Annotated in this window: 53 protein-coding genes and 4 pseudogenes (1 of these 57 only partly in view); 42 read left to right on the top strand and 15 right to left on the bottom strand. The window is 37.8% G+C overall.

Features of this window, described 5'->3' with window-relative positions:
* The first annotated feature begins 237 nt into the window (after positions 1-237).
* Positions 238-1,428 carry a cytochrome P450 gene (locus J2S10_RS21430; RefSeq protein ID WP_307412159.1) on the top strand — a complete coding sequence of 397 codons (1,191 nt, stop codon included), beginning with the start codon at positions 238-240 and terminating at the stop codon, positions 1,426-1,428.
* A 192-nt stretch (positions 1,429-1,620) separates the two neighbouring features.
* Complete coding sequence (locus tag J2S10_RS21425) at positions 1,621-2,520, top strand: SDR family oxidoreductase (RefSeq protein WP_307412157.1); 900 nt, start codon at positions 1,621-1,623, stop codon at positions 2,518-2,520.
* 311 nt (positions 2,521-2,831) lie between these two features.
* Here the strand turns inward: J2S10_RS21425 and J2S10_RS21420 are convergent, their stop codons facing one another.
* On the bottom strand, positions 2,832-3,110 hold the full coding sequence (locus tag J2S10_RS21420) for a DUF4257 domain-containing protein (RefSeq protein WP_307412154.1): 279 nt from the start codon (positions 3,108-3,110) through the stop codon (positions 2,832-2,834).
* Between the two features lie 337 nt (positions 3,111-3,447).
* Here J2S10_RS21420 and J2S10_RS21415 point away from each other — a divergent pair, with 337 nt between their 5' ends.
* The 5 genes from J2S10_RS21415 to J2S10_RS21395 all read left to right on the top strand — a co-directional run bounded on the left by J2S10_RS21415 (position 3,448) and on the right by J2S10_RS21395 (position 8,873).
* A complete protein-coding gene (locus J2S10_RS21415) occupies positions 3,448-5,463 on the top strand; it encodes a glycosyltransferase family 39 protein (protein WP_307412152.1) in 2,016 nt (671 codons plus the stop codon).
* 518 nt (positions 5,464-5,981) lie between these two features.
* Entirely contained in the window at positions 5,982-6,665 is a 684-nt protein-coding gene (locus J2S10_RS21410; protein WP_307412149.1) for a helix-turn-helix transcriptional regulator, read from the top strand.
* Positions 6,666-6,729: 64 nt separating this feature from the next.
* A complete protein-coding gene (folE, locus tag J2S10_RS21405; RefSeq protein WP_307412145.1) occupies positions 6,730-7,353 on the top strand; it encodes a GTP cyclohydrolase I FolE in 624 nt (207 codons plus the stop codon).
* A gap of 97 nt (positions 7,354-7,450) precedes the next feature.
* Positions 7,451-8,500 carry a glycosyltransferase gene (locus tag J2S10_RS21400; protein WP_307412142.1) on the top strand — a complete coding sequence of 350 codons (1,050 nt, stop codon included), beginning with the start codon at positions 7,451-7,453 and terminating at the stop codon, positions 8,498-8,500.
* A 67-nt stretch (positions 8,501-8,567) separates the two neighbouring features.
* Complete coding sequence (locus tag J2S10_RS21395) at positions 8,568-8,873, top strand: hypothetical protein (RefSeq protein ID WP_307412140.1); 306 nt, start codon at positions 8,568-8,570, stop codon at positions 8,871-8,873.
* A 189-nt stretch (positions 8,874-9,062) separates the two neighbouring features.
* Here the strand turns inward: J2S10_RS21395 and J2S10_RS21390 are convergent, their stop codons facing one another.
* Positions 9,063-10,304 carry an LOG family protein gene (locus J2S10_RS21390; protein WP_307412137.1) on the bottom strand — a complete coding sequence of 414 codons (1,242 nt, stop codon included), beginning with the start codon at positions 10,302-10,304 and terminating at the stop codon, positions 9,063-9,065.
* Between the two features lie 459 nt (positions 10,305-10,763).
* Here J2S10_RS21390 and J2S10_RS21385 point away from each other — a divergent pair, with 459 nt between their 5' ends.
* The 10 genes from J2S10_RS21385 (at position 10,764) to J2S10_RS21340 (ending at position 22,238) form a co-directional block, all read left to right on the top strand.
* Positions 10,764-12,839 (top strand): carbon starvation CstA family protein, encoded by a 2,076-nt coding sequence (locus J2S10_RS21385; RefSeq protein ID WP_307412136.1) that lies wholly within the window; start codon positions 10,764-10,766, stop codon positions 12,837-12,839.
* Positions 12,832-13,035, top strand: coding sequence for a YbdD/YjiX family protein (locus J2S10_RS21380; protein ID WP_307412133.1), 204 nt, complete (start codon positions 12,832-12,834; stop codon positions 13,033-13,035). Before J2S10_RS21385 ends, J2S10_RS21380 begins: the two co-directional genes overlap by 8 nt.
* A gap of 263 nt (positions 13,036-13,298) precedes the next feature.
* Complete coding sequence (locus tag J2S10_RS21375) at positions 13,299-14,333, top strand: M28 family peptidase (RefSeq protein WP_307412130.1); 1,035 nt, start codon at positions 13,299-13,301, stop codon at positions 14,331-14,333.
* Positions 14,334-14,474: 141 nt separating this feature from the next.
* Positions 14,475-16,781 (top strand): RNA polymerase recycling motor HelD, encoded by a 2,307-nt coding sequence (gene helD / locus J2S10_RS21370; protein WP_307412127.1) that lies wholly within the window; start codon positions 14,475-14,477, stop codon positions 16,779-16,781.
* A 160-nt stretch (positions 16,782-16,941) separates the two neighbouring features.
* Positions 16,942-17,073 (top strand): hypothetical protein, encoded by a 132-nt coding sequence (locus J2S10_RS21365; protein WP_307412124.1) that lies wholly within the window; start codon positions 16,942-16,944, stop codon positions 17,071-17,073.
* Between the two features lie 322 nt (positions 17,074-17,395).
* Complete coding sequence (locus J2S10_RS21360; protein WP_307412121.1) at positions 17,396-18,298, top strand: ubiquinol oxidase subunit II; 903 nt, start codon at positions 17,396-17,398, stop codon at positions 18,296-18,298.
* Between the two features lie 22 nt (positions 18,299-18,320).
* Complete coding sequence (locus tag J2S10_RS21355; RefSeq protein WP_307412119.1) at positions 18,321-20,327, top strand: cbb3-type cytochrome c oxidase subunit I; 2,007 nt, start codon at positions 18,321-18,323, stop codon at positions 20,325-20,327.
* 5 nt (positions 20,328-20,332) lie between these two features.
* Complete coding sequence (locus J2S10_RS21350) at positions 20,333-20,944, top strand: cytochrome (ubi)quinol oxidase subunit III (protein WP_307412116.1); 612 nt, start codon at positions 20,333-20,335, stop codon at positions 20,942-20,944.
* Entirely contained in the window at positions 20,945-21,259 is a 315-nt protein-coding gene (locus J2S10_RS21345) for a cytochrome o ubiquinol oxidase subunit IV (protein WP_307412113.1), read from the top strand.
* Between the two features lie 70 nt (positions 21,260-21,329).
* Entirely contained in the window at positions 21,330-22,238 is a 909-nt protein-coding gene (locus J2S10_RS21340; RefSeq protein ID WP_307412110.1) for a heme o synthase, read from the top strand.
* Positions 22,239-22,796: 558 nt separating this feature from the next.
* Here J2S10_RS21340 and J2S10_RS21335 read toward each other — a convergent pair.
* The 3 genes from J2S10_RS21335 to J2S10_RS21325 all read right to left on the bottom strand — a co-directional run bounded on the left by J2S10_RS21335 (position 22,797) and on the right by J2S10_RS21325 (position 25,388).
* A complete protein-coding gene (locus J2S10_RS21335; RefSeq protein WP_307412107.1) occupies positions 22,797-23,030 on the bottom strand; it encodes a hypothetical protein in 234 nt (77 codons plus the stop codon).
* 55 nt (positions 23,031-23,085) lie between these two features.
* Positions 23,086-23,526: a hypothetical protein gene (locus tag J2S10_RS21330; RefSeq protein WP_307412104.1), complete on the bottom strand. Its 441-nt coding sequence runs from the start codon at positions 23,524-23,526 to the stop codon at positions 23,086-23,088.
* A 1,154-nt stretch (positions 23,527-24,680) separates the two neighbouring features.
* Positions 24,681-25,388 carry a 3D domain-containing protein gene (locus J2S10_RS21325; protein ID WP_307412099.1) on the bottom strand — a complete coding sequence of 236 codons (708 nt, stop codon included), beginning with the start codon at positions 25,386-25,388 and terminating at the stop codon, positions 24,681-24,683.
* Positions 25,389-25,748: 360 nt separating this feature from the next.
* On the opposite strand from J2S10_RS21325, the pseudogene J2S10_RS27625 reads away from it, so the two are divergent.
* Positions 25,749-25,891, top strand: a pseudogene (locus J2S10_RS27625) (restriction endonuclease); the annotation flags it as partial.
* A 740-nt stretch (positions 25,892-26,631) separates the two neighbouring features.
* Here the strand turns inward: J2S10_RS27625 and J2S10_RS21315 are convergent.
* The gene (locus J2S10_RS21315) at positions 26,632-26,916 is read right to left on the bottom strand and encodes an excalibur calcium-binding domain-containing protein (RefSeq protein ID WP_370876262.1); all 285 of its coding nucleotides are present in this window, start codon (positions 26,914-26,916) and stop codon (positions 26,632-26,634) included.
* Positions 26,917-27,193: 277 nt separating this feature from the next.
* On the opposite strand from J2S10_RS21315, the gene J2S10_RS21310 reads away from it, so the two are divergent.
* The gene (locus J2S10_RS21310; RefSeq protein WP_370876260.1) at positions 27,194-27,376 is read left to right on the top strand and encodes a DNA/RNA helicase domain-containing protein; all 183 of its coding nucleotides are present in this window, start codon (positions 27,194-27,196) and stop codon (positions 27,374-27,376) included.
* Here J2S10_RS21310 and J2S10_RS21305 read toward each other — a convergent pair.
* Positions 27,299-27,505: pseudogene (locus tag J2S10_RS21305) on the bottom strand (hypothetical protein); the annotation flags it as partial. The gene J2S10_RS21310 and the pseudogene J2S10_RS21305 overlap by 78 nt on opposite strands.
* A gap of 130 nt (positions 27,506-27,635) precedes the next feature.
* On the opposite strand from J2S10_RS21305, the gene J2S10_RS21300 reads away from it, so the two are divergent.
* The 5 genes from J2S10_RS21300 to J2S10_RS21280 all read left to right on the top strand — a co-directional run bounded on the left by J2S10_RS21300 (position 27,636) and on the right by J2S10_RS21280 (position 36,004).
* Positions 27,636-28,709 (top strand): Wadjet anti-phage system protein JetD domain-containing protein, encoded by a 1,074-nt coding sequence (locus J2S10_RS21300; RefSeq protein ID WP_307412093.1) that lies wholly within the window; start codon positions 27,636-27,638, stop codon positions 28,707-28,709.
* Entirely contained in the window at positions 28,700-30,214 is a 1,515-nt protein-coding gene (locus tag J2S10_RS21295) for a hypothetical protein (protein ID WP_307412090.1), read from the top strand. Before J2S10_RS21300 ends, J2S10_RS21295 begins: the two co-directional genes overlap by 10 nt.
* Positions 30,211-30,957, top strand: coding sequence for a DUF6063 family protein (locus J2S10_RS21290; protein ID WP_307412087.1), 747 nt, complete (start codon positions 30,211-30,213; stop codon positions 30,955-30,957). Before J2S10_RS21295 ends, J2S10_RS21290 begins: the two co-directional genes overlap by 4 nt.
* A complete protein-coding gene (locus J2S10_RS21285) occupies positions 30,935-35,404 on the top strand; it encodes a coiled-coil domain-containing protein (protein ID WP_307412084.1) in 4,470 nt (1,489 codons plus the stop codon). The genes J2S10_RS21290 and J2S10_RS21285 overlap by 23 nt, the downstream gene beginning before the upstream one ends.
* A gap of 294 nt (positions 35,405-35,698) precedes the next feature.
* Entirely contained in the window at positions 35,699-36,004 is a 306-nt protein-coding gene (locus J2S10_RS21280) for a hypothetical protein (protein ID WP_307412081.1), read from the top strand.
* 56 nt (positions 36,005-36,060) lie between these two features.
* On the opposite strand, the gene J2S10_RS21275 is transcribed toward J2S10_RS21280, so the two are convergent.
* Positions 36,061-36,399, bottom strand: a complete 339-nt coding sequence (locus J2S10_RS21275) for a heterocycloanthracin/sonorensin family bacteriocin (RefSeq protein ID WP_307412078.1) — start codon at positions 36,397-36,399, stop codon at positions 36,061-36,063.
* Between the two features lie 542 nt (positions 36,400-36,941).
* On the opposite strand from J2S10_RS21275, the gene J2S10_RS21270 reads away from it, so the two are divergent.
* Entirely contained in the window at positions 36,942-37,217 is a 276-nt protein-coding gene (locus J2S10_RS21270; protein ID WP_307412075.1) for a hypothetical protein, read from the top strand.
* Between the two features lie 73 nt (positions 37,218-37,290).
* Entirely contained in the window at positions 37,291-37,629 is a 339-nt protein-coding gene (locus tag J2S10_RS21265; protein WP_307412071.1) for a YolD-like family protein, read from the top strand.
* A gap of 1,660 nt (positions 37,630-39,289) precedes the next feature.
* On the opposite strand, the gene J2S10_RS21260 is transcribed toward J2S10_RS21265, so the two are convergent.
* Positions 39,290-40,705: a PQQ-dependent sugar dehydrogenase gene (locus J2S10_RS21260; RefSeq protein ID WP_307412068.1), complete on the bottom strand. Its 1,416-nt coding sequence runs from the start codon at positions 40,703-40,705 to the stop codon at positions 39,290-39,292.
* Positions 40,706-40,992: 287 nt separating this feature from the next.
* Between J2S10_RS21260 and J2S10_RS21255 the strand changes: the two genes are divergently transcribed.
* From J2S10_RS21255 to J2S10_RS21240, 4 genes are all read left to right on the top strand, one after another.
* On the top strand, positions 40,993-41,223 hold the full coding sequence (locus tag J2S10_RS21255) for a hypothetical protein (RefSeq protein WP_307412065.1): 231 nt from the start codon (positions 40,993-40,995) through the stop codon (positions 41,221-41,223).
* 522 nt (positions 41,224-41,745) lie between these two features.
* On the top strand, positions 41,746-42,345 hold the full coding sequence (locus tag J2S10_RS21250; protein WP_307412062.1) for a pyridoxamine 5'-phosphate oxidase family protein: 600 nt from the start codon (positions 41,746-41,748) through the stop codon (positions 42,343-42,345).
* Positions 42,346-42,623: 278 nt separating this feature from the next.
* A complete protein-coding gene (locus J2S10_RS21245) occupies positions 42,624-42,827 on the top strand; it encodes a DUF5808 domain-containing protein (protein WP_307412058.1) in 204 nt (67 codons plus the stop codon).
* Positions 42,828-43,204: 377 nt separating this feature from the next.
* Positions 43,205-43,378 (top strand): hypothetical protein, encoded by a 174-nt coding sequence (locus J2S10_RS21240; protein ID WP_307412055.1) that lies wholly within the window; start codon positions 43,205-43,207, stop codon positions 43,376-43,378.
* A 191-nt stretch (positions 43,379-43,569) separates the two neighbouring features.
* Here the strand turns inward: J2S10_RS21240 and J2S10_RS21235 are convergent, their stop codons facing one another.
* Entirely contained in the window at positions 43,570-44,397 is an 828-nt protein-coding gene (locus J2S10_RS21235; protein WP_307412053.1) for a GNAT family N-acetyltransferase, read from the bottom strand.
* A 567-nt stretch (positions 44,398-44,964) separates the two neighbouring features.
* Between J2S10_RS21235 and J2S10_RS21230 the strand changes: the two genes are divergently transcribed.
* On the top strand, positions 44,965-46,161 hold the full coding sequence (locus J2S10_RS21230; RefSeq protein WP_307412050.1) for an FAD-dependent monooxygenase: 1,197 nt from the start codon (positions 44,965-44,967) through the stop codon (positions 46,159-46,161).
* Positions 46,162-46,305: 144 nt separating this feature from the next.
* On the opposite strand, the gene J2S10_RS21225 is transcribed toward J2S10_RS21230, so the two are convergent.
* Entirely contained in the window at positions 46,306-46,860 is a 555-nt protein-coding gene (locus tag J2S10_RS21225) for an NADPH-dependent FMN reductase (protein WP_307412048.1), read from the bottom strand.
* Positions 46,861-47,295: 435 nt separating this feature from the next.
* Between J2S10_RS21225 and J2S10_RS21220 the strand changes: the two are divergent.
* From J2S10_RS21220 to J2S10_RS21200, 5 genes and pseudogenes are all read left to right on the top strand, one after another.
* Positions 47,296-47,388 (top strand): annotated as a pseudogene (locus tag J2S10_RS21220) (VOC family protein); the annotation flags it as partial.
* A gap of 93 nt (positions 47,389-47,481) precedes the next feature.
* Entirely contained in the window at positions 47,482-47,607 is a 126-nt protein-coding gene (locus tag J2S10_RS21215; protein WP_307412044.1) for a YjcZ family sporulation protein, read from the top strand.
* Positions 47,608-47,685: 78 nt separating this feature from the next.
* The gene (locus J2S10_RS21210) at positions 47,686-47,763 is read left to right on the top strand and encodes a YjcZ family sporulation protein (protein WP_307412447.1); all 78 of its coding nucleotides are present in this window, start codon (positions 47,686-47,688) and stop codon (positions 47,761-47,763) included.
* A 77-nt stretch (positions 47,764-47,840) separates the two neighbouring features.
* On the top strand, positions 47,841-47,975 hold the full coding sequence (locus J2S10_RS21205) for a hypothetical protein (protein ID WP_307412041.1): 135 nt from the start codon (positions 47,841-47,843) through the stop codon (positions 47,973-47,975).
* Positions 47,976-48,273: 298 nt separating this feature from the next.
* Positions 48,274-48,363, top strand: a complete 90-nt coding sequence (locus tag J2S10_RS21200) for a YjcZ family sporulation protein (protein WP_307412037.1) — start codon at positions 48,274-48,276, stop codon at positions 48,361-48,363.
* Between the two features lie 119 nt (positions 48,364-48,482).
* Here the strand turns inward: J2S10_RS21200 and J2S10_RS21195 are convergent, their stop codons facing one another.
* Together J2S10_RS21195 and J2S10_RS21190 are read right to left on the bottom strand one after the other, a co-directional pair.
* Positions 48,483-48,689 carry a hypothetical protein gene (locus J2S10_RS21195; protein WP_307412034.1) on the bottom strand — a complete coding sequence of 69 codons (207 nt, stop codon included), beginning with the start codon at positions 48,687-48,689 and terminating at the stop codon, positions 48,483-48,485.
* 382 nt (positions 48,690-49,071) lie between these two features.
* Entirely contained in the window at positions 49,072-49,341 is a 270-nt protein-coding gene (locus tag J2S10_RS21190) for a hypothetical protein (protein WP_307412030.1), read from the bottom strand.
* Positions 49,342-49,778: 437 nt separating this feature from the next.
* Between J2S10_RS21190 and yjcZ the strand changes: the two genes are divergently transcribed.
* Complete coding sequence (yjcZ, locus tag J2S10_RS21185) at positions 49,779-49,910, top strand: sporulation protein YjcZ (RefSeq protein ID WP_307412027.1); 132 nt, start codon at positions 49,779-49,781, stop codon at positions 49,908-49,910.
* Positions 49,911-50,394: 484 nt separating this feature from the next.
* Here yjcZ and J2S10_RS21180 read toward each other — a convergent pair whose 3' ends face one another.
* A complete protein-coding gene (locus J2S10_RS21180) occupies positions 50,395-51,162 on the bottom strand; it encodes a DUF3891 family protein (protein ID WP_307412025.1) in 768 nt (255 codons plus the stop codon).
* 382 nt (positions 51,163-51,544) lie between these two features.
* Between J2S10_RS21180 and J2S10_RS21175 the strand changes: the two genes are divergently transcribed.
* On the top strand, positions 51,545-52,144 hold the full coding sequence (locus J2S10_RS21175) for a nucleotidyltransferase family protein (RefSeq protein WP_307412022.1): 600 nt from the start codon (positions 51,545-51,547) through the stop codon (positions 52,142-52,144).
* 199 nt (positions 52,145-52,343) lie between these two features.
* Here the strand turns inward: J2S10_RS21175 and J2S10_RS21170 are convergent, their stop codons facing one another.
* Positions 52,344-53,768: an amino acid permease gene (locus tag J2S10_RS21170; protein ID WP_307412020.1), complete on the bottom strand. Its 1,425-nt coding sequence runs from the start codon at positions 53,766-53,768 to the stop codon at positions 52,344-52,346.
* A gap of 278 nt (positions 53,769-54,046) precedes the next feature.
* On the opposite strand from J2S10_RS21170, the pseudogene J2S10_RS21165 reads away from it, so the two are divergent.
* From J2S10_RS21165 to J2S10_RS21150, 4 genes and pseudogenes are all read left to right on the top strand, one after another.
* A pseudogene (locus tag J2S10_RS21165) lies at positions 54,047-54,307 on the top strand (AlwI family type II restriction endonuclease); the annotation flags it as partial.
* Between the two features lie 334 nt (positions 54,308-54,641).
* Positions 54,642-56,804, top strand: coding sequence for a xanthine dehydrogenase family protein molybdopterin-binding subunit (locus tag J2S10_RS21160; RefSeq protein WP_307412016.1), 2,163 nt, complete (start codon positions 54,642-54,644; stop codon positions 56,802-56,804).
* On the top strand, positions 56,801-57,277 hold the full coding sequence (locus J2S10_RS21155) for a (2Fe-2S)-binding protein (RefSeq protein WP_307412013.1): 477 nt from the start codon (positions 56,801-56,803) through the stop codon (positions 57,275-57,277). Before J2S10_RS21160 ends, J2S10_RS21155 begins: the two co-directional genes overlap by 4 nt.
* Positions 57,262-57,671, top strand: partial view of an FAD binding domain-containing protein gene (locus J2S10_RS21150; RefSeq protein ID WP_307412010.1) — the 5' end (the start) only. Its footprint extends 460 nt past the window's final position; only the first 410 of its 870 coding nucleotides appear in the window; the start codon lies at positions 57,262-57,264; its stop codon lies off the right edge, out of view. The genes J2S10_RS21155 and J2S10_RS21150 overlap by 16 nt, the downstream gene beginning before the upstream one ends.

Raw genomic sequence — 57,671 nt, 5'->3', positions numbered from 1 at the left:
TAAAAGTGGCTCTGTTTTAATTACTGATTCAATAAATTTATTCATTTGCTATAAGGCAAGAAGGGGGTTTAAAATATAAATTATGATCAAGGATACCCCAGGTTGTACCTTTTGAAAAGATGATAGGAACAATGTAAACCGCATAAATTGTAAGGTTACCTAAACCACCCAGTTACAGCACAACGATTTATTTACTGGATGAATGGCCAGTAAGGTAAAATATTAAAGGAGGGAATCATGATGGAGGAACAACAAATGAGCTATGGACTGCTAGTGCGCCCTAGAGGGTTGGATGAAACCAACTCACCCTATGATTGGTATAAAAAGATGCGAAAAAACTCTCCGGTTTCTTTTGATCCAGAACGGAATTGCTGGGACATATTTTGTTATGAGGATGTCCAAATGGTCTTACAAAATTACAAGCAATTCAGTTCAAAACGAAATGGTAGTGTTTCAACTTTGCTAGATTTGGATCCTCCAACCCACCGAAGATACCGCAATATTGTCAGTCAGGCATTTACCCCAAGAGCCATTCAAGAACTTGCACCGAGAATTCAGGCTCTAACACATGAATTATTAGCATCGCTACAAGGAAAAAGCAAGATCGATATTGTCGCGGATATCGCTTATCCCCTTCCTGTTATCGTGATTTCAGAAATGCTCGGAGTACCGAGCCAACACCGAGACATATTTAAAAAATGGTCTAATATTTTCGTATCGGGAACACGAACACTATCTCCTAATGTAATGAACAAGTTATTTGCTAAGCAAGGAAAAGCAATACTTGACCTACAAACCTACTTTCAGCAAATAATTGCAAAACGGCGGTTTGACCCCAAAAACGATATCGTATCCACTTTAATTACTGCAGAAGTAGATGGAGAGAAATTATCCATTGAAGAGTTATTAAGTTTCTGTTTTCTCCTTCTTGTTGCAGGGATTGAAACAACTACAAATCTTATTACAAATACCATGCTTACTCTGTTTGGGCATCCGGATATACTTAAACAATTATATAGAGACAATTCCCTTATACCCGCAGCCATTGAAGAAGCCCTTCGCTATCGTTCTCCTGTTCACAGCATGAATCGCTTCGTTACTGAGGATATGAATTTAAAAGGGATGGAACTGAAAAAAGGGCAAGAAGTCATGGCCTGGATCGGTTCTGCAAATCGAGACGAAAACGTATTTGACAATCCAGATGTTTTTGACATCAATCGCTCTCCAAACAATTATCTATCTTTTGGAACTGGTGTTCACTTTTGTCTGGGATCACAGCTTGCAAAATTAGAAGCGAAAATATGCATTACTGAGATGCTAAAGGCGTTACCGGATATGAAATTGGATACAACCAAAAAGCTGAGTATGATACCTAGTGCGTTTGTGTACGGATTTAAAGAGCTTCCGGTCAGTGTAGGATTAGAATAAAGTCGCTAGTAAGCGATGATTAAAGAGTGTGTCCCAAAAGTAGCTTTTGGGACACACTTTTTTTTCTATTATTTTTATAAAACATCTCTTGTTTAATTTAAAACCTCTTCCGAATTTCAATGACTAACAAAAGCACCCAATTTCCAGATCGGAATATACTACTCCAATAAAGAAACCGAGAGGAGAGCTAGAATGTACCCGAAATATCCTTATATTGGGTCGGAATTGAATTGTGAAGAGATTCCATTGACTTTTCCTCCTCAGCAGCAATACAGGCAGCCAGGTCTTGAATATCTAATGGTGCCGCGCCCCATTTATGATAACCCTAATTATATCGGGACAGGTAAACTGAAGGATAAAGTGGCGATCATCACCGGTGGGGACAGTGGCATTGGGAGGGCAGTCGCAGTTGCGTTTGCCAAGGAAGGAGCCAATATTGTCATTGCTTATTTTGACGAACACCAGGATGCTGTAGAAACGAGGCTAGCAGTTGAGAAAAGAGGAAGACCTTGTTTATTAATACCTGGTGATTTAAGGAATAAAGAACATTGCCAACAAGTTGTAAAAAATACGGTTGATTTATTTGGAAAAGTAGATGTTCTTATTAATAATATTGCGGTTCAATTTGTTACGGACAACATAATGGACATTAGTGATGACCAGTTACAAACGACATTTGATATCAATATCCTTTCTTTTTTCCACATGACAAAAGCAGCCATGCCATACATGTCTGCCGGTAGTAGTATTGTGAACACGACATCGGTAAATGCCTATACTGGGCAGGAAACCTTAATCGCTTATTCTGCAACAAAGGGAGCGATTGTCAGTTATACGAGAGCATTGGCTAATAACGTTGTGGAACAAGGGATTCGAGTGAATGCTGTTGCACCCGGTCCCATATGGACTCCATTACAACCAGCAACACAGCCGCCTGAGGTCATTATGACGTTTGGAACAGATGTGCCAATGAAGCGGGCGGGACAGCCATACGAACTTGCCCCAGTATATGTGCTTCTAGCATCGGATGATGGTTCTTATATAACTGGACAAACAATTCATGTGAACGGTGGAATGATGGTTACGACATAAGATTGAGGTCTTGAAAGGAAGTATGAGCAGTAAAGCAATTTGTAATAGGGGGTTAATCGGATTAGGAGGAGGGCTTTTGATCTTGTTGTATTTTGCTTATTTTGGTTGAGTAACCAGCCACTTTTTTTGTTCAATGAAGAAATTCCAGCTATATTCAAAGATTTGCAGGTTAAATATTGGATATACTGAAACTTTTGGATTTTTAGCCAAACATAAAATTCCTCCAATGTTATACAGTATCGGATTTCTCATACTGTCTACACAGAAGGAAAATATACTATACAGGGTGGGTGTTTTTTGATTATTATTTATCAACGGCCATTTTTTAAGAGCTTAATTTTAATAAGCAAAGTATCCCCACCAATCCCAGCAATGATCCCAACAAACATTTTATCTAAAGAGGAATTTGGAGCTAAATAAAGCATGAGGAGAAGCGAAGCAACTGCACCTAAAAGCACTTCTTCTAGAAATCCGAGATAAATGAATTTTTTTGTTTTTCGAGGCATGATGATCTTCCCATACTTCCGAACATGTCCAAGAATCCCAACCGTCCCACCAATTACTACCGAGAAAATAATGTCTTTTAACACAGTTTCTCACCTCCTTAAGCCTGATTTTTTGACCTAAGGTTAATTCTTGGTGTTTTTTACCATTATACTAAACTTGTAAACATAACTATATGAGTAGAAATACTGAATTTTCAATAATTTTGTTTTAAGTTTTACCAGATGCTTAAAATAAAAGAACGAAATCAAATAAAATTTCGTTCTTGAAATAAGTCTCTTTCACAACCCTTCTGTTAGTATTATATTTTGTTCTACATACCCTCGAAAGTTCACATTTTGTTCATATTCACTTCATATTCCGGCAATATCGCTTTCGTATGTTTAGAATATTGATAAATAAATGAAGGGTATGAGTGATTCTATGGGCCAAGGAAAATTAAAATTCAAGTGGCATTATCTAGGGCTGGCAGCAATTCTATTCTTATCTATCATTCTTAATTTTTATAAGTTAGGGCAGGAGGGGTATGGAAATACCTATTATTCTGCTGCAGTAAAAAGTATGATGGACAGTTGGCACAACTTTTTCTTTAACTCATTTGATTCCAAAGGATTTATTACCATTGATAAACCACCAGTTGGTTTTTGGTTTCAAACATTAAGTGCATATATTTTCGGATTTAAAGGATGGAGCTTATTTCTGCCTCAAGCATTGGCCGGTGTGTTAGCGGTCGCATTACTTTACCATCTTGTGGCCCGTGTGTTTGGACGTGGGGCCGGGCTTTTGGCAGCCTTATTTTTGGCACTAACCCCGATTGTTGTGGCGGCGGACCGGACGAATGAAGTGGATAGCATGCTTATGTTCGTTACACTGATAGCCACTTGGGCGATTAGCAAAGCGGTAGAGAAAAGTCATTTAAAATGGTTGGTGCTCGCCTTCTTTTTAGTTGGAGTCGGGTTTAACATTAAGATGATGGAGGCGTTTCTCGTACTACCGGCCTTTTACCTTTTTTATTTGATCTCCCCCAAATTAACTTGGACTAAAAAGCTGGTTCACCTATTGGTAGCTACAATCGTCCTTATGGTTGTTTCCTTATCTTGGTCGATTATTGTTGATTCGGTTCCATCAGATCAGCGCCCATATGTTGGTAGTACACAAAATAATTCGATGATCACACTAGCGATTGGTTATAACGGGATCAATCGGTTGGTTGGTCAACAGCGAGGTCAACAAGGAAATTTCCACATGAGCCCACAGCAAGGCCAGCAGTTCAGTAATTGGAACGGGAGTAACGAGGTTCACCGAAAGGCAGGCTCGAATGTCCAATCATCAATGGGGCAGCCTATGAACAGTCATAACCCTCAGTTCATGAGAAATATGTCACGGAATCAGGGGAACTTTTTTTCCGGATTTGGACAAACAGGTAACACGGGCATTTTCAGACTTTTTACAACTCCTGAATTGGATGGTCAACTCAGTTGGCTTTTGCCGGGTGTCTTAATTAGTGTTATTTCACTCTTGTGGGGCACGCGTTTTCGAGTTCCTATTGAACGTAAGCGGCAAACGGTTGTTTTATGGACAGTATGGGTTTTAACCATGCTTGTCTTCTTCAGTATTGCAAAAAGGTTCAGCAGTTACTACATGGTAATGATGGCTCCGGGTATTGCAGCTTTGGCCGGAGCTGGTTTTAAAGAAATGTGGAAACAATGGGGTGCAAAAGAAAAAAAAGAAAGCTGGTTTTTACCTCTTGCTATGGTGTGCACCGTGGTCTTTGAAATTTCTGTAGTATGGAAATACCCAACATTACGGGACCCGCTTTCGATTACAATCGGGGTTCTGACAATAATTGCTTTGATTTGTTTGATGTTTGTCAAAAAAATAAATGCTCCTGGTAAGAGAGGTATTTCTATCATTGTAATGGTGGCGGGTGTTCTGGCTTTAATAGCTGCTCCTACAGCATGGGCGATGACTCCAATTGAATATGGCGGTAACGTAACCAAACCGTTTGCAGGTCCGGAGCTAAAAACCCAGCATGGTCGAGATGGGATGACATCCAATCCTAATCTTGAAAACTATTTAAAATCGAATTATCGAGAAGGAACATACCTGGTGGCAACATTAAATGCCACGTCGGCTGCACCTATTATTCTTGATACCGGCCTTCCTGTTATGGCAATGGGGGGATTTATGGGAAATGATCCGGCACTTACAGTTGAAAAGCTGCAAAAGTTGGTCAATGAAGGACAAATCCGCTATTTCCTTCTGCAAGAGAGGTCATTTGGTCATCAACAATCAGCTGTCCTCAATTGGATCAAAACCAACTGTCTTGTCGTACCCGGATACAAGTGGCAGGACACACCATTTAAGCCAAGTCAAAACCGGGGTCGGTTAGGATTTGGAAATTCTTCAATGACACTTTATGAATATGTCAAAAAATAAGACGTCCTTTAATTCTTGAGAAAAAGGGTGTACCATGTTATTCACGATTGGAAAAAATTCTGTTTTTACAGAGAAAAAAGGTTCCGCGGTCCCTTATGAAGGCTGAAAAATGTGAGGATGACAAATCGAAAAAAAAATCTAATTTGTCGTCTGATTGGTGCAGAGGTTTATTCCTCTGCATTTTTTTATTTCTAAATATCGAATTTTTACTACGCTCTGTGCAGGTAAGGCATTGGAGAAACAGTTATTCTTCAAAAAGAGGTTAATCCTTTATGTCCCCCAGTCCTATATTTCGATCCATCTATTTTCACTTAAGTTCCCGAAAAAAGACTTTGTATATATACAAGTTATGCAAGTTATATATTGTATAACTTATTTCAAACCTTTATAATTTAAGTAAATTAAGGATAAAAGCATATCTTTGGAGGTATTCAAGGATTTCTACATAAGGTACTACTTTTAAAAATGCACATCTGATGAAAATTGACAACAAATCGGTATTTTAGGAGGAAATTAGTATGGGTTTGAGTATAGAACAGCTACCAGAAACTCGTCAAACGATCCTTCGTACCCTTAAATGTGATGGACCAGCTACGATTGCAGAACTTGCTTCTCGACTAGAGATGACGCGTGAAGCCATACGACAACACCTTTTGCAGCTAGAGTATGAAGGGTGGATTGGACGGAATTTGAAAAGAGATCCAGGCAACGGTGGAGGACGCCCATCGACGTGTTATAGTCTCACCTCTGAGGGTGATCACTTATTCCCTAAGCATTATGACTCCCTCACTGTAGAAGTCCTTGACACCGTCGCTGATCAGTTAGGACCTGAGGCTTTAATACAGGTGCTTTCTATGATGACGGAGGCAAGGGTACGAGAGTGGGAAACACGTCTAAAAGGGTTAAGCTTAACCGAACGTATAGAAGCTCTCAAGGAAATTTATTTGGAAGATGACTCTTTTATGGAGGTAGATCATTCAGGTGACGGCCTCTACTTGATTGAACGAAATTGTCCGTTCCTAAATGTTGCCAAACGGCGTCCGATCCTTTGTAGTGTGACCGTTACAGCCCTTACTCGGTTACTTGGCTATAGAGTCATACGCCAAGAACGTTTTCAGAATGGGGACGGACGTTGTGCTTTTCGGGTATTGCTAAACGAGCCAATTCAAAAAGGTTCTTATGATTTTATTCCAGAAACTTAGGATTGAGTTGTTCAAAACTTCATAAATTATAATTTTTATTGAAAAGAAAGTGGAGGTAAACAAAATGGCTATTGATACAAGAATATTAATTACAAAGGAATTTCCAAATTTAGTTGATCTAAATAAAAAAAACAACCAAGCTCATCGATTTATGGAAGGGGTCAAAGATTTAATCGAATTATGCGGAGATGACCCTAACCGTGACGGTCTTCAAGAAACGCCATATCGGGTGTTTAAGGCATTTCTTGAATATACGGAAGGATATCGAGAAGATCCTAAAATGCATCTCGAAAAAACGTTTGATGTCGACCATCAAGAACTCGTTCTGGTAAAAAATATTGAGTTTCATTCCGTATGTGAGCATCATTTTGCACCATTTTTCGGTGTTGCCCACGTTGGTTATATACCTAATGAGAAAATAACTGGTTTGTCCAAAATTGCGCGAATGGTTGAAGGATTCGCAAAAAGATTTCAGGTCCAAGAACGCCTAACGACACAGATCTCAGAGGCTATTGAAGAAGTTCTTGAGCCAATAGGTACGATGGTGGTAATCGAAGCAAAGCACATGTGTATGTGTGGAAGAGGAATCAAAAAAACCAGTGCATCCACAACGACTTCTTCTGTTCGCGGGGTATTTGCGGATCAATCCGACGCACGAGCAGAGTTTTTGTCCTTACTTCATAGATAAAGATGGAATTTTGGGTTAAATGACTCATGAAAGATATGAATTTTTTAGATGAAGCTACTATTATATTTAATCCGGTACAACATGAAGGTGGGTATCAATGAAAAAAGTTGGATTAGTCATGAGAAAGATACAATATACCGAGTCCCAAGGACCTCGGGTCTTTGCTGATCGATTAAAGCAAATCTGCAAAGAATTTGGTGTTGACATTGTTTTTATATCCCCCGATCGCCATGTTAGCGGTTATGATTGGATTCCAGGCTATGAGCATGAAAAAGGTGATTTAGTAAACTACGATATTGTTTTGGATAAAATCAACTCGGAAAACATTGATCATGTTATATATACTGTTTCAGGATTTACCTATTTAAAAATGTTCATTAAAAATAGCGTTTTATTCCCACATAGTTTTCCAGATCCAGCCTTAACTGGTTATGAAATGATGAAGCCGTTTTATCAAATAGTTGATAAGGCGATTGTACAAACAGAATTTCTTAAACGTGAATTAGACACAAAATTTGGCGTAAAAGACGTAACAGTTATTCCAATTGGTTTCAATGAAAGTTTAGCAGAGAAGTATTTTGATCCTTCTCAAATCGTAGATAATCGCGTACTTTGGATTGGAAGGGACGAGGAAAATAGACGTCCTGATCTTGTTTTCGAGTATGCGCGTAAAAATCCGGACAAAGAGGTGTTTATGGTTTTTGGCGGATTACGTTATAAAGAAAGTATAAAGAGGTATAAAATACCTGGAAATGTCAATTTACAATTTGCATTAACACAAGACGAGATATTTTCTCTTATGAACACTGCAAAGGTATATTGGTCTAGTTCAAAATTTGATACTTTTGCCATGCCCCTATCAGAAGCTTTAGCAATGGGGAAAATAGTAGTTAAACCTGAACACCCCTGTTACGATCATATAAGTTCAAAACACACTTTTTCTGGTAATGAGAAGAACTGGTTTGAGCTTGTGAACATGGCTGCAGCTTCATCAAAAAGGATTTCTTTTGAAAATCGACAATATGCTTTCGAGCATTTTTCTAGTAAAGTCATGAAGCAGGGCTATAGGGATTTCTTTGATCAATGGTTTAGTAATAGTGGAAAGCCAGAAGCAGAATTGTCGGCAGCCTTAGCAAAAATGAACTAATGTTACTTTATAAGTTTTATAAACGGTCGTTTTTATCATGAATTTTGAGTATGAGAGGAGTACAGGAATGAAATCCACCATTGAAAAATTACAAAAGCTTCACACTTCTGCGCAAAAATTAGAGACGGTACTGCAAGAGTTTTGGAGCCTGATTGACGAAATCGAAGAAGATAATGAATTCAGCGACCTTTTGAATAAAGCTAAAAATTATCAATCAAAGAAGCAGAAGTCCGATGAAAACTTGGAAGAGCTTTCAATTAGGTTGAACGAATTCGAAAACAGTATGGGACAAATTCCAGAAGACGGAACGGCTGCAGTGGATTTTGAAGATGCAATATCAGAACTAATAGAATGGATAAAAAATAATAAATAGGCAGTCAATAAAGGAAGTCTACATTAAATTTTATAAAGGACTAACCTTTCACAGTTAGTCCTAATTCTTATATTCTATGTAATATGGGATTTCGAAATCTCTAATGAATCATTTTTGCTTTTTCTCGGTTATGCGAATGTACAAAAAAGTGTTGGTTTCGGTGGAAGCACAGCACGAAATCTTTGATATTTAGGCTTTTAATGCTAATTGATTTTTCCGGAATAGCTGTTCTATAAAAGCCCTTGTCTTTTCGAATGCTTCCTCCGGACTTACTGCTACTTCGGCAATATATGCTTCATCAGGTAATTGGTCATCTACACCGGGTATTTTAATACGATCCCCATAGCTATTAATTGCACCATATTCACGCATATGATCGATACATTTAAATAGGGGCTCCCAATACTCTGGATGAACAAAAATAGCCTTGGTTCGATGTCTTCGAAGGTGATTGGTTTGAATTTTTGAAAGAGTTTCGTATACTTCCCAGGAAGTACCAAACCCCCCAGGCCAAAACAGGATGACATGAGAGTAATTAATGAGTACGCCCTCTCTAATCGAAAAGTTATTCATCCGTAATCGCTGATTGGAGTAGACAGAGTAGGTATCCTTTAAATTGAAAAAATTATCCACACCAAATTGACAGTCGATCCCAATAACATGGGCATCCTGGCTTCTTGCCCCTTGGGCAGCTGCCCGCATAATCCCAGGCCCGCCGCCGGTACAAAGGGGCACATAACAGCCTCCTAGTGCTTTTTCTTGTTCCTTGGCAGCATAATGTCCCCACAACTCCCCGAATTTTAGAGCCGAATCCCAAAATTTTGCGCTCTTTTCGACCATTCTATGTTGACGTTCTATCCGATCACTCGTTCTTGCCAATTTATCTTCGAGCAGCCTTATGCAGAAGGGGTCTTTCTCCTTTTCTATATCGGAATGCAATTTTTCGGCATGGCTGTTCAGGATGGTTAGACTTTTCTCGGCAATTTCTTTACATGAAATTGAGCCTGAACCCATTAGCGTAACGACTCCATATTTCGCTTCATAACTAAATAAAAGCTCAGCAGCATAGATGTCGGCAACACTTTCATCCGTTCCGAGAGTCCTATCGTTGGGGATGAAACAGACTTTAGTTCCTATGACATGAAAGGAAGCAATGCATGTTTCATTCGAGTAATTCTCCCATCGAATAATAAACCCGTTCTCGTCTACATTATAAGAAACTATATTTCCATTATCATGGATATTACTGATGGATAGACTGTAGTCATTCGTTTTTGACGGTGTCCGTGGATCAAACGTTATAGGTTCTTCAAATGTTATCTTGGCAATATTCTTATCCGTTTTTTCAATCCACCAACCTGTACCCGACCCTGTCCATTTATTTGTAGCAGGTTCATAAAAGACCGTGCCATACAGTTCAAATTGTTTCATCGGAACAACCTTCCTTTATTAGTTTCATTCAATGCATTGGCTGGTTGATTTTAGGTTGTCCAAAATTTACTATCGTTAGTTTGAATTTCCTCATTATTTTTATTCATAATTATTTTTCTCAGCATTAGAAGGGTCTTAGAAATGCAGATTCTCGAATGGGAAATCGAAAACCAACATTATAAATTCTAGTCGATGAAAAGCAGGGATTATCTATTAAACCAAGTCTTTCATGCAGAGTCTAACCAGATTAGTGATCTATCCGACATTTGAAATATTCTATCCGCTAATTGGAGCACTTTATCCGCCAGTGGTGCGCCATATTATTCCAATAGATCTTATATTCATTCATCAATTAGCTCATATAAAGCGTAAATAACTTAATAGTACAAATGAGTTATTTAAATTATCAGAATAATAAAATATAATATTGGTAGATTATAGAAAAGGTGGCGATGGTATTTGAAAGCGCTTAAATCTATTCTTGTTTGGGGGGTAATAGCCGCCCTGGGCGCGGCAGGATTTGCTGTGATGGCCTTAAACAGCGGGGAAAGTATTAATGCAGTTTGGCTTTTAACAGCTGCCGTTTGTGTTTATGCGATTGCTTATCGATTTTACAGCAGGTTTATTGCCAATAAGGTATTTCAGCTTGACGACACACGCAAAACACCTTCAGAAATCAATAACGACGGAAAAGATTATGTTCCAACAAACAAATGGGTTCTATTTGGACACCACTTTGCTGCCATTGCCGGTGCAGGACCATTAGTCGGTCCGATTCTTGCGGCACAAATGGGGTATTTGCCGGGAACCATTTGGATTGTGGTGGGTGTGGTTCTAGCTGGTGCTGTGCAAGACTTCATTATTCTTTTTGGCTCGATGCGGCGAAATGGAAAGTCACTCGGTGAAATGATTAAAGACGAAATGGGTCGAGTAACAGGTCTGATATCCATGATTGGCATTTTAGGAATTATGATTATCTTATTAGCCGTTTTAGCATTGGTGGTTGTGAAAGCATTGACAGGTAGTCCATGGGGGATGTTCACCATTGCAGCCACCATACCCATTGCCATTTTTATGGGGATTTATATGCGCTATATTCGTCCGGGCCGTGTTGGAGAAGCATCCTTAATTGGAATCGTATTATTGCTTTTCTCACTCTACTTTGGCCAAACGGTTGCGGAAAATCCAACATTAGCCAGTATGTTTACCTTTAAAGGTGAAACCATTGCGATCATGATGGTCATCTATGGTTTTATTGCATCGGTCTTACCAGTATGGCTTCTTTTAGCACCTCGTGATTATTTAAGTACGTTTTTAAAAGTAGGAACAATCCTTGCATTAGCCTTGGGAATCATCATCGTTGCACCTAATCTTGAAATGCCCGGCCTGACTAAATTCATTAATGGAACGGGTCCGGTTTTCGCCGGAAATCTCTTCCCATTCTTATTTATTACAATCGCTTGCGGTTCTGTATCCGGGTTCCATGCCCTGGTCTCCTCGGGCACAACACCTAAAATGATTGAGCGTGAATCACACGCTAGACCAATTGGTTTTGGAGCGATGCTGACAGAATCATTTGTTGCCATCATGGCCATGATTGCTGCATGCGTGTTGACGCCCGGGATTTACTTTGCGATTAACAGCCCGCCTGCCCTAATCGGAACGGATGTTGTCCAAGCAGCGAATACCGTCTCAAGTTGGGGATTTACGATCACTCCGGATGCTTTAACAACAATTGCAAAAAATGTGGGTGAGCAAACTATACTATCAAGAACTGGCGGTGCACCAACCCTTGCGATTGGTATGGCTGTCATTTTTTCAAAAGTAATGGGTGGTAAGGCATTAATGGCCTTTTGGTACCATTTTGCCATCCTTTTCGAAGCCTTGTTCATTTTAACCACGATTGATGCCGGAACACGTGTTGGGCGTTTCATGATTCAAGATTTAATCGGGACGGTTTATAAGCCCTTTGCTAAAACAGAGGCTTTAATACCTAATCTTATTGCAACAGCATTATGCGTCGCCTTCTGGGGTTACTTCTTATATCAAGGAGTAATTGACCCACTGGGTGGAATAAATACGTTATGGCCGCTATTTGGAATAGCCAACCAAATGCTGGCAGGAATTGCCTTACTTCTTGGTACAACGATCCTTTACAAAATGGGCAAAAAAGCATATGTATGGGTAACACTGCTACCAACAACGTGGCTGTTAATTGTCACATTAACCGCAGGTTGGCAAAAATTATTCCATGAAAATCCAAAAATCGGCTTCCTTGCCCATGCGAAAATTTTTAGTGAGGCAAATGATGCTGGAAAAATCCTTGCTCCAGCGAAAACTGCTGCACAAATGAAACAAGTACTGATTAACGATTATGTGGATGCCACACTTACTGCTATTTTTATGGTTGTTGTCATTGTCGTCTTGATCTCTGCACTCCGAATCTGGTTTAAAGTCATAACAAACCACAAATTACCGTTGCACGAGTCACCATATGTACAGCGTGATAAAGGGGATATTACAAAATATGCTTAACAAATTAAAGGAACTAGGCGCCTACAGGAAGCAATTCATCAGTTTGCTGGTCGGAGTTCCAAGCTACGAAACATACGTCGAACATATGGAATCACACCATCCCGGCATGCCGGTTAAATCAAGGAAAGAGTTTTTCTGTGAGGCACAAGAAGCACGTTACAACGCCAAGGGCGGAAAGGTTTCAAGGTGCTGTTAAACAGACACGAATAGAAAGATTGCATAAAAGTACGGTACATACCTATCGTAAACAAAATCATCTTGGTTGTTTCAATGTACCGCCATCCAATTTGGTTAAACATATAAGAAAACAGCATCAAGCGAATTTGATGCTGTTTTTTTATTAAAAACATTGATTACTACTTTGGTGCAGGGTATTAAATGTACTTTTATACCGTAAGTATAATGATGAGAATATCGATAAATAATGGATGCTGCTAATCAAGAGAAGGAGGGTAATCGGTGAAAAAAGAGCAGGTACAATTCATAGAAAAGCTATCCAATCCAAGCCTTAAAGGGAGAGTTCCCGGAACAAAAGGCCATGATGCTGCTCGAAGTCTTATTGTAGAACAATTTGAAAGATTGTCGCTAACACCATTATTCGATAAGGAATGGGAACAAACCTACACAGCTTTTAATGGACAGATTGGCCGAAACCTGATTGCCCAAAAAAAGGGGAGCGGCGAAAAATGGTTACTTTTAGGAGCACACTATGATCATATACATGGCTGTCCGGGGGCAAATGATAACGCGGCATCCATCGGTATATTAATGTCTGTACTTGATTCATTAAAAACAACTAAATTAACTATTACGATTGTTTTAGCCATCTTTGATATGGAAGAGCCAAGATACTTCATGACCAATAGCATGGGAAGTATTCAATTTTATCATCAGTCTCAAAAAATATTGAACTACAATGATTTCCTCGGGGCATATATCTTAGATTTATGTGGTCATAATGTCCCTGTAAAAAATCGTGAACAATCCTTGTTTGTTATTGGAGCCAATACATGCCCAATTCTTTCAAAATCCATTGAATTTGCGCAAGGAAATGTAAAGGATCTACAAGTCTATCGCTTGAGAAACCGAGAATTATTTCATTTATCCGATAATTACATCTTTGATAGACGCAAAATTCCTAACTTATTTTTTACATGTGGTCATTATGCTTACTTGCATACTCCTGAAGATACATTTGAAAAACTGAATCTAATTAAAATCTCGAAAATCGTTTCTCTCATTATACACAGCGTACTAAATATCAACTCACAATTTGATGACAAGAGTGGTCAGCCATTACTCCCATCCGGTGACGTTCCTCTATTTAATCGTAAATCTGAAGCAGCTGAGCTAGGACGATTTTTGAAAGTCGAACTTGATTCCTATCATAATCTTGATCGTATATGTCAAGTGTTAATGAGAGAAATATCGAAAGGTCAAATGATGAATCTAGAAAAAATCAGATTAACGTTGAAAGCTATGAAGTTACTATAATAATTCTACGAGGGGAAAACGGGAACGAAATGAGTAAAAACCTGTCCCGCTAGAGGTTGGAACTTGACTAGGATAAAAGTTTTGGTTAATCTAAATATCCCATGTTTCCATCATTGAATAGTGAGGTGACTAGTTAAAAGGATGAGTGCCAAAGATCAAGTGTCTGTCCGTGACCATAAAGATTATCAACGAGAAGTGGAGCGTTTAGAGTTTACCAAGGAATATATACGAACTGTTTTAGAGATTTCTAAGGGGAATAAAGAATTTTTTGTTGAAAATATGAAACAAGCGTTTGCTGACCTAGACAATCAGGACAGTAGTGCAAGTTACACGGATCTCCTCGCGAATGCAAGTTTTCTTGAATTAGCTGAAAGTGAACTGAAAAGGTTAGAAAGCGTGATCGGCAAACCTTATTTCTCAAGGATTGATTTTACAAACGATAGCAGTAAAAGCGAAGAAATTTTGTACATAGGCAAGGTATCGTTATTTGACCGTGTGACCCAACAGCCCATTATTGTGGATTGGAGGTCACCGATTGCCAATGTGTACTATGACGGCCGCCTTGGAGAGGTTTCTTATGAAGCATATGGGGAGACACAAACCGGTTACTTATCATTAAAAAGGCAGTATGAAATTATCGATGGATTATTAAAAGACATCAGGGACATCGATTTGACCACCCACGACGAACTTTTGCAGAAATCATTGTCAGGTAAAGCAGACAATCGCTTAACAGAAATCGTTGCGACCATTCAAAATGAGCAAAATGAAGTGATCCGAGCATCACTGAAACACCCCATTATCGTTCAAGGGGCCGCGGGAAGCGGGAAGACAACAATCGCACTCCATAGAATATCCTACTTTCTCTATTCCTTTGGTTATCAATTTCCTCCAGAAAAATTAATGATTCTCGCACCAAACCGATTGTTTATCGATTATATATCTGCCGTTTTACCTGAATTAGGGGTCAACAAAATTAATCAAACGACCTTTATTGATTTTATGAAAAGTTGCTTAGGGCAGAAAATAAGACTATTTTCCCCTAATGGTAAGCTGATGAAACTTCTTGAAGGTAAAGGAAAATCCAAGTCAATGCAATGGGTGTCCAGTTATAAGGGTTCACTCGAATTTAAGGAAGTAATCTATAGTTATATCAAAGAATTAGAATATAAACTTGCCCCTAGAGAGGATTTTATTGTAGAAAAATCGATTCTCATGAAGGGAAAAAAGCTCAATCGACTATTTTTACAAGAATATACCTACTTACCAATCTATAAAAGGATTGGAAAAATAAAATCCTTATTAGAAGATGATTTGAAAAAGAAGAAATCCATCATGCTATCAAAACTCAACACGAAATATGATGATGCGTTAGAAAAGATTCTTTATAGCAGGAGGCTGCAATCGGAAAAAAGACAGCATAAAGTGGTTGACCTCATGGATATGAAAGATCAAAGAAAAGCGAAGGTGGAGAAGGAATCAAAGACAGCGGTAAAAAAATATATGGAACCGTTTGTCATGAAAGATATTTTTACCTTATACAAAGAATTGATGTCCTCCCCTGAAAGGATAAAAGAACATTCAACTACTCTTTCAGATCAAGAATGCAAGGTTTTAAGTAAATTTTGTCAGCGGATTTTTGATAAAAATGCGTTCGAACTGGAGGATTTAGCTCCGTTATTTTATATGAAGGCCAAATTAGAAGGCATCGATGAAAAATATAAAATGCGAAGTATCTTCATTGATGAGGCGCAGGATTACAGCTATTTTCAATTTGCCGCATTAAAGGAAGGCTTCGAAACAGACTTGTTTACCATTGTCGGAGATTTAGCACAAGGCATTCATTCCTATCGCGGCTTGAATAGTTGGGCCCCTGTATTGAAAGAGATTTTCCCAAATGCGAATTATCAAGCCCTACAAAAAAGCTACCGAACAACCGTTGAAATCATGAATTTGGCCAATGATATCCTTAAGCTGTTCGATCAAGACTTGCCAAAGGTCGAACCCGTCATTCGACATGGGCAAAAACCATTGTTTAAAACAATTGACCCAGTTAATCCGAAACAGGTTAGGCTTCAGCTAGAGCAAGATATTGCCTCACTCAAAGAGGAAGAGCTTCATTCCATTGCGATCATTGGGCGAACCGACAGAGAATGTCAAAGAATTCATCAGATCGTGGAAAAGAGTCATCTTCCCATTCAATTATTAGAAGAAAAACAAGACATGAAGAAGGGGCATGTGGTGATTGTACCTTCCTATTTATCAAAAGGGTTGGAGTTTGATGCTGTTTTGATTGTATGCTTGGAAGAACCATACACAAACGTAGAATTAGACATCAAATTACTGTACGTGTCCATGACAAGACCGATGCATCGATTGTATTTATACGGGAAAGACCCTTCAGACTTTTTATTAAATAGGGCGGACTCTTTACATTTCGTTTCTTGAATAAAAAACAGCTTGGTGCGAACCGTCCCTGCGGTTTAAAAGTAATTCAAAAAATAGTTCTATTTGATTAGCATAATTTTATAAAAAAGTGGTACATTTTTTTAATCCCATCATATATTAGCTTCTGTGTGAGAAATGAGTTAGGAAGGAAGAACGTAAGATGAATATTGAGAAAATTTCAATTAGCAATCAAGACTATAAAAATAGAAATGGATATAAGGTCATTGAAGTCAATGTTTCATATCCTTCAGAAAGTTTATATGCTGTGTGTACACCTATTAAAAAACAATAGTAAGTTTATCTTATCGGAAAAATCATAGTAATACATTTTAAATAGGGTAAAAGAGACTGACTAAATGATTGTTTATTTGTGAACATTCTAAGTCAGTCTTTTTTTTATGAAAAATTTTTTCGACCAACGTCCTCTTTGTTCATTTTTTACTATATAAAGAGTGAATGGAAGAATCTTGTGGAAAAAATTGAGGGTTTTGTCATAACATATAATCTTGTTCCATGTTTTGGTATTATGCCAAAGGAGTTGGGCACTATATTTACTACTAATGACAAATTGCTTATGTTAAAAACCACAAATTAAAACGAAGGGGAATTTGAAAGTGAGAAAATGGATTCGATATAGTAAATTTTCTATCTTGGGTTTGTTGGGCACAGTGCTTTTGGCTAGTTGTGACAGGAGTAAATATATTGTTCTTGACCCAAAAGGACCTGTCGGTCAAGAAGAGTTACGTTTGATTATTATATCAGTCATTTTATGTGCAGTTGTTATCATTCCGGTTTTGGTAATCTTTGTTTATATTTTAATTCGTTATAAAGATAGGCCCGGAAACAATGCACCATACCAACCTGAATGGGATGATAGCAAAGTGCTGGAAGTAGTTTGGTGGGGAATTCCAGTGGTGATTGTAGCTATTCTTGGTGTTTTCACAGCTCAAACAGCTATTAAGGTATCCAAGCCTCCTGTAAAGGATGTGAAACCGGTTGTTGTTCAAGTGACTTCATTGGATTGGAAATGGTTGTTCACGTATCCTGGTCAAAAGGTCGCGACGGTCAACTATGCGGAAATTCCTGCAGGCGTTCCCATTCAATTCGTTTTAACCTCTGATGCGCCGATGAATTCATTCTGGGTACCACAGCTTGGAGGTCAAGAATATACGATGCCTGGTATGTCAATGGGATTGTGGCTTCAGGCAAATAAAGTAGGGAATTATTTCGGTTCGGGTGCAAACTTTACCGGAACAGGATTTGCACATATGCACTTTAGAGTAAAAGCTGTAAGTCAAGCTGATTTCAATAAATGGGCAGCTGGTTTGAAGAAAAATTCTCCTGCGCTTTCAGATGCCGGGTACATAGAATTGTCAAAACCAAGTAATGTGAAAGAATTAAGCTTTTCTTCCTATCCTAAGAATTTATTTGAAAACATCGTGAATAAAAATGGCGGAACCTATTTCCACCATATGCACGATATGGGTGAAGACATGCCTATGCAAAAAACAAAATAATTAAACAGGAGGAAATGATTCCATGAATACATCACATTTTTTTGTAACTGGCGATCCTATGATTTATGGTGCAGACGTTTCGATTGTTTTGGCAACGGTGGCGATTGTCGTCTCCCTCACAATGTTAAAAAAATGGGGATGGCTTTGGAGAGAATGGATTACAACGGTTGACCATAAAAAAATCGGTATTATGTACCTTTTAGCTGCTTTGCTGATGCTATTCCGCGGCGGAGTAGATGCTATTTTAATGCGTATACAGCTAGCGGTGCCAAACAGCCATTTTTTAGCTTCGGACCACTATAATGAAATTTTCACCACACACGGAACCATCATGATTTTATTTATGGCCATGCCTTTTATGTTTGCTTTATTTAATATCGTCGTTCCGTTGCAAATTGGTGCTCGTGACGTTGCCTATCCACTTTTAAATGCAGTTAGTTTTTGGTTGTTCTTTATTGGAGCCATGCTCTTTAATATCTCTTTCGTGATTGGCGGATCTGCAAGTTCAGGATGGTTATCTTATCCGCCTTTATCTGAAACAATGTTTAGCCCAGGCCCGGGGGAAAACTTTTGGATTTGGGGTATCCAAATTTCCGGTATCGGTAGTTTGGCAACAGGAATTAACTTTGTCGTCACCATCTTAAAAATGCGGACCCCATCCATGCGTTTAAGGGATATGCCTTTATTTACATGGTCCGTTTTGTCTTCATCGATTGCCATTTTAGGTGCATTCCCAATTCTTACGGTTATATTAGTCATGTTAACCATCGACCGTTTACTTGGCGGCCACTTCTTTACCATGACTGCTGGCGGTAACCCGATGATGTGGGTAAACTTGGTTTGGATGTGGGGCCACCCTGAAGTGTACATCGTTGTCTTACCTGCTTTCGGGGTATTCTCTGAGGTAGTTGCCACATTCTCTAAAAAACGGATCTTTGGATACAGTTCCATGGTCTATTCCATGATTGCGATCGCCGTCGTGTCTTACTATACATGGGTACACCACTTCTTTACAATGGGTGCCGGCGTGGACGTTAATATTGTCTTTGCCATTTGTACGATGATTATCGCGATACCAACAGGTGTTAAACTATTCAACTGGCTGTTTACCATGTACCGCGGCCGTGTGATGTTTTCGCAGCCAATGCTTTGGACATTTGCGTTTATTCCCACTTTCTTAATCGGTGGAGCAACAGGTGTCATGCTCGCTGCAGCACCTGCAGATTATCAATATCACAATAGTTACTTCTTGATTGCCCACTTCCACCAAGTGTTAATCGGTGGTGTGGTGTTCGGTTATTTAGCAGGTATGTACTATTGGTTCCCGAAAATTTTTGGATTTGAGTTAAATGAAACGCTCGGAAAATGGGGTTTCTGGTTATGGCAAATCGGTTTCTATGTTTGCTTCATGCCTCAATATGCTCTTGGCTTTATGGGGATGACTCGCCGCATTTATACATATAACCAATCAGCTGGTTGGGATATGGGCTGGGCTCCGCTCAACTTCATCTCTTCGATAGGTGCGTTCCTGATGGGGATTGCCTTCATCATCCAAGTTTGGCAAATTCTTTATAGCATGAAATATGGTAAACGTGATCTAACAGGTGATGCTTGGAATGGCCGTACATTAGAATGGTCGATTCCTTCTCCAGCGCCGTTATACAACTTTGCCGTATTACCTGAAGTAAAAGGCCGCGATGCTTGGTGGTACAAAAAAGAAGAAATGCGACAAGAAGGATACAAAGAAGAAACACCAAAATATGAACCGATTCATATGCCGAAAAACTCCGGTATTCCTTTTATCATGTCATGCTTCTTCTTTGTTGCTGGATTTGGATTTACGTTCCAATGGTATTGGATGGGATTTGCCGGATTAATCGGTGTAGCGGTCACCTTATTCGTACGCTCCTTCCAATATGATACGGATTATTACATTCCAGTGGATGAAATTGAACGAATTGAAAAAACGTTAAGGAATAAGGTCCCTTCAGTTGATAATAAACCAATTGGAGAAACGTTGGGGAGGTAGTAAGTATGTCACAAAGCGTTTCTGCTCATGCTTCTGGCCATGGTCACGACCATGGCCATGTAGACCAAGAGGAATTAAAGATTTTAGGCTTTTGGATTTTCCTTGTAACCGACTGTCTCTTATTTGCTACATTTTTCTCTGCTTATGCTGTTTTAAACACCCATACAAATGGTGGATTTACAGCTAAGGAATTTGATGTTCCCGGATTTATTATGGAAACATTCATTCTATTGATTAGTTCCTTTACGAGTGGATTAGCGGTTTTAGCCATGCACAAAGGAAATAAACAAGCACTAATTGGCTGGTTGATTGTTACAGCAGCCTTAGGGGCAACGTTCGTAGGTCTTGAAATCAATGAATTTACAAGCATGGTTCGCGAAGGAGCTACTATTTCTAAAAGTGCCTTCCTTACTTCCTTCTTCTGTCTTGTCGGAACACACGGGGCGCACGTTTCATTTGGAATTATGTGGATGATTGGATTGATGATTCAGCTTTCTCGAAGAGGGATTACCACAGTGACCAAACGGAAAATCTCCATTATTAGTTTGTACTGGCACTTTTTAGATGCCGTTTGGATCTTCATTTTTACCGTTGTCTATTTAATGGGGGTGATGTAAATGTCTAATCCCGAACACGCTGAACAACATGGTTCGATCAAAGCGTACGTCATTGGTTTCGTTTTATCGATTATTTTGACGATCATCCCGCTTGTTCTTGCCTTGAACCATATGATGGCCAAAACAGCGCTTACGATTAGTATTTTGATCGCCGCTACTTTGCAATTTGTCATTCAGCTATTTTTCTTCATGCATATTCGTGAAGGAGAAGGACCTAGATACAATGCAGTAGCATTAATTTTAGGTATCGTTTTCGTTCTAACAATCGTTATCGGAGCAATATGGATTATGGAATTTAACTCTGTGGTTCAATAGAAACTGATCGCCCAGCGAAGGATATGACTCGCTGGGCGATGAAAGTTAAACACAAAGGAGTGAGGAATCTGTGGCAGTTGTTCATGAAATTCATCAGCTATCACGATTAAATCGCTGGACGCAAACCATTTCTGCCTTTATAGATGTAACGAAACCCAAAATATTAATGATGCTTAGTTTTACTTCCCTTTGTGCTGCATTTGTTGCACAAAGAGGGATACCTTCGAAGTTTGTCATCTTCGCCATGCTTTTGAGTGCTTCGCTGTCTGCTGGAGGATCCGCGGCCATCAACATGTGGTATGACCGAGATATTGATGGTTTGATGGAGCGGACAGCAAAGCGGCCCATTCCTGCAGGGGTGATCCATCCCTCATCTGTTTTAAGGTTTGGTATTGTATTAGGTGTTCTATCTGTTGTCATCGCTTTTTTCTTTGTAAATCCTCTCACAGCTTTATTAAATGCTGTAGGGTATTTTTATTATGCTGTTGTGTATACGATGTGGTTAAAACGCCGTACACCTCAAAATATCGTCATTGGTGGAGGGGCTGGCGCGTTTCCGATTTTAATTGGCTGGGCTTCCGTCATGAATAGTTTAAATGTTACGGCATGGTTAATGTTTCTGGTGATCTTTCTATGGACTCCCCCGCACTCTTGGGCGCTTGCCTTATACAAGAATAACGAATATACAAAGGCAGGGATTCCGATGATGCCTGTAGTAAAAGGGCCTCGTTCAACCAAAATTCAAAGTCTTATGTATATGGCTCTTTTATTTCTTTGTTCCATCGTCCTATACATAAGTGGGAATTTTAATACCTTTTACCTTGCTGGTGCCATCATGTTTAACAGTGCTCTTCTTTATTGCACATGGAGAATGTGGAAAGAGAAAGACCATTTATTTATTTGGGCAAAACGGACGTTTATTTGCTCGTTGTTCTATATTTTAGGGGTGTTTTCAGCAATGGTAATTGGAATCATATAGAGAAGATTTGCGCGAATGGAAATAAGTGGAAGATGAAATATTACCATTAAGGGTATAACTAAAGGGTACGAAGGGGTGAAAAAATGGATTACGGACTTTTTCTTATACTTGGATTGTTTGGTGTGACTCTGATCGTAACAACCATTATGTTTAGTAAATCAATGAAAGAATAACTGATACAAAGGATAAGAAATACTTTCTTCGAACGAAAAGGTTACAACTTGAAAATATGCTAACGGGCTTTGCTGGAATAATTAGCAAAGCCCGTTTTTTATGAAAGTAAGGATTAGGTTTCTTCAGTCATCATTTTATAATACATAAATGAGGCGATTCCCATAGCTGCTACAAACAATCCAATATAGGTACAAGTATACAGTATAGACTCCATTTTTATCCCCCTTCTATAAAACTGTTTTAACCCCTGAACAACTCTACAATAGGATGAGCAACCAGCTTCTAGAGTAGGGGTGAGGCTGGTTTACGTTCAGTAAGGGGTGAAATGTAAGTGGTTCCATATCCAATCCACCGGGCAATCAGGTTTTTTCTTTAGGAAAGAGATCATTCTTTGTACGATTGATCTCTACTTTGGATAGATCCAACAATTGCACCTAAAATAAAGGTGAATCCTGCGGCGGAAAAAAAACCAAGTGCGAGGTTAAAGTGGAAATTTTCATCCATTGTCCATGGTACTCCGTCGACAGTCCATGGGTGTCCGGTAAAAAACTCATAAATCAGGAGCAGTATTCCGATAATCACTTCCACAATCGTCAATTTTATGCTAAAGCTTCCCATATTATTTCCTCCTTAACTTTTTGTTCTTAAGATTTGCTTCAAGGATGAGCAATCTTTATTCTGATGAAATGACTGAAACACCCAAAATGGGAGCAATGGTTTTGAGACTATCTCGATTTTCCTTGATAAGTTCTGTGACTTTAGATTTATCCTTTTTTGAAATGGCCACTTGCAGCTCATCGTAATTTTTATCGATGCGTTCTGCATATGCTTTGCCCTTTTTCGCCCTTAATGGAGGCAGAATGGCGTCGTGAAATTCATCGTAAAGGTTATTTGAAAGAGTAGTTGCAGCACCATAATCTCCATTTGCTACGTATTTCTCTATGGCTGAAAATCCATACAGCAAATCTGAGAAGGGCGCTGTTAAAGAACGTTTAGTGTAACTAGTTTTTTGAGATTGAATATCGTTTCGACTATTGTTTAGTGCATCTCCACAACCTGCAAGACTTAGTGTTAATAGTGTTCCCATAATGGCGATAAATAATTTTTTCCTCATTTTTTTACCCCTTTTTTTTAATATTCATTTGCGTGAAATTATTTCAATAATGAAGACAAATATATCCAGTCTTGTTCAATATTATCCCCATTAATAACTTTTTTAATAAACTGAACACAAATTGGACAACTTTTATGTAGGAAAGCTTTCTACATTGAATTTCTTAAACCACAGAATAGTTAAAAATGATTTTTTATATGTCTGACCTATCTTTTGCTCAAGATGCCAAAAGTAAAGAGGCAACGAGTAAGGTCGTTGCCTCTTTACTTTAGAAAATTAACTACTTTGGCACTTCTCCGAGTCAAAATAGTGCACAATAAATTACATGATAAAATGCCGTTATTTATTTCTTTTCTGGAATATTATATTGAAATTTCTTTTTTAAAATATTTATTCGTTTTTTCGATTGTATGAAACTAATGAAGCAAAGTAGAGACATTGGAGCACAGTACCAAACAAAAATTAATCCTCCGTTGTAATAGAAAGGAAGATAGGCAACGGATACCCCAAATAATACAAACGATAACATTAAATAAATGCAAATGCAGTAATGATAAAATTGATATTGAGTAAATGTCGTTATTCCCTTTTTCAGGAAATGATTTAATTGCCTATCAGTTTGATAAAAAAGGAATAAGGAGATTAGCAGCAAAAATGCATAGATTGGAAGGGAATAAATATAAAGGGACACCCCTAATATGCAAAAGTAGAAGCTAAGGCAGAAGGAAACTCCAGAAAAGAATAAGGGTGTTAAAAATTTGTAAGTGTTTACATTTTTATCTAATTGCTTCACACCATTCCCCCTTGAATTCTGTATCTTGTTAATAATTCATTTTATGCACAAATATTTGATTTATGTTGTACTAAATAAGGTTAATCGTGCCAATTGTTTGGACGCCTAGCAATTTGTGAAGGATTATATTTCCATTAATTGATAGTAGAGATTTTGGCTCTAAAGGTATCATTGTTTGACCGCGTGACACAAAAGCCCATTATTGTGGATTGGGGGTCACCGATTGATAATGTGTACGATGAATAAGTGGCTGCCCTCATGGACATGAAAGATATAAATTAAAAAACACTGCAACCCCATGATACACAATAGGGGTTGCAGTGTTTTTGGTAAAAGAGTTCCTAAGATCGTTAGGCATACTTTAATTTAATATTGTTACCTTTAGGTATTTTACCCCAAAGTTGATTGCGCCTTGTTCGGAAGGAACGAAGACATCAATTCTATTTCCTTTAATCGCACCGCCAGTGTCTGCGGCGATTGCTTCACCCACGCCTTCAACATAAACCTTACTGCCAAGAGGTATAACTTTTGGGTCAACTGCAATGACCTTCGCATCTGGATTTGCTTTAATATTAACGCCAGTAGCTGTAATACCGGAACATCCCTCACATGAAGCTGTATAAGCTGTAGCTTTCACTGTTATTTCTTTTGGGCTTGAACTATTTGTTGATGCAGCATTTATATTAGTTGCATTTGCATTATTGGCTTGATTAGCATCCTTCTCTGTTAAAGGATTATTAATATTATTTAAGCCATCCTCAGTATGAATGAAATCGGAAATGAATTTGTTCCCTTCCGTGATTTTTTTAATGTTCATATGGTTTTCCATAGCAATACTCCATAATGTATCCCCTTGTTGAACGGTATACTTTTTTTCCGGTGCAATTGTTACTTGATCCCCAGGGTGAATAATGTCTGTAGTAGCGTTTACCTTCTGGTTGTTATCTAAAGATGTATGTTTAACGGTTGATAGGGTGTCCCCATTTTGAACCGTTGCAGCTTGTACATTAGCACTCACCGTTCCTGAGAGAACAGCAACTGCTATTAATATTTTAATTTTAGTTAGCATTCTTTTATCCCCCATGTTCTTTGTCTGCTAATTTTTCATAATCGTAACACGGATTCCTAATAGGCAAATAACAGAGAGATGTTAACTCGTTTACATAAATGGCAATTATATTACAATGATATTTCTTAGTTTACTGAATAATTAAAAAATTTATCTTTCTTATGGTCTATTTAGCCTCAAAAAGCCCAGTAGGATACCTATTGGTGCTTTGGTCCTATTTGTTGCAATAATATTACAAAATAGAAACCAGAAATTTAATTAAATCCAATAATTACTTCCAATACCAATAGTTTTTACTACCGCATGAGGTATGTTAAGGTGGTTATTTTAATACAAATTGATTTTATTTAAAAAAAATTCGAAACAAAAGGTACAAACATTGAGGGTTTCTTCGTCCAGAAGAGCAAGCGAAGATAGCATTTGCACGTAAACATTTTGAAGCAATAAATGAAGATGTGAGATTTGAGGGACCTGAGAGTGATCCTAGTAAGCTTATGTTGTAAAAGGTAAACAGTTAATTATTATTGATTAAAAATAGAACTGCTAATTTTATCTTTTTTATAGGAGATAGGATTGAGGTGGCAGATATTAAATATGAAATAGAAAAAACAAGGAAGTAAATCAGAATCACCAAAAGGGTAGAAGAAAGAATTTATTTTGGTTAGAGGAATGGTAAAGAACCAAATTATGTTCTAACTTCCCCATACAGGCTGAGCCAAAATCGCGATCAGTGGTTCGAAACTTAATAACTTAGCATTGGGACATAGACTGTTATCGGTTATGGAAGTAGAATAAAAATAATCCTTAGTTTGAGGTGAACATCTTGAGTGAAAAATACACTCGTATCTATTTCCTATTTCTTGGTTTATTCTTCGTTTCTTATATGGGAAATGCAGTATATGGCACGTTTATGCCGGTCTACTTAAAAAACAATGGTTTGAGTAAGACAAGGTACTAGTGGAATCATGAAGAAATATATTCGGTAGTACCATTTGATGAATTTCTAGATGAAAAAGCGTACCATCGTCTACTCAATAATAGATGTTGGTAAATAGATCATTGTAATAATTAGTCAAGTACCAAGGGGTAAAATACAATCAATGGCAGTTGCATTCGGTCTCTCTACAATCCATTCTGCATTATCAGTTACCCCACAGTAATTTTTATTAACAGTCACATGAAAGATTTGGAAATACCTTTTGAATAGTTCTAGAAATAAAGGTGTACGGTCCCAAATTAATGCTTAGCGTTCACAAGCAATGAAATCGTGATCACGATCTAAGTTTTTGTTTGCATTATATAGTGCTTTTGAAACAAAAGGCTTAAATTTTGTTTTTCTTCCTTTGTTTTTAACAGAAGATGTTCGTGCAACGCCACCTTTGTAATCTTTATGCATTTGCGCACAGTTTTTATATTTTTTAATCACTGTCTTCGCCTCAGCATTGTTGGTTGAACCAAAGGAAAAGCTTAGAACCAGGCCAAAAGATAGCAAAATTGTGAACAATCTTTTCAATGTCGATCCCTCCATTTCCATATAATTTCCTTAATTATAATAACCTTCATTTTCACACAATATTATTAGTAAAAATTGGTAACTATCACCGTACGTAGAAGTTTTGGGGAACGGGGATAGTAAATAATATAATCAAAAGAGGAATTTATTGAAGATATTTGGAGATGGTTACAAAAGTAAACTTAACAAAAACCTAAGTGAGAAGCCAGGATGGATTATTCGAACTGTGAATCGGCTACACTTAACTGGATAGAAGTAAATATTTTAATTAAACATTCAATTAATTCCATAAATTGTTAGAAGAGATGAGTTTAAAGATAAAGGAGCTAAACCTGCTAAGCCCAAGAAGGGGAAAGCTGATCCGCTAAATGAACTTGTTCGTAATACGTATAAAACCTTAATGACCAGGGGAATCAAGGGTTGCTATGTTTATTGTTGTGATAAAGGATACGACTTTGAATATGTTATTTTTTAAGCTCTCAAATTGCTGGGCAGCTTCTTTTTGCATGTTCGGCAATACGTGAGTGTACGTATCCATCGTAATTCCAATCGTCGAATGACCTAAATGTTCGGAAACGACTTTAGGGTGAACTCCTTGTTGTAATGGACCATTTGCAGAAACCATTCTATCAAGAAAAATTCATTTACCAACCATATCGTAACTAGTTTATAATATAAGGATGTCCAAAATGGGTATTAGGAGTCTATTCATGACACTAAGAAGTTTTAAGTAGGTGAATACAATCGATATCATTGAAACACGGGTGAGAGGTTTTATAGCTGATATTCAACACCCTAAACAAAAAAAGAAAATAAATATAAACGATTTAGAACTACAATTGCGGAAGCTTTTGGATGATTATTTTGAAATGGATGGTTATTCGTTGTTTTATCGTGCAATTGAAACATTGCAGGGTGAGGGACAACTGATCCCTATTCAAAATAATCAATATAATGGAAGAATACCAGCTCTACCATTATATTACTGGGTGAATATAAAAGTTCAGGTAATCAAATGGGATCGTCTCGCGATGATGAAATTAAGTGATCAGTTTGATTTTTCCTTTTATGAACGGCATCCCGAATGGCAAACGAAAGAAGAATGGGATCGAATTCAGCATTTATATACTTTTCTCCAATCCAGTCAGGAACGGGAAATAGTGTCATACGAAGAAAGAAGCCTCGAGCTCCTTGGCCATGAAAAATTCTTACTAGACAGTGATAGCTTTCCTGAAGGAAAAGGCTTTTTAGCTCGAATTGGAATATCAGAAGACCAACTTAAAATGGTGAACTACGGGGAGCCTTTTGTATTTTGGATGAAACAAGGGAAAGAAATAAAAGATATTCAGAGGGTACTGATTGTTGAAAATCTATCTTTCTTCCATACTTCCATTAAGTTATTGGAAGAAAATAAACTAGATTATGAACCTGAACTGATTATTTATGGTGAAGGGACGAAAATTGAACGGAGCTTTTCCTTTTTCTTTCGAATGTTTCCGCCAAAATCCTATCTTTTCTATTACGCAGGAGACCTTGATGCTGCAGGATACGGGGTCCTCATTCGGCTTATTGAAAAATATCCGGATTGCTGTATACAGCCTGCCTTAAAAATTTATCGGAAAATGCTTGAGTGTCTAGAACAAAGGAATGACCAGAAAATCGGGCAAACCCAAAACATCAAGCACCGTGATTTATTTTTTCAATGGTTTAAGGAAGAGGAGCAATCTCTACTACTGCAATTATGGCAGGAAAATAAGCGGATTCCACAAGAAGTCCTAACAATCGAAACATGGAGGAGATGGATGTGAACGAATCATGGGAAGGATTCGCCCAGCGAATGCAGCGATTAAATCCACTGTTTGAGCTTGGAAGGGGAATGGAAGTAGGGGAGTTGAAGCCTCATATCCAAACGATTCTCATTCAAGTGCTTCTTACTATCTTTTATCGAGAATTAAATGATGATGATCATAGACGCAAGTCAGATATCAAGTATATTGTGGAAGATTCGATTAAACAAATGAAGCTTTTAGCAGACGATAAGCAGATTGAACGGATTACCAGTGGGCTTTTATATCAGGGAAAAGAAGAGTACAGTAAGCCGTTTGAAGCCTTATTTTACGATGAAATCAGACAATCATGGGAGATGCAAACATTCCGATATGTGACAATGGATGAATTATATACGAATTTAGAGATGGGCGGATCGATTGTTTATAAACTCACAGATGTTTCTCAGGAAATGATTTTTATGAGCAGGGAAATGGCTGAGGAGTTCTCGATAACAATCGAACAGCTCTATAGTATGCAGTTGATAAAAAACGGTAATTTTAGAAAAGCTACCCGAAACCTCGATCACCTCATTTCACGAGTAAACCGCTTAATGGCAAAAGAATTCACTTTTCAAAAGGAAATGATCAATAATCCCAAAATCTTATTAATTGAAGAAGAATGGCAAAGGGCCGACAATCGTGTTGAAATTGAAAAGCAATTTGAAGAAGAAAAAACTCACTTCCGTACCATAACGAGCATGATCGAAAAAACGAAACGAAGAAATGAAGAAGATGATTTTATTCAGAAAGAATTGATTCTTCTCCAAGAAAAAATAGGCCATACCAGGCAATTGCATGATCGTTTTGCCAAGCTAGTTATTCAAAATATTTCATATGAGATGAAATTAAAAGCGGAAAACCCTTCATTGTTTTGGGAAACCAGCTTGGTTTCATTTCGAGAACATATTTATGAAAATTTGTTCATGAAGGAAGGCGTTCATTCTTTTATGGATATAGAAAGAGTGCTTTCTCCTTTATTTTCACCGAAGAACGAATTTATTTTGCCGCTTGATTGGATTTGGGGTGAACAAGAATTTGATGAAAAACAATTAACGGATGCTGTAATCGAAGAGGAGGCAGAAGAAAGCATTACCCGTCAGCGAGTAACGAACTGGGAGTCGGTGATTAAGGCATGGAGTTATGTTTTTCAATCTTTACAAACATATGGAGAGTTTTCATTAGCAGATTTATCAACCTTGCCATTAGAAGTGCAGGATCTATGGATTGAAGAATCTGAAACAATTGATTTATGGATGATGTTCGATAAAAAACCGCTGAAGGTTCAAGTACTGCATCGGAAGGAAGAAACATTAAGTGATGAGAGGGAAATTCTTCTTTATAAACTAATGAAGGAATATCCGCAATTTCAAGTGTTTGAAGGTTTGAAGATCTTAACTGTGTTTGATCATCGAGCGGAGCCTTTCCTCTGGCAACGTATGAAAATGACCCCTTTTAAAATATGTGTACAGGAGGAGAAAGGATGAATGCAGAAACAATCAAAAAAGCATCAGCTGTCTATTTTTCATTATTGAGAGATAGAGTAATCGAAGAAAATAGCGAGCACTTCCAGACTTATTTTGATCCGGAAGTGAGACAAACAGTTCTTTTATTAGCAGACGAATCAGGTACATATATCATTGAATCGCCTAAACGAATCCATTTGGTTGTACAGCCAACCGGCTCCGTCTTTGCTACGAATTTTACCCATATGAAAGAAAAGCATCGGCAAATCGAAACGAAAAAGCACTTTCATCTTATTAGCGTTGTCATTATGTCTTTTTTAGCAAGCATAGACCGCAACCAGGCTGCAAAAATCCGCACGAAGCGTGAAGGGATTAGCTACTACGCATTAGAACGGCAAGTCAACGATTTCATCATGAATTGGGAGAGCATTCTTAAAGCGAAGCCTACATTCGGAGAAGAAGAACGAATCGATATGAAGGAAGTTGTGACGACGTGGAAATACATGGAAGTGGAAACAGATGATTTTGGGGCTAAAAAAGCCAATAGACGAACCAGAATCGGTTTAATTGCCAGTGCTATGCGCTTATTAGAGACGGAGGGGCTGATCGTCATTCTTGATCGGGATGATATTCCTAAGGCTATTCCAAAGCAAGAGCTTATTGAGCGAATTGAATATCTGTATCACGATTATGATCGTTATGAATTATTAAAAAAATTAATGACCACAGAGGATGATGAGCATGCCGAAAATCCATCGAATTAGAATTGTTGGCCTGAAGTATGATGGCATGCAAAAACAATACAAAGATACCACTTTTAACTTCCATAATGAAGAGACATCAACAAATGGTCTCATTGCGATGATGAATGGGGGAGGTAAAGGTGTGTTCCTTCAAACCATTTTCCAAATCCTCAAACCTGGAACTTCTTGGGGAAAACAAAACAATCGATATTATCAGCAATTCTTCTTTAATAATAAAGAGCAATTTATTCCATATACCTTTCATGTTGTCATTCAATGGGAATTGGACGGTGCGGACCGCCGTCATCTGGTAACTGGAGGAATGTTCTCAGCCGAACAGCGGATTTCGATGAGCGATGAAGGCGGAAATGAAAGCAAAACATTGGAACAGGAAGCGAAAATCCTCCCTTCTATTATCTTTTATACAAGAGAATTTGAACGGAAAGAAGAGGCAGCGCTTGAGCATATTCCAATCTATGAAAATGATGAGGTTGCTGAAACCGAAAGCTTGAAGGATTATTTAAAATGGAATGGATTTGACGTTTACCGAGATACGAAGAAGCACTATCGCATCCTTGATACATACGGAATTAACCGTAAAGACTGGGATATTATGAAGGACATTAACAAGGATGAAGGCGGCGTTGGGAAATACTTTGAAGGAGCGGAGGATGATCATTCCCTGTTCCAAAAACGAATCATTCCTACTGTTAGTCAAGTCTTGTATCGAACGGAACATCAAAAGAGCGATCTTGTGGAGATTTTCAAGAGTCAGGCAAGTATTGCCAAGGACCTGCCAGTTCTCTTAAAAAGAGAGCAAGCGCACAAGGAGTTTTTAGAAGACATTGTCCCATTTGAAGAGAACCTAGCTAAAGGAGTCGAGCATAAAGAAATTGTTGAAGCCAGTATAAAGGTTGGAAGACAACTGCTTGGTGCTTTAGAGCATTTGGTTCAATCGGAAAAGGAATCGCTGCTTAATTTAGAGAAAGACATAGAAAAATTATTGATAAGGCAAGCAGATTTGCTCTATCAAAAAGACAATTTAGAATATGCAAAAGCTCACAGAGAGGTATTGGACTGGGAGAAGAAATTAGAGGAAGAAAGGAAAAAGCATACTTCCTTACAAGAGATGGTTAAGGGTAAACAGGAACGAAAAGAACAGCTAGCCTTTCAGGCTTTATTGAAAGAGTGGAATGAAAACGAACAAAGTATTCGCTCTCTTTCACAGCAGATAGCGAAATTGGAACAAAATAGTGGCTTAGAACAAGTGAATCATAGAATGGATGAAATCAAAAAAGAAGCAGCATTGCAATGGGAGCATTCTTATCAATCTGTACAAGAAGCGGTTAAGCAGTATTTGGGGTACCAAAAATTCTTAAAGAAAAAAGGAACGGAGCTGTCGCAACAGGATAAACAAAAGACAAAGGAGATTGCTCTGCTTAGTACGGAAATTGATTTTCTATATACGCAAATACATACATTTGAGTCTAAGGAAAAAGGGCTCATCCAAGAATTTGGCGACCGCTTAACCTATGACTTTAAGGGCTTTATCGAGAGCCTTTCTAAACAAATTGAAAACAAAAAGGCTAAGTTAGTAGAGCTGCAAGCAAAAGAAAAAGAATCTAGTGAAAAGCAAAATCAACTTGCTACTTCTCATGGTACGCTCGTCCAATCGATTCAGTTTTCCCAAGAAAAATGTGAAGAGTTAAAGGCAACAAATGAAGGGCAAAAGCAAAAAGAAGCAAAACTAGTAGATAAACTTCATGGATTATTAGATGATTTCACTGCACCGTTAACCCACGCTCTTTTATCGAAATATGCCATACAGATTGAAGATCTTCTAGGCAATAATAGTAAACAAGGTGAACAAATAAAAAAAGACCTTTGGGAAACACAACTGGACCATTCCTTAAATGATGAGCCTTTCTGGATTGCCAATAAAGATGTGAAGGAATTAAAGGAATGGATTGATGAGAAGACTGGCATTGATGTGTTTTATGGAACCCAATTTCTCCAATCTTTAAGTACAAAGGAAATGGCGAAATACCTTATGATGTATCCGCTTCTTCCATACGGTTTAGTTGTAAGTCAACAGCAATGGCAAAAAATTAATCAGCAGTTTCTTTCAGGAAGAATGTTTAAAAGTCCTGTTCCGATTTTCATGCGCGAGGAAATGAACAATGAAAATCACCAATCATCCTTTGTGATTATGAACGGAACCGAGAAAGAACTATTAAGTGATAAAAACCAATTCACCAACTGGAAATTAAAGATTGCTAAACAAATAGAAGAAAAGAAAGATACACTCAATGAAATTGAAAAAACAGAAACCTTCTTACGTCGTATTTTAAAAGAAATCGATCGGTTTTTATCAAGTGAGCTTTCTAGTGATATTGAAAAAGCGATTAATAAGGAACAGGAAACCCTTCTTTCTAAGAAGACGAAATTACAGGAAATCATAGCACAAGAGGAAAAAGAGAAAGAATTACAACTTCAGCTAAAAGAACAGCTGGAGACGACAAAGCGAAAGATCGACAAGCTTACAAAAGATATGGAAACATTAGAGGATTTTGAAGTTAAAAAGTCTCTTCATCAAGAAAATAAACGGGTGAAACTAGAGAAAGAGAATCAAAAGGAAGCCTTAGGTATAGTGCAGCAAGAAATCGGTAAAGAGCACCAGTATATCGTTGAACTGCAAGACAATTGGAATCAAACGTATGTAGAATGGAAGCTTACAACCGAACAAAATATAAAGGAGGTCGCCTTCTTTATTGAGGAAGCGATTTTTCCTGCGGATGAAAAAGCGGAGCTTTGTGAAGAGGTCCCACGCTTATCACCACATTTATTAGAAGAGATTAATGGAAGCATCGAAGAGCTAAAACTGCTCCAAAAATCAAAAGAAGAACAGGCCAGAGAATTACTGGTTATTCAAGCGACAAAAGAATCCGAACAAAAGCAGCAAAAGAAATTAGAGAAAAAACTCAATACACATAACGAGGAGTGGAAGAACGCTCCGGAACCAGATGAACCGATCAGTATATTAGAAAATATGCTGCAAACGGCACAGAAGGAAGCGAAGACTGCGGAAAAAGAAGAGAGGGAACAAGGAACGGCCGTGACAGTAGCGGAAACTTCCTTAAAGCTTGCGACCGTTCAGCGGGACAAGTCTGGAAAGAAAGTGGCAAAGTATGAAAAACAGCCTGAAGAATGGGAAGACCTTGACTTAGAAGTAAAGGCCGTAGAAATTAACGACCAAACTAGATTAACGAAAGAGGAAGTAAAGCAGGCTGAGAAACGCCAAAAAGAAACAGAAACGAATATTACTGGTTATGAAGGGGATTTGTTAACTTTATCCGTTATCCTTAAGGAGGAAGCGGCAGCATTTACGGATAATGATTTAGAAAAAATTAAGATTCAAGGAAAAGCGTGTATCTTATCCTGGTGTGAAGAACATCAAGCAGTTCAAGAAGAAGGCCAGGAGAAGCATGCGAAAATCGAACAATCATTACGTAATTTAAAGCTCACAATTGAAGGCAAAGATTGGGAGATTCGTTTTAAAAATGAAGTATTAACAACATTAGACCATATGGATACGAGGCATTATACACATATTCAAAGCGTAATTAAAAATATGAAGCGTTTTTCACAAAGTGGATTGGAACAATTAGAACGCGACAAAGAAAGGGCAGAAAAGGCTCAAAACTTCTGGGCCAGCCGTGCCAGCATGAAGGTGATGAGCATTTCAGAGGCTATTCGTTCCATGATTGCGAAAATGAAGCTAAAAAATGAACGAGGGTCCTTTCCGCTCGTCCAGCTAAAAGAAGATATCTTACCTAAAAAGGCTGAAGATATCGAGCCACTACTGAAGCAGCACTTTGTCGCTGCCATTAACAAAATTACCAAACAATTTGATTTGATTGATGATCATAATCTAGCCTTAGACCAAGAAATACAACAACTTATTAGTGATGAGCAAATTTTATTTGTATCACTTCGAAATCGATATCCTGAGCTACTCGTCTATAATATGCGAACGGATAATGCCTTTATGTACGGGAAACCGCAAAGAGAGCATTATTCAACCTGGCAGACAATTAATCAAGGTTCTAAGACAAAATCCGATGGTAGTGGAGGACAAAAGCTATCAGCTCGAATGGTTATGATGATGATGTTATTATCAGTTAAAAGTGAATCAGATAAAAGCTGGGTTCCTTTAGTATGTGATAATCCGTTCGGACAAGCTGCATCGGCACATGTCCTTGACCCGATATTCGCAGTTGCCGAAAAACTGAAGTTCCAATTCATCGTCGTCACTCCGCCAGAACTTGTGAAAACGGAAATCAGCCAAAGATTTGATGCCTATTATAAATTGGATTTCATTCGTGAAAAAGGAAAAGAATTTGTTTCAGACACGATTGTTCCAGCATTTCGGATTTACCAAGGAGAGGAAGTTAGCTCAAAAAGATAACACAATGATAAATTGAGGATTAACGTAGAAATCTCACTTTCGGATGGAAAGTGGGATTTTATTTGTATTAGGGAAACGTATAAAAAATAAGGCTTAAAAAATATCTGATATTAATAAAAAAAATATTATTATGGTTTCTATAAATTGTATACCTTGTGATGGTGACTTAAATAACTCCAGGTTAGTGCCGTGCAAAAGTATTGCCCCGATTGTTCAATTATCAAAGATAAAAAACGTAAAGCTAGATGGTATCGCCAGAAACAAAAGCCTATGGCTGGAAAGAGAACCCAACTAATGAGACAAAGAGGATTAATAATAAGTAAGCTTGAAGGAGAAAAAGGCAGAACAAATTGGCTAAATACAGTAGATCAGGATTGTGCTAAGCAAGCAATTGGGATGATACCGTTTTCGTACCATTTATCGAAGAACCATATCTGGACTTTAAATGAAGGTGGGCATAGACAACAAAGAGCAGAACAGAATGAAAAACAATCAGATTTATCTGAAAAAATTATTGAAGCAGTTAAGGATATTACTTTCACCGAAGGAAAAATATGGTTGGATATTTTTGTACAGGCAGGTATGAAGAAGGAACATTAACTTTCACAGAGAATATAGGAATACCCCTTGGCAGAACCAGCAGGGGCACATTCTTTTTATATAAAACCGATACCAAGTCCTGAACAAGCACCACCAAAACCAAAACCGCCAAAGCCAAAGCAACTGCCACAGCCGAAGCAACCGCCACAGCCACCACAGCCACCACAAGCGCCAGCAAGTAAACCTAATCCTAAACCTAATCCTAATCCGCCTAATCCGCCGAAGCATCCTCCACATCGGAAGCCGCCGCATCGGAATCCTCCACAACCAAATCCACCGCACCGACCGCAACGACGTGAATCTTCTAGAAATTGGTGAGGACCTATTGGAATAGCCTCTCCAACTTGGTAATTATCCAAGCCCAACATCTGTAATTCATTTGGAAAATTTTGCACATTTACCCCCCCATAGAATATATAAAATATGTTAAAACAGATATTTGAACAGAGAGTATCATTAAGATAATTTTTAGTTCTGTTAGATAAACCTCCAAATATCTCAGGTACTCTCTTCAACAAAGTATGTTTTAAAGTAGGTCACTGTTACTGATTTAGATGCCTATTTCATGCCACAGTATGCCTATTTTCTACGGGGAACTTAGAGTTGTTTTAAACTGGAACAGGGGTATGAACATCATATAACTCGGGTTTATATAATAAATGTCCACAAAAGTAAGGTATTCATTGGACCTAAATGTGACCTTTTTTATACGCATAGAACATTAGTTTGTATATAATAAGAATAAGAAAGGGATGAACGAAATGGTCATACGAGACAGAGGTAAAATTAAATGGCAACCTGAGTCTTTTATCCCGTTAACATTCGAAATGCAACGTCCGATGTTTAATGACCAAGAACACCATCCTTGTGGTTGGTGTTTTTTTATATGGAAAATTATTTAAATTCACGCATAAAATTTATCGGGAGGCGATGTTAATTGAAATTTAATGATTATTACCATAAACAATCAAAAAAGACTTTATGGGACGAAGAGTTAGATAGCGAAGAATCACTTATTGGTAAGCTTTACAAAGCAAACGTAAATAACCTCACACCATATTTCGAACCGTATTTTTTACAAAATTATCACAAAGGTAAAAAGTATAATTGCAATCGTTGCGGTAATGAATACGAGAATAATGAAACTGAATTATATAAAGGTAATTTGTATTGTAGGGCGTGCGCACAAGGTTTATACCATTACGACGGGTAATCTGGCATCGTCGTATATTTTTTGTTTACATACCGAACATTAGTTCGTATATAATAATAACGAGGTGATCGTTATGGCTAATCGCGATCGGGGCATTAAGAAGTGGCAGTTTGCCTTTGGTATGCCGGAGCTAATTAAGGCTCAGCGTGATTTATGGCGTGATAGTGAACGGATTAAAAAGCCGATAATAGACGAAAATGAAGCGGAAGAGTTCGACCAACGGATATGTTACGCAATGGAGTTTAATCATGCGGTAAAGATAACGGTGTGGGACGATGGCTTTACGCGGGATATTACTGGCTGGATTCACTACGTCGATCCGATTACGCACCAGCTGCGAATTGAAGTAAATTCTGGTGAATTTCACCGCATTGCTTTCGAAGATGTTGTAGGAGTTGTTGTGTTTGATTAAATTTCTTTAAGTTGGAAAAACTGTCTTAATTAAACGTAGGAAACAGCCTGTAAGCTACCGAAGTGTTTACTTTGGAAAGGGGCGTTGTATAGTTGTTTTTTCGAAGAAAAAACGTGTAAAGGTTAAAGTATTTTATTGAGAGAATGAAGTTTCAAAGCAATGGCGACTGACGGAGAAATTTGAGTGTGGAATTGTTACGGCAGTACGAATGAATCAGCGAAGGAAATGACGTTATTTTCCAAAACCTCACCCAACTGTATGGGGGAGAATACATAATTCTACAAAGCAGATTTAAATAAAAAACCCTAAAACCATTGATATATCAACGATTCTAGGGTTTTCATTGTTGCTATTTAAGAACCATTTTAATTAACGAGAGTAATGATCAAAGTTTTTAAAAACGAGTTCGCTTCGACATTTGTTCAATGTCCCAAGTCATAAGGCTTCTTTTAAGGATTCCTCTGGTTTTGATTGATGTACTGACTAATTTCTTCGTGATTCACGTCAAACTTATTTGGGCAATAGGCACATTCCTCACTTCATATTTCTTTTTGTCTGCTAATATAATGTTATCTTTTAGCTTCATTTCAGGTCATATAGGCCCTTGTTGACCTACATGACCTAAAAGATATCAAAAAAAGCGGCTTTTTTTATATTTAATAAATGGTTAATTGTTTATTTATACCATGTAACTAGGTTGTTTTGGTGCCATGCTTGGTGCCCAAATTTTTAAAATTACAAATCACAAGAAAACATTAGAAAACAAGAAAGCTTGATTTTTTAAAACTTGAGAGTACATAGATATACTAGAAAAACAGGTGCTAGCAAACTTCAAAACTGTTTGAGCGGTGCGTGTCATCGCTGGTGGGTTCGATTACCACGCAGTCCCGCCAACATTAAACTTAATTGTTTAAATAAAACTAAATCAATTCATCAATTTTTTATAATAATGAAATAGAAATTTTAAAGTTGCTGAAAGTATCAAGCAGCTTTTTTGTTTATATCTGATGGTCTTGTCCTATATTGTATTTTTCAAAACAAAGGGACATATTTAAAAACACCTAAATGTTTCTACATTAAATACACGTGCGAGTGTGTCGTGTTGATAGAACAGAAATAATGTGAAAAATTAGGGTTTGGGGCTTCGGTCCATTTTTCTTTTTGTCTTTTATGTTCCCCAGAAAAGGGAAGGCAACAGTTTTTAGCCCCCGGGGGTACACAATTGAGCAAAAAGAACATGGTTTTTCCGTAAAGGTATAGAGTTTTAAGAAAAAAGATCCCTACTATTATAATTTGTTGTTTAAAATTTGTGCTGGAGAGGTGGGACTAGCAGACGCGCTGTTTTCAGGAGAAGACACTTGTTAAAGAGCGATTGAATGCTCAACAAGTTAGTGAGAGCCAGATACAGCAGAACCTTGTACAAGAGCCGCGCAATATAACTTCTTCAAAGACGGCGAGTTATCTCACGAGGACAAGCAACATAATATTCATTCGATTGTAAGAGAAATACAAATTTTAGGTATGAAATCAAGGTGTTCGGCTTTTAAATTCCCAGAAAAATAATCAAATGAGTGAGCATGATTGCTCTCTTGTTTGTTTATATTTCGATTCAATTAAATCCAGGAAAGAGATTTATCTGGTATTAAGTCGAATTTTTGAATCATGGAACAATTTCAAAAACAGTACCTTGGTTACAATCAGTCACTTTCATAGAGCCATAAACACCCAAATATAGTTTGGTTTGATCCAGATTTGTTCCCAAACTAACATAATAAGCGGATTGAGACCCAAAATTATAATCGGTTTCAATAACGCTAAAATCATTTAGTTTACCATCTGTTCGTACCCTGGTATATGCTAAAACCCCTCTAACTGGAGACCTGGATTCTTCAACTCGGGCAAGATCGGAAAACACAACGCTTCCTGTTAAATCGGGGATTCCATTCCCCATATAGGCTTGGACTCCTGTAAGTGCAGTTCCTCCAAACTTATCGGGCCTTTGATCTTTATGAAAATAACTAGTGAGAGGCTTAAGACGACTCACTGAAGTGTTTACTGCTTCGTTGTAATAAGCAATTGTTTTCTCATCCAAAGTCGGATTTTCAGAGCAGCCCCCTTTAGTCGAAGTAGGAAAACCACCTTCCCACCCTCGCCAGCCAAAGTTAACAAATCCTTCTTGGTTAGGTTCAGAATTCATTAAAGAAGCTTGAACAAGCTGAGTAACCGGAATTGGTTTATAATGAACGAAGGAAAAAATCGACTCTACCAGGTCCTGTCCGACATTTCCTACATATTTGATATACTGATTATAAAACCTTTGAAATGAAATGCCTGGTATATTGCGAACCCCTTTGGCCATTACCGTAAGTGTTTCCTGAATTGGTGCGGGAAGTTCATTAAAACGTGTGACGACGGGTGGATTATTGATAAATGTATTCTTAACTACGTCCATTTCAATTATTTTACCCGCTATTTCCATATTATCCTGGCTTAGATTAAAGGGGTCATAGGCTGCTCCACCATCACCTGTTGTTAAAACAAGTTTCCCTGTCTCAGGTGAAAAGTTTAAGCTATTGACACCATTATGATTTAAAAATGGCCTTCTTAAGTTAAGTAATGTCCGTCGTTTTTGAGGTTGACCATTCGATTGCAAACTCCATTCTTCAACTGTATCAATATGATCATATTGAGTTTCTCTATTTATCCACCTTTGGTTTAAGGTTTTGGGATCACACGGGTTAGGCTTAAAAGATTCAGAAAAAGCAACTGGACCTTGTGTTCCAGCTACTGAATAATGAAGATAAAACAGACCGTTATAATAAAATTCAGGATGAAACGCTAGTCCTAGCAATCCCCGTTCATCATAACCACCGCTAGAACCACCTAGTTTTATGATTCGTGGGCGAATATCTAAAAAAGTCCTTATACCTCCGTTTCCTATGTAAAAAATCTCTCCTACCTGGGTTGCAATAAATAAGCTTTCAATTGAGTCACCCGGAAGTATAGTTGTTTTCACAACAGTAGGTAAATTTATCTTACTAACAATGGGCCGTAAACTAACCTTAACTTTTATCACCTAACTTTAACACTCCTTCTCATTGTTATCTTCTAAAAGAATATGATTAGAAATGTTCTATTAGTACCCAATTAGGGCTGGGCAATCTGATAAGGCATAGCTCCATTTTCCGCAGCAGCGTCGGAGGAATCCAGGGGCGATCATTGGGACGAGGGGAAGATATTTCCGCGGTATAAAGAATCATTGTAAAAAGTCTTAAACGTGATATTACTACTTACCAATCGATAAAAGGATTGGGAAAAATAAAATCCTTATTAGAAGATGATTTGAAAAAGAAGAAATCCATCATGCTATCAAAACTCAACACGAAATATGATGATGCGTTAGATAAGATTCTTTATAGCAGGAGGCTGCAACCGGAAAAAAGACAGCCTAAATTGGTTGACCTCATGGATATGAAAGATCAAAGAAAAGCGAAGGTGGAGAAGGAATCAAAGACAGCGGTAAAAAAATATATGGAACCGTTTGTCATGAAAGATATTTTTACCTTATACAAGGAATTGATGTCCTCTCCTTAAAGGATAAAAGAACAAACAACTACTCTTTCAGATCAAGAATGCAAAGTTTTAAGTAAATTTTGTCAGCGGATTTTTGATAAAAATGCGTTCGAACTGGAGGATTTAGCTCCGTTATTTTATAGGAAAGAACCTTCAGATTTTTTATTGAATCATGCGGACACTTCGCATTACGATACTTGAATGATGAAGTTTATCAATAAGTCCTTTATTTGAATAAGGTTTGCAGAAAAAATTTTCATCGATTTCTTCTGATGTGGTCTCCTTAATAAGTGTTTTTACGGACATAACCAGTAGGTGAAAAGGGAAAAATGTCCAAAAAATTCTTGCGAACATCGGATTTCGACCGATGCAGTCGGGTTGTGGATATTCTATTAAAACAACTGATCAATAATTAACTTGACTAGTATTATAGTAAGGGTTATTTCGTATTCTCCTATAAAATACTGGAATAATTGAATCCTAACAAAACATGGTGTCAATGTGTTAAAATAATGGACATATTTATTGAAAGGGTTGTAAACAATGGAAAGAGGAGAACATATTCTGCAAGAGCAGCATGGAACAACAAAGAAAGCTTCCTCCTTTTATGAAAATCAAATGCTTAACTACCTAAATGATAAGATGAAAGAGTTTATTTCTAAGCAGGCTATGATGTTTATAGCTACAGCTGATTCTGAAGGGAACTGTGACTCTTCTTTTAGAGCTGGTTCAGAAGGTTTTGTCCGGGTTATTGATGATACAACATTAATATATCCTGAATATAGAGGTAATGGTGTTATGGCAAGTTTAGGAAACATCGTTGAAAATCCCCATATAGGTTTAATGTTTATTGATTTTTTTGAAAATAACATCGGCTTACATGTTAATGGTAAAGCTTCTATTATTGAAAGTGCACAATTAGACTCATTAAGAATGACTGATGATCTAATGAAAGATATTGAGGAAAAAGAAGGGAACTACCCAGAACGATGGGTAGCGATCAAAGTTGAAGAAGCTTATATTCATTGTTCAAAACATATCCCAAAACTAAAATATATGGACAAAAATATAAATTGGGGAACTGACGATGAAAAACAAAAGGGTGGAGATTTCTTCAAAGCAAAACATAGTATTAAAGTTTAAAAAAGAAATTTAACGAACGTGGAGCATTTCTTCAAGATGGAGAATTGCTTTTTTGTTGCAGTAAATAATATGCAAAGAGGAAAGATTAATTTATTTAATATAAAAATATAGTTCCATCCAATTGGCAAAAAAGATAGATAAATTATCATGTTTAATGATGTATAATTTACCTAATCAAAACATATAGAGTTTCACATCAGTAGAAAAAGACATAATACGATATTCGTTAGTAATTTATAAAAAATTTAGTCATCCACTTTAGAAAGGGGGATTTGAGCTTGGCAAGAAGAAAATGGACAAATGAAGAAATTGAAGAGTACAGAAAAAAGAAAGGGTATTTTTTCTATTATAATAAGGAAGATTCTAATTTTCTTGTTCCAAAAGCATTTGGGTTTGGTCGGACAGTAAACTGGGCAAATCCTATTGCATGGATTTTCATTCTGGCAATTATTGGAGTAATTGTTTTACGTAAATTTTTTTAATGAGTTAAATGAACTTATAAGTTTACCTGTTCCGGTAACATCATTGAAACCCATTTAATACGGCCTCTGTCACGAATCACCTCAAGACACCTACTTTTCCATTACATTTTGTGAGACATCATAAAAAATCACTTGTCACTATTAAAATTCAAATTAATTTTTTGACATTTAATATAAATTTTTGGTATACCCTTTTTATTTATTTGTTTTTGTGTAATTCGTGCGAAAATTCATTTTACGAAAAGTGGCCTTCACTGTTCGCAATCATAAATTTCTATTTTTCCTTTAAAAGCTCTAATAAACAGTTGATGTTTCACTTTTAGTATAGGAATACGCATTATGTGCAAAATAAGAAAAATTGTGTGAGGAGTATTGGAATGTATAAAGAAAACATTAAAAAAATTGAAAATAATTCTGACCCAAGCGGTATGGAGCAGCCATTAATGACAACAGGCACGACTGAAGCTGGCTTTGATTGGAATTCTGATAAAGAAAAACGAGTTAAAAAACCAATGATCGGAAATACCATGGTTGGGGAAGAAGACCAGTAGTGCAGAGCATAAACTGAATCGTACAAACACAGTTGGGCATGCACTTGAAAATATGACGAGTAACGATTTTCTTGAAGGACGTCCTCCAGAAAAAATAAAAAAACAAGTTTCTAACAAGAAAAAATAACAAACATGGAGCTATCAAGAAGAAACAAACTTGGTTCTTCTTGATAGCTCTGGTTAATTAGAAATTATGAAAGATACTTATAGTAATCCTGTGAATGGTAGCTTTTAAATCCACATGATTCATAGAGTCCTAATGCATGGGCATTCTTGGCCTCTACCTCGAGAAAAACGGAAAACCCTTTTTTGTCCTCCATTTTTACCACCCTAGATAAAGCCTTTCTTCCGATGCCTCTTCCTTGGAGCTCAGGATATACAGCAAAGCCATAAATCCATGCTTCGCCATTCCCTTCAGCAACGCGCATTTTCCCAGCTGTTTTTCCTTCTGCTTCGATGATCAGATTTTGTCCACCCCTAGTCTCCATGATTCTCTGATTAAAATCCCTGGCTTCTTTCTCAGAAAAACCAAAGCTCAAGACTTCAAGCTGTACTTCTGCTTCCCAATCCTCTTTTGAAATAGAAGGCCTTACGGTTATTGCTGGATCTTCAGATAAATCTGTTTTCTGCCATTTCATTTGATATTCCGCTACCGCAAAGGTACTCGGAATGTTCTTTAAAAACTCTTTTGCCGTTTGTGAATCCGTTGGAGCATTTAACAAGATGGTCTCAAAACCTTGTTTCTTAGCTTCCTCAAGCCCCATTTCAAACAGCTTTGAAAAAATCCCTTTTCTACGGTAATCCTGATGCACCATCCCGCAAAGCTCTACTTTATTGCCAAAACCATAGCTTCCTAGAAAACCAACAAGCTTACTGTTTTCATAATGGAAGAAGTCTTCCTTACTATTACCAGTTCTGTTTTTGAGCATATCAAAATTCAGTTTCAGCTGAAATCCACCGTCTTTTTCGCAAACCTCCTGAAGTTCTTTTATTTCTTGCAATTGTTCTTGTGTTAACATCTTTTCACCCCTGTTCAACGGTCCTTTATTACTATTCTTTACCAATCGGGGTTTATCCTTCTTTCCGAAAGAAAGTCAGATAACTTGCTAGAATCAGTTATCGAGTACCATTACAGCGAATATTTGAAACATGGATAGTTGGCAGTGGAATTTTCATCTTTATGTTATCTGCGGCAATCAATGTATTTGATGGATTCCACAAGGCTAGAAGTCTTTAATACGTATTTGCTTATTTTGTACTGCTAAAACGTAGAATTAAGTGATCTTAGTATTGAGGTTATATTTTAATTATTCCATTAAAAGTGCAATTCCGCAGCAAGAATTGTGCTCTTTTTTTATGTAAAGGGCGCATTTCTGCAGTATGATTTGCGCTTTTTTGTATTTGGCCATTTAATGGTAGGAATTACTCAAAGGGAAATTGAAGTTAAATTAGAGTTATGTTATTCGATACTCTAGAGTAACTATGTTATGTAAGGAAGGCACTAATATGAGTCTTGGAATTGAAAAAGCAGTACAAGAAAGGTTTAAAAGAGTTAAAAGCATTAAGATAGGAGTGAATAAATCAATATGAAAAAAACGATGCGCGTTCTTATTTCAGGTGCTAGCATAGCAGGACCGGCTGTCGCTTACTGGCTTCACCGCTACGGCTATGACGTGACTGTAGTAGAACGTTCGCCCTCATTGCGCCAAGGTGGATACGGCGTTGATATCCGTGGTGCAGCCATTACGGTGCTTAAGGAGATGGGGATATTCTCTCTAGTTCGTGAAGCTGACACGAACTTAACGGGTGTTTACTTCGTGAACAAGAAAGGCAAGATCGAAGGTCAAATAAGCGAAGCGAGTATGGGGAACCAGAAGGGTCTGGACATCGAAATCATGCGTGAGGATCTTAGTAACATTTTGTACGATTTAACCAAGGATACGATTCACTACATTTGGGGCGATTCGATTACCGCTATACATGAGACTGAAGCTGGTGCAGAAGTCCAATTTATTCACAGCAAACCGCACACATTCGATCTGGTAATCGGTACGGACGGGCTCCATTCCAATGTACGCACCTTGACTTTTGGCGACGAAGCACAATTTAAACGGACGCTTGGCTGTTATATCTCGATTTTCACCCTCGATAATTACCTTAAAGTCGACCACCGTCAGCTGTTATATTCGATGCCAGGCAAAACTGTGGGGATGTTTAGCGCCCATGACAATACCCAGGCAAAAGGTATGTTCGTGTTCCAATCTGAGGCATTGAAATACGATCGCTATGATACAGAATCTCAAAAGAAACTTATCGAAAATGCCTTTGGAGGCGATACGGGTTGGGAAACCTCCCAACTGCTCAAAAGCATGAAAGAGGCGACAGACTTTTATTTTGATGAGATTTGCCAGATTCATATGCCGACGTGGTCAAAAGGTCGGATTACTTTGATAGGAGATGCGGCGTATGGCCCATCACCCCTTTCAGGTCAAGGCTCTAGCCTGGCGCTCGTTGGTGCTTATGTATTAGCCGGCGAACTTAAAGCTGCACTTGGCGATTATGCCCGAGCATTTGTTGCCTATGAACATGAAATGAGAAAGTTTGTTGAGAAAAATCAAAAAATAGGACGAATAGCTGCCGGGAGCATGATTGAAAAATCAAACTTCAAAATCTTTCTACGCAATTTAATATTGCGCGTACCCACCCTTATGCGCGTACAGTTTAAGATGATTTCGAAAATGATAGCGAAAGCTGCCAACGGGATTGAACTGAAAGATTATTGATATGGGTTGCTATATCTCTTTTTCTTCATATTCCTTTCCGAAAAAGAGATTTGTTACGAGCTGAATCACCGTTCGCAATCGAACGGTGATTTTAAAAAGTTGTGAAAAATATGACTTTATTAAAATAAAATTAGGGACAAAAATTTAAATATTACTGCGGATAGATGAGATAAGAGAATTAAGCACTGATTTTAACTGTTCTTTCGTCGTACAATCTAAGATTTCTGCATTACTATTGATCTTGGTTCCTACAGAACCAATTAGCAAGGTACTTTCTTTTGGGATTTTTGCTTCAATCATCTGTAATGTAAGCATAATTGACTCATGTGCTTTATCTCCACCTGTAATACGGGAAGAAGCACTAATGACAGCTACTGGTTTATTCATAAATTCCCCCGAAGATACAACCCAATCAAGAGCATTTTTTAGAACTCCCGGAACTCCTCTCGCATACTCTGGGGTACAAATTATTACACCATCAGCTAGTTTAAGTTGATCACGTAAGTCCTTAACTGAAGCAGGAGGATCATCTGCATCTGCTTCAGGACTAAAGTACGGGAGATGTTCCAATCCTTCATAAAATTGAAAATCAATATTTTCCGATTTCAGATTAGAAATAGCATATAAAACGTTTGTATTAGAAGAATTCTTTCGTAGACTTCCTGAAATAGCGAGTATTTTTATTCTGTTTTCATTCATGGTATCACCCTATTCTAGTTTTAAATAACTTTATTGTAATTTAATTAATGTTATTTGTAATTAAACATGTTTTTACGTATTTAAGTAATAATATCTTGGGAATGGGGAGAAATCGTCTTTTTTGATTTTGCTAAACAAACAGTGGACATGGAAAAGTCCAGAAATGGAGTAAAAATAGGTGTAGGATAGGTCTGAATTCTGCTCTTACGAGCAAAAATTCAACAAAAAGGCATCCGAATGGGCTCATTCGGATGCCTTTTGTCTACAATCTGAGGTACCTATAAGGTACCAGATGAGATCTTGTATCTTCGAACTTTTATAATGTATGAAATTACTTTGTATATGTTAATAAAAATACCCCTCAATAAGGGGAAAAGAAGCTAGAATCCAAATGGTGTTGGACAACATGGTTTAACTGGAACACCGCACATTGTGTTAGAAGCTGAGTCTCAATCAAGATTCTTGCTTCAATTTGAAGTTGAAGATGTCGATAAGACTTATAACCGTTTCAGAGAAAAAGAAATTGAATACATGATGATTGTCCAATCAATCCTTGTCTAAAAAAAATATAAATACATAGTGACAGTGTTTATTTTTGGAATCCGATAGGTGGTGGAAAATATGGGCTTTGGATACGGCGGATGTGGCGGTTACGGATACGGTGGTGGCTTCTATGGAGGCAGTACTTTTGTTTTAATCGTTGTATTGTTCATTCTGTTAATTATCGTACTTTCTAGTTTCTGTTAATCTTTAATAAACCAAACGGTATTATTTAGGACTTTGAGCAAAGTTCATTTAAATAAACAATTATTGGAGGTATTAGGAATGGGAAGCGCTTTTGCGTTAATCGTTGTATTGTTTATTCTACTTATCATTGTAGGAACTTCTTTTATAAGCTACTAAATTGTAGGAACAAAGGGCAGGTTGAGCTAATCAGTCCTTTTTCATATAGATTCTTTAATGAATGGAGGATGAATTAAATGCCAATTTTCGGATTTGGTCGAAGAGACCTGTTTTTTCGTGACGACTTTAGAAGAAGACGGTTTTTCCCAATTGAAATCGAAATTGAGAGAAGAAGACGCTTTGAATTCGAAAGAAGACGCAGATTCTTTTAAGCAAATGATTTTAATGAAAAATAAGACAAACCGAAAAAGAAAAGGGCCGTTAAGGTCCTTTTTTTGCTATATTCCCCGTTTAATTTACTTTTAATCAACACTTGTCCATTCACTTTTATTCAGAGTGCATATGTTATTATTAATTCAGACATAACCATTCATATATTTCACCTCCACGAGACGTTTGCATGAATTTCAGACGTTTCTTTGCATTTTTTAGGCAAATCGTTGATGTTGTCCAATCGAACCTTCTTTTGAGAAATTTATATATATAAGCAAGTGCTGGGAGGTGTTATATATGGGTGGAACAATGGGAAGTTCTTTTGCGTTAGTTGTTGTGTTGTTCATTCTTCTTATAATCATCGGAGCTTCTTTCTTGAGATATTAAATTGTACTGAAGCGAATCGAAAAAGCAAAAGGTGGCTAGTTTTAACCTAGTCACCTTTTTTTTGATTCCTATTGTTGAATTAGTAAAACAGGATGATGTTATTTACCTAATCGTACTAATTATGATTCTTTTTCCCCTTCTTGCTCTTTTACTGCTTCTCTCGGCTTACGCCCCCAAAAAAAATTATCCCATGGGTCTCTTCTTGGAAAACGGTCTTCTTGATGATTCTTAATAGGGGCTTCTTGTCGATTATCAATAATTTCAACGTTTTCTGCTTGAATGATTAAGTTATCAACACGGAGTACTTTTTTCTTTTTTTCAGACATCCTGATCCTGACACCTCCCTCCAGAATGTTAAATCGTTTATATTTTATTCATTTGTTGACGTATAGATTGGGTATTCTACCGGAAAGTAGGTTAAAGTATCCATACTACTCCTAAATGTATGTGAAAGTGGTATGTGTTTTGGATACAATTTAGCTTATGCATCAGTAACGATAAGCATTTTGATAAATTCTAATGCAAGTTCAAGTGGTCTTTCCGTGGGTCATAATTTAAAAAGGAAACATCTAAAGATGTTTCCTGAATGAACAAAATAAAATTTTTGTCACCATGTATACACTTTTTAAATAAACATAGTAGTGTAAACCAAAAAACTCCATCTGTTTGCACGCAAATAAATGTTTCGGTCTCGTTCCTTTCTGATTTTTAATGATGCATCATATTTGTCATCATACCTGGCATCATGCTTGGCATATGAAGCGACATTGTTTGGATCTGGGTATTATGTGGATGCCCGTGGTAGTGGCCGTGATGGTGATGGTGATGACCATAGTGATGGTATGGGTATTCATGGTGTCCCATTCCGTATGAAGGATAACCCATCATTCCATATCCCGTTCCATAAGAAGGATATCCGTATCCCATCGTATAGGGGTGGTATCCCATTCCATAATGGTCTCTTAAATCTGGATACATTTTTTCACCTACTTTTTGAAAGAAGAATGTGTAGTCGATTACATGCTATGCCCCCTACCTAGGAAAAGAGCTTATCTTTACTTAAAATGGGTAATAACCCCAGAAAATCTTATGACCTAGTAAAGAGGATTATTAGACGGATAGAAAAAGAAAAAGGATCCAGTTAAGGGCTATATTCCCTACTAAATTTACTTTTATCAACACTTGTCCAATCAATTTTATTTTTTGGACATATATTGTTAGTACCACCGAGCCTGCAGCATAGATATTTTTCCTTCACGAGACGTTTGCATGTATTGCAGACGTTTCTTTGCGTTTTTCAATAAAACGCTAATTTTGTCTTACCACTATGACGGTTGTCCAATCAATTCTTGTCTTAAGAAATATATATATATAGTAGTGTATTCTCTTCGGAATTCCGATAGGTGGTGAAAGATATGGGCTTCGGATATGGCGGCGGTGGCTGTGGCGGTTATGGCTACGGCGGTGGCTTTTATGGAGGCAGTACTTTTGTTTTAGTAGTAGTATTGTTCATCCTTTTAATTATTGTACTAACAAGTGTGATTTAATGTTTAATAAACTAAACGGTAAGATTAAAAAGATGACAAAGATGATGTCATCTTTTTTATGTATAAAAGAGAAGACTTAAGATAATTTATCTTTTCAACTAAAAATAGTTTCATGTTAACGAGTTAACAGCATATTAATTTAAATAATAAAAAACGATAAAACCAAGTGGTTTTACCGCTTTTTTTTATTTTAAACCTAAAGCCTCACAGTGTTTTTTTTCAACACAACACAATCTATATTTTGTTGTGTTTGATTCACTATAAGTAGTTGGACAATCGGATTATTGCTTTTTTATTTGATGAAATATATTCGCAAATTGTGAATTCAGGAACTCCTAAAAGTAGTTTCTTAAAAAATGGTGCACTATCAACATTATTCTTTAACATAGCCTATTTTTATAAAGGATTTTTCATTATCGTTCAAGAATATTGGTAATAATTCTTTGAAATTGTTGAAATGAAAGGTAGATGTCATCAATAAGTTTTATCTAAACATCATACATGTATGGGAATAGGGAGTTTTTGTATAGGCTGATATAAGCCCGTTCGCAATTATATCTTCTTTTTTAACTTCCTTAAATCTAAACTGCACATGTACTTCTTTCTCCATAGGAGACACCGAGAGCGAGACAGTTTCTTGATCAGTCCATTGTACCTGGATTGGTTTATTATTGGCAAATGAGAATGAGGGGGAGATTCCTTTCTGAAAAAAGTGATGCTCTTTTTCTTTTTTTGCTCCCGGTTCGTTTAAGCAAATATAGAGTGAGAGGTTGTCACAGAACTTTAATATACTTTGATGATACAGTAACTGCTTTTCCTTCCCCAGCTTACCTAATATCCCACACTGTTTTAACAGGTGCAGCCTTCTTGTGATTTCTTCCTCCACAAAGTTCGTTCCGACTGGATTCTCTTCGTATTGAAGAAAGGAAGCATAATGTGAACTGCAAAGAAGACATGCATAGTGGCTCATTTTTTCTACTTCATCGATTCCCTTTTTGTAATAAGCCACCTTTAAATCAAGGGGAAAATCCACAAAGGAGTACGGTTTTTGCTGGTTACTATTCCATAAAGGGGCGGCATCTGGTTCGATCCATGCTCGATCATGTTCATAAATACCGAGAACCACATCTTCTTTTCTTTCCACCCCATAAAAATAATCACCTTTCCAATTTTCCGCAATTTTCCCTGATATTTTGGCATGGTCATGTTGAGTAATCATAATAAAGCTATGCTCACGTTCACGAATAATCATGTTCTCCTCCCTTTCTGCAGATCTATATTTGGTTAATAAATCAATGAAGGTTCGGGAATCTTTTCGCAGGACTCATCAACGTGGTTACCAGCAACGATTCGATTATTATATATACTGGCAAACATCAAGAGTAATGCTACCCATCAGAAGGAACATACTATGTTCATCAGTTAAGCAGGTTTTATTGGTGTACAGATCACAAATTCTTTGGTCCAACAGGGTATTCTAAAATTGGACGAGGATTTTCAACAGAGGCAATGAAAACCGAGGTTTTGAGTTGTTTTTTTGTATATTTTTTCATTATTTTTTGTGTTGTGTCATCAAATTAATTAGTAAAATAATATTCTTATTAATAAAAGGCAGACAAGAACTATCCTCGGAGGTGAATAACTTTGAAGCAATCATCTTAGCTGCTGGATATTCCAGCCGAGCGAATGCATTTAAAATGACTTTGCCACTAGGGCAAATGACTGTGTTGGAGCAAACGATATCTAAATTTGAAGGATTATTCAGAAGGGTAATTATCGTAGCTGGGTTTCAAGCGGAAATCATCCAAGAGGAAATTGAAAAAATCATCAGCAAAAATGCCTATTCATTTCAGATAAAGTTTGTTTATAATGAAAACTTTAACCAGGGTATGTTTAGTTCTATTCAAAAGGGCTGCATCGAAGTAAATGCCCCAACCTTCTTATTAACACCCGGAGATTGCCCGCTTGTCAAAAAAGAGACCGTCCAGCTAATAGCAAAACAAAAAGGGAACGTAGTGATTCCCAGCTTTAATTATAAAGGTGGTCACCCCATCAAATTATCAAGCGAAGTGAAACAGAAAATTCTCGAAACCAATCCAAAAAGTAATTTGCGTGCGGTCCTTAACGGTTTCGAAAAGAAATACATCAATGTAGATGATCCGGGAGTATTAATGGATGTAGATACGCCGGAGGATTACCAAAAAGCCATTATTAATGGGAATCCCAATGTGTAGGCTAGTTTTCCATAGAAAGGAGCCGGTCAAACATTTAATTAACCGGCTCCTTTGCCATTTGGTGTCAGGCACCATTAGAAAATTAGCCGACTGACGAGCCCGAAACGGCGGAGACAGAGGCGTAGTTGAACTTGCGCCAGATAGGAAAGTGATGCTTTTCTATCGGACAAAAAAAGAGCGGCCAAAGGGCCACTCGATTTTATGCAGCTTTATGTCCTGCATTTACTGATTCTTTAATATGCAATTTCATCAATAGAGGGAATAAGATAATACCTACAGCGTATAACGCGATTCCCAACAGGAATGTTTTCATATTGGAAGTTCCGGCAATAATGACGTAAATGGAATACACCGTCGCAAGAACGGAGATGATACCATCAGCGACACGTCCCTTACCGTTCTTATAGGTATCTCCCGATAAAACTAGTTTCACCTGATAAAGTGCTGTTGCAGCGTAAGGAACAAGGTAAGCTAGCGTAGCTACCAGAACGACGAAATTATATGCATTGCTGAGTGTATCTGAAATCGTCAAGAAAAGGAAAACCTGAGAAAATGCGTTCGTAATAATTAGCGATGCTGATGGAACGCCATTTTTGTTTTCTTTCCTGAAAATTGGCGGAAATAATCCTTGCTTTGCAGCCTGGTAAGGAGCTTCTGCACTTAAGAAGATCCAACCGATTGTTGTACCTGTTAATGACATGAGATCGAAAATAGCCATTACATAACTAATATTATGGCCAACAACTTTTTGCAGCGCATCAACAAGTGGTTTGTTAGCATTTATTAATTCTGTTTGAGTTAAACTTCCCATGACTAACATGGTGATACCTACATAAATGACTAATGAAATAACAAGACCTAGAACAGTTGCTTTCTTAATGTCCGCGATTTTTCGTGCACGTTTTGAGAACATTACAGCTGATTCGATACCGACAAATGCCCAAAGTGTCGTAACAGCAGCGTTGTTGACTTGACCAAAAAGACCAAGGTGGGCACCGCTATCGCTTATACGAGGCTGCACGAGCGGAAACAGATTTGTTTTTTGAAACGCAAACAGGGTAAAACAAATAAAAATCAAGAATCCAATAACTTTAGTTGCAGTTGCGACAAAATTGATCTGGCCTGTTCTTTCAATTCCACGCAGAATAATAGCATTAATGACCCATAGTACAATGGTAGAAATGATTAAAGTGATGAACCCGCCAACTTTGACTGTAAGTGAACCAATCATAAATAGTTTGGCGCTGCTAGTCATGATTGGAAAAAACGTCGAAAGATAGCCAATAAAGGTTGTTAACACTGCAACATTACCTGTTACGTTTGCAATCCAATAACCCCAAGAGACAACATATCCAGACATTACCCCGGAACGTGATCCTTTTGAAAAAAGTGCTTGGGCATACATTTGCACACCGCCATTTAATTCAGGTTTACGAAGGGACAAATTCCCAAATACCAGCGAAAGCATCAAAACTCCCGCACCTGTCACCAGCCAAGCCAGTAAAACGCCTCCAGGGCTTGCTGCTTTTGCCAAGGATTGCGGCAGCATAAAAATCCCTGATCCAACCATGTTCCCAACAACAAGTGCTGTTAAAAGCCAAAGACCCAACTTATTATCTTTCATTTATAGTGAATCCTCCCAGAAATATTCATCCGACAAATTGTATGTTTATTCAACATTGATCATTTTACTCTGCTCTGCTAAAGCAATCAAGTATTTTTTTTTAATGGTTCAACTTACATTCATTGGAATAAAAAAGAAATTAAACAAAGGTCGTGCGTAACACCATCATTTTTTTCCTTAGAGGTATTATATGAGTTAAGTAAATTAGATAATCCTAAAGGTGTGTCTATCCCTGAATGGCAATTGTCCAAAGTTACACATAGCATAAGGATGTTCAAAATGCTGTACAAGAAATTGTAAAACATCGAAATAGACGGGATTCAGCTCATGGTTTAGTGGCAAAAAGAAATGTTGATAGTGATTTGTATGAATTAAAGGCACAGGAAGCTAGCATATTGCCAGCTAGTATTAGAGATTATGCAGATACTAACTTTAGATATTTCAGATTTACAGGACTTTTTTCTCTACAGGGTAAAAGACTTGTATTAAGTCAAGAAAAGCTCCCTTTAATTGAAGCCATGGATTATTATAAAACGTAAATTTCCCGATAGTTTTTACTTATCAACACAGCTTAATTCGATCAGCTTTCCAGGTCGAATCAAGCTGCATTTTTATTGTTGTTATTTTTTTACATGTTGATTGAAGCGTATAGCACGAGCTTCGAGCAGTAATAAACAAGTTAAATTAAAATACTTAGTCAAAAATTCTTACATAAATAGATAAAGTTTCCCCATATAAAAATATAATGAAAACAAACCAATTCAAGCATAAATATTAATCATAAAATATCATTCTCATTTATAAAATCGTAGGAAGAGGTTTCTATAAATCATATGTCCCCATTAAAATAATGAGTCGAAGGGTGTTGTTGCAATGAGTCTCAAAGACATAAGCACCTCAGTGCCCAAAAAGGACCATAAAGGTAAAGTATCTGGTCAGTTGCCCTATATTAGTGACGTGAAAGTGGAAAATATGGTTTATGGTGTGTTGGTTCGGTCGCCAATTGCATATGGAAAAATCATATCCATTCAATTACCAAACCTTCCGGAAGGCTATGAAGCGGTTGGAGCAGAGCATATCCCCGGACCGAATTATGTCAAAATTATCAAAGAAGATCAGCCCATTTTTGCCAATGAGTGGGTCAATTATATTGGTGAGCCGATCCTCATGCTCGTTGGAAAAGACCTGAATATCTTGTACAGTTTGTTAGATGAAGTGAAGATAGAATTGGAAGAACATCAGGCGATCTATACATTGGACGAAGCAATCCAACAAAAATCGGCATCCGGGGTAATTATGGCAAGCTATGAATTTGGGGAAAGCTTTGAGAGCATTTCAGCGATCGAGCAGGGAGCCCATCAAATCATCGAAGAAGAATATGATACGGGTTATCAGGAGCATGTCTACCTTGAGCCACAAGGAATGCTCGCCATTTATAAGGATGATGAAATTGTTGTCCAGGGATCGATGCAATGTCTTTATTATATAAAAAATGCTTTGCTAAGTGCTTTAGCCTGTGGCGACGATGAAGTCAGAGTGGTGCAAAGCCCTACCGGCGGAGGTTTTGGCGGCAAGGAAGAGTTTCCTTCGATGATGGCTTGTCACGTAGCCGTTGCTGCTAAAGCCGTCAAAAAATCGGTGATGCTCGTGTTCGACCGTTCTGAGGATATGGTGGTTACGACCAAAAGGCATCCGGCCAAACTCAACTATCGAACGGCCCTTGATAAGGAAGGAAATATTTTGAGCATGTGTGTTGATATCTTTCTTGATGGCGGAGCCAATGCAGGATTGAGCTCTGTCGTGCTGCAGCGCGCCTTAATAAACAGTGCCGGTGTTTATAAAATTCCGCATTTCCATGCAAAAGGCTATGTCTTAAAAACCAATACCGTTCCGAACGGGGCCTTCAGAGGCTTTGGTGCTCCACAAAGCTTTGCCGGAATCGAAAGTCATATGGGACATCTTAGTAAACTGGCAAACTTCGACTCACTTGAATATAAACGAAACTACCTCGTCAAACAAGGAGACCCCACCATCACCAAAGGTAAATTCCGCGACCCAATATTAGTGCAAGATATGATTGAGGACCTGCTCCAATCGTCAGAATACAAAAAGAAAAAAGAAGACTTTCAGCGTTTCAATCAACAAAATCAGCGCTATAAAAAAGGCATAGGAACATCGCTGTTCCTCCACGGCTGTGGGTTTACAGGCAGCGGCGAAAGAGATCATATTAAAGCAACGGTGAAGCTGGTTAAATCAAAGGACGATCAAGTATCGTTAAAAATCTCAAATTCTGATATGGGACAAGGAATTTATACGACGCTGAGTAAAATTGTTGCTAAAGAACTCGACCTCCCGTTTGACAGAGTTTTGTACCCTAATCCCGATACAAAAGAGGTTCCCGACTCCGGTCCGACCGTAGCCTCCAGGACGACAATGATTGTGGGAAAATTGCTTGAACGTGCCGCCAAAAAACTGAAGGCTCAGTGGCAACCAGGGGTGGAACAGGAAGTAGTGGAGAATTATGTTCACCGTGAAATGATTCCATGGAACGAGTTGACCTTCACTGGCGATGCCTACCCGGCTTATTCATGGGGGGCTAATATCGTTGAAGTAGAAATTGATACGTTAACAGGAATTGTAAAGTTAGAAAAAGTATACGGAAATTATGAGGTTGGGAAGGTCATCGATGAACGAATTATGAAAGGTCAAATTGACGGCGGCTTGGCTCAAGGGTTAGCGTACGGTTATCTAGAAAAGATGACGTCAAAGCAAGGCAGAATCCTACAAAAAAGCATCTCGGATTATGGACCGCCGACTTCATTGGACGTTGTTCCAATCGAAAGCAAGGTCTTTGATAATCCCTATGCTGATGGTCCATACGGGGCGAAGGGCGCGGGTGAATTGACGTTAATCGGCGGCGCTCCAGCAGTCCAAGCTGCGATCGAGGATGCACTGCAAACTTCTTTTCAGCAAATTCCGATTACACCGGAAGTCATTATTGACAGTCTTTGGATGAAAGAAGGTGAAGAGGGTTGATTAAATTTACTCTTAATGGAAGAACGGTAGAAACGGATGTTCCTGCCAATGTAAGATTACTAGATTTAATAAGAGATAAGTTTAATTTAATCGGAACAAAGGAAGGCTGCGGTGAAGGAGAATGCGGAGCCTGCAGTGTATTTGTGAATAACCTACTGCAAAACAGCTGCCTTATTCCCATTGGCTCGATTGATGGAGCCGATATTCAAACGATAGAAGGGGTCATGGAAACGGAACAATTTAAGATTTTAGATGAGAGCTATTCCATTGCCGGAGGAGTGCAATGCGGTTACTGCATTCCTGGGATGGTCATGGCAAGTGCAGCTTTATTATCCAAAAACCCACATCCTTCAGAGGCTGAAATTCGTGAAGGTATTTCCGGAAATCTGTGCCGATGTACGGGCTACAATATGATTGTTGATGCGATTAACCTAGCGGCTAAAAAAGGGGACGGCTTATGGCAGAGAAAATAACCGCGTATCGCTTCGATCGTTTAGACCAAACGTTGAGCCAATTGAATAAAGAAAACTGTTTGATCATTGCCGGCGGCACCGATGTCATGGTCCTTCACAAAAGTCGAAGGGGAGTTCCTCCGAAATTCCCTAAACCGATTGTTTTTATTGATCATCTTTCTGAGCTAAAGCGGGTGTATCAAAACCATAAGGATCTCCACATCGGATCCAGCTGTACCTATAGCGAATTACTGGAAGACCCGTTCATTCCACTACCATTAAAGAACGCAATTAAAACGATTGCGGCACCGGCCATTCGAAACAGAGGCACATTGGGAGGAAATATTTGCAACGCTTCTCCGGCTGGTGACACACTGCCATTATTATATGTATACAACGCAAAACTTTTGCTGCG

The organism is Neobacillus ginsengisoli, from assembly GCF_030813055.1.
Note: the sequence above shows the minus strand (reverse complement) of the source record. Positions and strands in the feature narration are given on the sequence as shown.

What these genes read in the sequence shown, in the direction of transcription:
- J2S10_RS21430 (WP_307412159.1), top strand. Translation starts at nt 238, where the DNA reads ATGATGGAGGAACAACAAATGAGCTATGGACTGCTAGTGCGCCCTAGA.
- J2S10_RS21425 (WP_307412157.1), top strand. Translation starts at nt 1,621, where the DNA reads ATGTACCCGAAATATCCTTATATTGGGTCGGAATTGAATTGTGAAGAG.
- J2S10_RS21415 (WP_307412152.1), top strand. Translation starts at nt 3,448, where the DNA reads ATGGGCCAAGGAAAATTAAAATTCAAGTGGCATTATCTAGGGCTGGCA.
- J2S10_RS21410 (WP_307412149.1), top strand. Translation starts at nt 5,982, where the DNA reads ATGGGTTTGAGTATAGAACAGCTACCAGAAACTCGTCAAACGATCCTT.
- folE (WP_307412145.1), top strand. Translation starts at nt 6,730, where the DNA reads ATGGCTATTGATACAAGAATATTAATTACAAAGGAATTTCCAAATTTA.
- J2S10_RS21400 (WP_307412142.1), top strand. Translation starts at nt 7,451, where the DNA reads ATGAAAAAAGTTGGATTAGTCATGAGAAAGATACAATATACCGAGTCC.
- J2S10_RS21395 (WP_307412140.1), top strand. Translation starts at nt 8,568, where the DNA reads ATGAAATCCACCATTGAAAAATTACAAAAGCTTCACACTTCTGCGCAA.
- J2S10_RS21390 (WP_307412137.1), bottom strand. Translation starts at nt 10,304, where the DNA reads ATGAAACAATTTGAACTGTATGGCACGGTCTTTTATGAACCTGCTACA.
- J2S10_RS21380 (WP_307412133.1), top strand. Translation starts at nt 12,832, where the DNA reads ATGCTTAACAAATTAAAGGAACTAGGCGCCTACAGGAAGCAATTCATC.
- helD (WP_307412127.1), top strand. Translation starts at nt 14,475, where the DNA reads ATGAGTGCCAAAGATCAAGTGTCTGTCCGTGACCATAAAGATTATCAA.
- J2S10_RS21365 (WP_307412124.1), top strand. Translation starts at nt 16,942, where the DNA reads ATGAATATTGAGAAAATTTCAATTAGCAATCAAGACTATAAAAATAGA.
- J2S10_RS21355 (WP_307412119.1), top strand. Translation starts at nt 18,321, where the DNA reads ATGAATACATCACATTTTTTTGTAACTGGCGATCCTATGATTTATGGT.
- J2S10_RS21350 (WP_307412116.1), top strand. Translation starts at nt 20,333, where the DNA reads ATGTCACAAAGCGTTTCTGCTCATGCTTCTGGCCATGGTCACGACCAT.
- J2S10_RS21345 (WP_307412113.1), top strand. Translation starts at nt 20,945, where the DNA reads ATGTCTAATCCCGAACACGCTGAACAACATGGTTCGATCAAAGCGTAC.
- J2S10_RS21335 (WP_307412107.1), bottom strand. Translation starts at nt 23,030, where the DNA reads ATGGGAAGCTTTAGCATAAAATTGACGATTGTGGAAGTGATTATCGGA.
- J2S10_RS21330 (WP_307412104.1), bottom strand. Translation starts at nt 23,526, where the DNA reads ATGAGGAAAAAATTATTTATCGCCATTATGGGAACACTATTAACACTA.
- J2S10_RS21325 (WP_307412099.1), bottom strand. Translation starts at nt 25,388, where the DNA reads ATGCTAACTAAAATTAAAATATTAATAGCAGTTGCTGTTCTCTCAGGA.
- J2S10_RS21315 (WP_370876262.1), bottom strand. Translation starts at nt 26,916, where the DNA reads ATGGAGGGATCGACATTGAAAAGATTGTTCACAATTTTGCTATCTTTT.
- J2S10_RS21295 (WP_307412090.1), top strand. Translation starts at nt 28,700, where the DNA reads ATGGATGTGAACGAATCATGGGAAGGATTCGCCCAGCGAATGCAGCGA.
- J2S10_RS21290 (WP_307412087.1), top strand. Translation starts at nt 30,211, where the DNA reads ATGAATGCAGAAACAATCAAAAAAGCATCAGCTGTCTATTTTTCATTA.
- J2S10_RS21285 (WP_307412084.1), top strand. Translation starts at nt 30,935, where the DNA reads ATGCCGAAAATCCATCGAATTAGAATTGTTGGCCTGAAGTATGATGGC.
- J2S10_RS21280 (WP_307412081.1), top strand. Translation starts at nt 35,699, where the DNA reads ATGAGACAAAGAGGATTAATAATAAGTAAGCTTGAAGGAGAAAAAGGC.
- J2S10_RS21265 (WP_307412071.1), top strand. Translation starts at nt 37,291, where the DNA reads ATGGCTAATCGCGATCGGGGCATTAAGAAGTGGCAGTTTGCCTTTGGT.
- J2S10_RS21255 (WP_307412065.1), top strand. Translation starts at nt 40,993, where the DNA reads ATGCTATCAAAACTCAACACGAAATATGATGATGCGTTAGATAAGATT.
- J2S10_RS21250 (WP_307412062.1), top strand. Translation starts at nt 41,746, where the DNA reads ATGGAAAGAGGAGAACATATTCTGCAAGAGCAGCATGGAACAACAAAG.
- J2S10_RS21240 (WP_307412055.1), top strand. Translation starts at nt 43,205, where the DNA reads ATGTATAAAGAAAACATTAAAAAAATTGAAAATAATTCTGACCCAAGC.
- J2S10_RS21235 (WP_307412053.1), bottom strand. Translation starts at nt 44,397, where the DNA reads ATGTTAACACAAGAACAATTGCAAGAAATAAAAGAACTTCAGGAGGTT.
- J2S10_RS21230 (WP_307412050.1), top strand. Translation starts at nt 44,965, where the DNA reads ATGAAAAAAACGATGCGCGTTCTTATTTCAGGTGCTAGCATAGCAGGA.
- J2S10_RS21225 (WP_307412048.1), bottom strand. Translation starts at nt 46,860, where the DNA reads ATGAATGAAAACAGAATAAAAATACTCGCTATTTCAGGAAGTCTACGA.
- J2S10_RS21215 (WP_307412044.1), top strand. Translation starts at nt 47,482, where the DNA reads ATGGGCTTTGGATACGGCGGATGTGGCGGTTACGGATACGGTGGTGGC.
- J2S10_RS21210 (WP_307412447.1), top strand. Translation starts at nt 47,686, where the DNA reads ATGGGAAGCGCTTTTGCGTTAATCGTTGTATTGTTTATTCTACTTATC.
- J2S10_RS21205 (WP_307412041.1), top strand. Translation starts at nt 47,841, where the DNA reads ATGCCAATTTTCGGATTTGGTCGAAGAGACCTGTTTTTTCGTGACGAC.
- J2S10_RS21200 (WP_307412037.1), top strand. Translation starts at nt 48,274, where the DNA reads ATGGGTGGAACAATGGGAAGTTCTTTTGCGTTAGTTGTTGTGTTGTTC.
- J2S10_RS21195 (WP_307412034.1), bottom strand. Translation starts at nt 48,689, where the DNA reads ATGTCTGAAAAAAAGAAAAAAGTACTCCGTGTTGATAACTTAATCATT.
- J2S10_RS21190 (WP_307412030.1), bottom strand. Translation starts at nt 49,341, where the DNA reads ATGTATCCAGATTTAAGAGACCATTATGGAATGGGATACCACCCCTAT.
- yjcZ (WP_307412027.1), top strand. Translation starts at nt 49,779, where the DNA reads ATGGGCTTCGGATATGGCGGCGGTGGCTGTGGCGGTTATGGCTACGGC.
- J2S10_RS21180 (WP_307412025.1), bottom strand. Translation starts at nt 51,162, where the DNA reads ATGATTATTCGTGAACGTGAGCATAGCTTTATTATGATTACTCAACAT.
- J2S10_RS21170 (WP_307412020.1), bottom strand. Translation starts at nt 53,768, where the DNA reads ATGAAAGATAATAAGTTGGGTCTTTGGCTTTTAACAGCACTTGTTGTT.
- J2S10_RS21160 (WP_307412016.1), top strand. Translation starts at nt 54,642, where the DNA reads ATGAGTCTCAAAGACATAAGCACCTCAGTGCCCAAAAAGGACCATAAA.